We start from the raw sequence: 55417 nt of genomic DNA, 5'->3' as shown, positions 1-55417 counted from the left end.
AGCGCAGGCAGGCGGAGCGGGATGAAACTGGCGCTGATCGTGCTGCTTCTGTTGGTCGCTGCCCCCGGCTCCGCGGCACCCCAGACGATAGTGATCGGCTATATCGGCCAGACGCGTACGCCACCCTTGCCTTTGGGACCGCTCGATCAGCCCGTCAGCGATGACGGACTGCAGGGCGCGCGGCTGGGCATCGCCGACGACGGCGGGACGGGGCGCTTCCTAGGCCAGCATTTCGAGCTCGATCAACGCGTGCTGAAGTCAGGCGAAGCGCCCACGGACGCTATCGCCAGCCTTGCTGCAAGGGGAGTCGCTTTCGTCGTGGCTGATCTCGATGCGGCCACGCTGAGCCAGGCGGTTGCAGCGCCCGCAGCGGACAAGATGCTGTTCTTCAACAGCCGCGCGCCCGACGATGCGCTCCGCCAGCAGGACTGTCGCAAGAACCTCCTGCATACCGTTCCAAGCCGTTCCATGCTTGCGGACGGCCTTGCGCAATATCTCGTCTGGAAGCGCTGGCAGCGCTGGTTCCTGCTCGCCGGCCCGCATCCTGCGGACCAGGCGATGGCGGCAGCCTTACGCCGTGCGGCGACACGCTTTGGCGCCGAGATCATCGTCGACAAACCGTGGACGTTCCGCCCGGCCAATGGCCGTGCCGACACCGGACATGTCACGCTGCAGACCGAGATACCGGCCGCTACGCAGGTCGGTGATTACGACGTGCTGGTCGTCGCCGACGAGGCGGACGAGTTTGGCGCCTATCTCGAAGGACGAACCGCATTGCCGCGGCCGGTCGCCGGGACGCAGGGGCTCGTTGCAGACGGCTGGAGCGCGGTCAACGAGGAATGGGGCGCAACCCAACTTCAAGACCGGTTTCGCAAGCAAGCCGGGCGCTGGATGACAGCTTACGACTACGCGGCCTGGCTTGCCGTGCGCAGCGTCGGTGAAGCGGCAACACGCCTGCGCAGCCTCGATCCTGCTGCGATCACGGCCTATTTGCGCAGCGGCGACTTCCTTCTCGCCGGCTTCAAGGGACAGGGGCTGAGCTTCCGGCCGTGGGACGGCCAGATGCGGCAGCCGATCCTCATAACGGGAGCGCGACTGCTCGTCTCCAGTTCGCCGCAGCCGGGTTTCCTGCACCAGCGCACGCCCCTCGACACGCTGGGCATCGACTTGGAGGAAAGCGCATGCAGGTTCTGATCGCGTTCCTGCTGTCTCTGCCCATCCTGGCTGGACCAGCCGCAGCGGAGACGATCTACGTATCGAACGAGCAGGACAATACGGTAGCGGTGGTGGATGGCGCCAGCATGAGCCTGTCCATGACCATCAATGTCGGAAGGCGCCCGCGCGGAATGGCGCTTTCGGTGGACAAAAAACTGCTCTTCGTAGCAGTGGGCGACGACAACCGGATCGACGTTGTCGATCTCGCCAAACGGCAGGTGACCGGCCAGCTCCCCTCGGGAGCCGATCCGGAGTTTTTTGTCGTGCACCCCGACGGCAAACGGTTGTTCGTCGCCAATGAGAACGACAATCTGGTCTCGGTGATCGATATCGCGTCCGCCGAGGTTGTCGGTACGGTCGAGGTCGGCGTCGAACCGGAGGGCATGGCAGTCAGCGCCGACGGCCGCTACGTTGCCTGCACCTCGGAGACCACCAGCATGGTGCATCTCATAGATGCCGGTACGCTTGAACTTGTGGATAACCTCCTGATAGACACCCGCCCCCGCGCGGCGGCGTTCTCGCCGGATGGGAAGCAGCTGTGGGTATCTTCCGAAATACGCGGAACGGTGACCGTCTTCGACACTATGTCTCGTGCCGAGACCGGCAAGGTCCAGTTCGAGGTTCCCGGTATCCGCCGCGAGGGCGTCCAGGCGGTCGGCATGGAAATTGCACGCGACGGCGCCACCGTATATGTGGCGCTGGGTCCGGCCAACCGGGTGGCCGAAGTCGATACCAGGACGCTGGCGGTGCGTCGCCTCTATCTCGTCGGCCAGCGGCCGTGGCACGTGGTGCTGTCCGATGACCAGAAGCGCCTGGTCAGCGCCAATGGCAATTCCGGCGACATCTCGTTCATCGATCTGGAAAATGAGGAGGTGATGAAGTCGGTGCCGGTGGGACGCGGCCCCTGGGGAGTGGTGATCGGTCCATGAAGGCGCTGTCACTCGAGGGTCTTGGACACAGCTTCGGAGAGCGGCGGGTCCTCGATGCCGTCTCGTTCTCGGTCGCGGAAGGCGGGATGTGCATCCTGCTCGGACGCAACGGCGCCGGCAAGACGACGTTGTTCTCGCTGGTCACCGGCCTGTATCATGCCCGATCCGGCCAGATTGATGTGTTCGGCCACTCCATGCGGACCAATCCGGCCGCCGCACTTGCCCAGATGGGTGTTGTCTTCCAGCAGCAGACGCTCGATCTCGATCTCACCGCCACCGAAAATCTGCGCTATCACGCCTCGCTGCATGGGCTGGAAACCGGCATCAGCGAAACGAGATTGCGCGAGGAACTCGACCGCCTGGGGGTCCTCGACCGGTGCGACGAGCCGGTCCGTTCGCTGTCGGGCGGTCAGCGGCGACGTGTCGAGATCGCTCGAGCCCTGATGCACCGGCCGCGCATCCTGTTGCTCGACGAGCCGACGACCGGGCTCGACGTGCCTGGGCGCAGGGCGATCGAGCAGCACATACGTGCGCTGTGCCGGGAACGAGGTATTGCTGTTGTCTGGGCGACGCATTTCCTGGAAGAGGTGTCGGCCGACGACGACCTTGTGGTGCTGCACAAGGGCAAGCTGCGCTGGGCCGGCGTCGCCCGCCGTGTTGCCGTGGATCTTGCGGTCGGCAGCTTGGCCGATGCGTTCGATGTGCTGACGGATGCGGTATGAGAAAACGTCACGCGGTGCGGGCACTTACAGGCATCCTGCGCCGGGAGATGTTGCGAACGCTTCGGCAGCGCGGCCGGCTCCTCTCGGCGATCGTACGGCCTTTGGTCTGGCTCGCCATCTTCGCCGCCGGCTTCCGCTCGGTGCTTGGCCTGTCGATCACGCCGCCCTATCAGACCTACGTGCTCTATGAAGTCTATGTCGTCCCGGGGTTGGCGGCCATGATGCTGTTATTTCATGCCATGGCGAGCTCGCTGGCGATGGTCCACGACCGTGAGATGGGCAGCATGCGGCTGTTGCTCACGGCACCACTACCACGCTGGTACCTGCTCGCCGCGCGGCTGCTGGCGAGCGTCATCGTCGGTCTGCCGCTGGTCTATCTGTTTCTGCTGATCGCACGTCATTGGGACGTGCGGCCGCCGGTTCTAGGTTATCTCGCGGTGTTTCCGGCGCTTGTCTTGTCAGGCCTGATGCTCGGCGCGTTCGGGTTGCTGGTATCGTCCATTTCGACGCAGATGGAGAACTTCGCCGGCGTGATGAACTTTGTCATCTTCCCCACCTTCTTCGCCTCGACGGCGCTTTATCCGATATGGCGGCTCGCCGAGGCGGGGCCGGTGCTGGCGATGATTGCCGCATGGAACCCGTTCAGTTCGGCGGTCGAACTGATACGCTTCACGCTCTACCTGCGCTTCGATCCCGTTTCCGCTCTTGTCGTTCTCGCCTGTTTCGTCGTGTTTTTCCTCGCCGCGGTGGTCGGCTACGACCCCGGGCGTGGCCTGTGGTCCCGGCGCGGCGGCGACGGCTAAATCATCTCAGAGCATAAAGGTAAGCGGCAATGTCGCGCGCCTGCTGCTCTGTGATCCTCGTCGACGGCATGGCCGTGTGCGGATTGATCTCCCTGGCCTCCCGTATCCAGCGGATCAGGTTCTCCGGATTGTTCGCCAGCACGCCGCCGATAAAGACCCGGTCGGCAAGGCTGGCGTCGAGGCGCGGACCAACCTGGCCTTGTGCCCCCGGCACGCCTGGGATTGTATGGCACCCGGAGCAACCATTCGCCGTCATGATCGGAATGGCGCGCGCGCCCACGCCGCCGGTCGCCATGTCGGACTCGTGGAGAACACGACCGCGTCGGTCGGACCACAAGGCCGCCGCGGCGACTGCCGCGGTCAGCAGCAGGACCGCGGCGAGCGCGCCGCCGATCTTCCTGATCAGGCCGGAGCGCGCGGATTGCCCCCCTGAGTGGCGCGCGTCCACGCCGGTTGCCATGTCCGAGTCGTGGCGAGCACGATCGCGCCGGTCGGACCACAAGGTTGCTGCGGCGACTGCCGCGGTCAGCAGCAGGATCGCGGCGAGCGCGCCGCCCACCATCCTAGCCAGGCCGGAGCGCATGGTTTGCCTCCCTGATTCCGCTCTTGCTTATCCAAAGGCCGGCAAGCAGCAAGGCGGCTCCGCCATAGATCAGGCCGGCGGGAATCCACATCACCAGGCCGGCGAGCTGCTGGTCCTCGATCGGAGTCAGACCCCAGAGTGCCGCGCCAGCGGCATTCTGCGGGTACCAGAGTTTGGGCGAGAACAGCAACAGCACACCAAGGAGACCGGTGTGCAGCGACGTTAAGAAGAGATGCATGACCGCGCTGCCATAAGCCCGCTGGCGGCCGGCACGCGGCAGAATCACCCACCAGAACAGCAAGGCCGTGCCGAGGAAGCTCGCATGCTGGGCATAGTGCAGCACGCCCTGCTGAAGTGCTGCCTCGAAGAGGACGGGGACGTGCCAAATCCAGATCGCGATACCGTGGATGACGGTTGCGTAGAGGGGGCGACTGGCAACGGTCCAGACCATCCGGAAAATGTTGCCGTGCGTGAGCCTTCCCGTCCCTTGGCGGAGCGAGGCCGGCAATGCCCATATCAAGGCTGCGCCGGGGCAGGCGGCGACAAGGAGCGGCGCAGCGACCGCCATCAGCAGTTCATGCTCGATCATGTGAGCGGCAAACACCCGTTCGCCAAGCGCATGGACTGGGCTGACCAGCGCTCCGGTCAGCACGCCCCAGCCGGCGGCGAACAACAGCGCCTGTCGCGTCCGCTCGGGGCGGCCCCTCCTGCTGCGGCGCCACAGCCGGCGTGCTCCGAGCGCATAGGTGAGCGCGATTGCCGCCAAAGGGACCGTGATGGGAAACGCAAGCGTCCATCCCGCTTCGGGCGCGCCGGCGCCATAGCAGACCGAAGTCGAGAAGAAGGCCTCGAAGCTCATCGCAGGCACTCGTCGAGAATGAGCGCGGCGCTGCCTTGCATGACGATGACGAGGGCAAAAAGCAAAGCCGCAAGAATGCCGAGATCGGCGACGAATTGCTCAGTGGTGCGCGCGCGCTCCGCCTCGAAAGCCGCGCCCCCCTGCCGCCTTGCCCGCCAAGAAAGCATGCCGCCGAGAAGCGAAAGCAAGGCCAGCAGCAATGCGATCGGAAGCACGACCGGAACCTGGCGATTGCACTGCCAAGGAACAAGCGCGTAATTCAGCTGCGTGGAGATCGCCCAAGCCAAAGGCCCCGATAGAAGGCCACCCCAGGACGTTCCCAACCGGAGCGCGCGCATCAGCCCAGCCTCGGTACCCAGTAGATGAGCAGGTAGATCGGGATCCAGATGAGCACCACGAAATCCCAGTAGAAGACGTTGTCGCCCACGTCGCCGAAACGCCGGCCGCTATATCCATGGCGTGTGAACATCAGCACAGTCAGCACGATCGTGTCGCCCACATCGGTGATCAGATGGGTGGTGTGCAGCCCAAGCAGCACCCAAAGCATCGAGCCGTATGCGTTTGTGTCCCAATAGATATTCAACGCCGGGAACTCGAACCAGCGCACCACGAGCGGAGCGAGACCGAACAACGACATCACAATCATGCCGATCCGCACCGGTACGATAGCGCAATGCTCGGCGTAGCGATTGAGGATGTGGTTTGGCACAAGGCTGGCGACCAGCAACAAGGTGACGACCGTTCCCGGCCAATGGTTTGGTTCCGGGGCGCTCAGATGCCAGTTGGGCCATGACATCGCAAGGTAGAGATAGGCGCCGGCGGCCAGCGCAAAGCCCGTCCCTTCCAACGCCATGAAGCCGAGCGTGCCCCACCAGGTCGGACTGCGAGGACCATGGCCAAACGTAGGGAGGGCGGAAAGGTCGGTGACGGGCCGCTGGTTCATTCCTCGTCCTCCGGATCGCCCTTGGGCCAGAACCAGCCGACTAGCGTGAGCGCGATCGGCATGGCGCCCCACACGATCGCCCACGGCGTGAAGATCGAGTAGAGGAAAGTGGCGCCCACGGCGATCGCCGCCAACAGCGGCCAGATCGATGGCGTCGCCGATTTCTCGCGGATGTCGGGATGGGCCTCCGCCACCGTCGAGATGAGCAACTCGCGGACATCGACGCGTAGGCCGGTAGCGACCGGAAGCGTCTCTCGTTCGGCCCACAGCGGCTCGACGTTCGTCACGATCGGAATGCGCGTGAAATTATAGCTGGGAGGCGGCGAGGACGTGGCCCATTCCAGGGTGCCCGCGTCCCAGGGATTGTCCCCGGCCGGTGCCCCTTTCAATGCGCCATGTATAAGGTTGAAGGTGAACAGCACGAAGCTCAGGAAGAACAGCATCGCGCCAGCGCTGATGAACAGGTTGATGTTGCCCCAGCCAAGCTCCGCCGGATAGGTGTAGACCCTGCGCGGCATGCCCCACAAACCGACAAGATGCATCGGGAAGAAGGCCGCGTTGAAGCCAATGAAGGCCAGCCCGAAATGCCAGCGTCCTAGACGTTCGCTCATCATGCGTCCGGTTATCTTGGGGAACCAGAAATAGGCCGCGCCCAGCAGCGGGAATACCGATCCGCCGATCAGCACGTAGTGGAAGTGGGCGACGACGAAATAGGTGTCGTGCACCTGGAGGTCGAGCGGCACAGAGGCGAGCATGACGCCGGTGAGCCCGCCGATGACGAAGATGAAGAAGAAGCCGAAGACGAACAGCAGCGGCGTGCGGATCACCGGTCTACTATCCCACAAGGTCGCCAGCCAGCAGAAGATCTGCACGCCATTGGGGATGGCGATCAGCATGCTGGACGCCGTGAAGAAGCTCGCCCCGAGCTTCGGCAATCCCGTCGCAAACATATGGTGCACCCAGAGGCCGAACGACAGGAAACCCACCGAGATCAGCGACAGGACCAGCCCGAGGTGGCCAAACGTTGGTCGCCGGGCAAAAGCAGGAATGATCGAGGAGACCATGCCTGTCGCCGGCAGGAAGATGATGTAGACCTCGGGATGGCCAAAGAACCAGAACAGATGCTGGAACAGCAGGGCGTCGCCGCCCTCGGCTGGATTGAAAATGTGGGTTCCGACAAGCCGGTCGAGAATGAGGAAGGTCGAGGTGATCATGACTGCCGGCATGGCGAAGACGACGACGAAGGAAGTGACCAGCAGTGCCCATACATAAAGCGGTATCTTGTCCAGCGACATGCCGGGCGCACGTTGCTTGAACACGGTGACGATGGTGGCGACGGCCACCGCAAGCGACGATACTTCAGTATAGGTGATCATTTGCGCCCAGACATCGGCGCGCTTGCCGGGGGAAAATTCCGGTCCGGATAGGGGCACATAGGCGAACCAGCCGACATCCGGCGCCATGTTGAGGAGGAATGAGATCCAGGCAAAGGCCCCGCCCGAGACGTAGATCCAGTAGCCGAATGCATTGAGTCGCGGGAATGCGATGTTGCGGGTGCCGACCATCAGCGGCACCAAATAGATTCCCGTTGCCTGCACGATGGGCACAGCGAACAGGAACATCATGGTGACGCCATGCATCGTGAACAGCTGGTTGTAGAGGTCCGGCCCGATCAGCCCGCGCTGCGGCCCCGAGAGTTGGACACGCATGGCGACAGCGTTCAGCCCGCCAAGGCACAGAAAGATGAAGGCCGTGATCAGATAGCGCCTTGCGATGACCTTGTGGTCGACGCTCGACAGGGCGCCGATGATGCCGGGCGGCGTGCGCCATGTCCGGGTGAGCCAGCGGTGGAGGCTGGCATCGTCCATGCCGGTATCCCGCGGTCCGTCAGGCTCGAGAGCCAGGTCGCCTTTGCTGGCGGTCTGGCGTTTCGGCGGCAGGTCGCGTTCGCTGGTCAGATCCGCGCTGCTCATTTCAGACCCTCGAGATAGGCGACGATGGCGTTGAGTTCGTCGCCGTTGAGCTCCACCACAGGCATGTGGGAACCGGGCTTCACGCCTTGCGGGTCCGCTATCCAGGCGGCGAGATTTCCTCGGCTCATCGTCAAGGTGCCGGCGGCGAGCGTTCGCCGGCTGGCAATATGCGTCAGATCCGGCGCGACGGTTCCTCCCGCTGGAGTGCCCCCGATCCTGTGGCACATCACGCAGGGACGCCGGAGGAACAGGTCCTCGCCAGCCTTGGCCTCGTCGCTCGCTGGAGGGCCAGACGGCTGCAACTGGTCGTTCCACCAGGCGTCGAACTTTGCCCTCGGCTCGGCGATGATGAAGGTGCCCATATTCGCATGCTGCGCACCGCAGAACTCGGCGCACTGGCCCCGATATACGCCGGCCTTGTCGGCCCTGATGTCGAGCACATTGACATGGCCGGGGATGAGGTCGAGCTTGCCAGAAAGGCTCGGGACCCAGAAGGAATGGATCACGTCCGTCGATGTCAGCAGAAGCCGCACGGGCTCCCCGACGGGGACGTGGATCTCGTTCGCCGTGGTCAGGATGCGGCTTGGCGTGGCGTCTTCGTAGCGCACCTCCCACCACCATTGGTGACCGGTGATCCGAATGGTGAGTGCGGCGTCGGAACCGATCGCCGCAAGCGTCCTGTTGGCGAAGAAGCTCAGCAAGGTTAGCCCGACCACGATCGCTGCGGTCAGCCCGACGGCGATCACGACAACGCGCAACTTTCGACGGTCGGCGCCGGCGTCGAGCACGAGCGGCTCGGAACGTGCGCGAGCCCGCGTCAACAGTGGCGCGGCAAGGGCGATCATAACCAGGACCCAGATCACCGCGCAAAGCGCGGTGAAAAACCAAATGAGCCACGCCAGCTCACTGGCAGCGGGACCTTTCGGGTCGAGCGCCGATTGCCATCCTGAGCATCCCTGCAAAAATACGCAGGCCGTGCCGAACCCGGTCGACGCAAGGCGCTTCACGGTGACTTCCCCAGCGTGGCTGCATCCGGCATGCGGTTTTCCGAGGGATGCGGCATCATGTCGTCATTGCGTTGCGGCGCGGCGGATGAGGGTGCTTTGCCACTCAGCGTGCGGACGAAGGCGGCAAGCTCCCAAACCTGGTCGTCGGGGATTTTGTCACGGAAGCTCGGCATCCCTTTTGGCCGTCCGTCCCGGATGGTAGCGTGGATGCTCTCAATCGAACTGCCGTAAAGCCATTTCTGGTCCATCAAGGCCGGCCCCATGCCGCCGCCGCCATTGGCATGACAGCCCGAACAGTTGAACCAGCTGAAGAGGCGCTTGCCCTCGCTGAGGTGGAAGGCATTGGCCTCGAAGCTGGCTGCCTTGTTGTCGCTGGCGGAAGGCCGCTGTCCACCGGGTTCCAATGTCGTCACAGGCATCGGCTGCTCGCCCGATCCGAGCGAGGACTGCGGGCGTGTGTCCCGCTCCTCGCGCTGGCATGCCGCAAGCGTCAGCAGCGTAAACAGGAACATAGCGGCGCCGTGCCTCATCGCACTGGGCTCCCGGGGCCATCGAGGCGCGGCACGCCATATTGTGACAGCAATGCGTCGATGTCTGCCTTGTGCCTGGCCAGCGCGCCGTTCACTTCGCCGCGCAGCGCATCGTCCTCGCGCCGAACGCCCATCGAGATGTCGTAGATCATGGGCAACTGTGGTCCGTCGATGCGAGGCGTGACCGGCGTGATGCGGAGCGGCACTCTCTGCTTCTGGGCGAAATAGCCGGCGAGCGGACCCCAGACAACGGCAAGATCGATGTCGCCGGCGGCCACCGCTTCAACGATGCGCGCCGGAGGGTTGGGTGCGGAGTAGTCGCCATAGACGGGATAGCCGACGAGATGCCCGACGATGCCGCGGCGGCCGAGCGCCTGGACGGGAGGCGAATTGACACCGTCGTCGCCGATGAGTTGCACGCCGATCCGCATATCGCGCAGCCGCGGATCGTTGAAGGACGCCACATCCGGGCCGTCCTGGCGGGTGACGAAAACATAGGAGGACCGATAATAGGGTGTGGTGGTGCGCAGCATTTCGAGATTGGCCGGCGTGCCGGGCACGAGATCGCAAAGGCCGGCCTTCAGCGTGTTGCGCACGAAGCCGCGGCGCTGTGCCCACCAGGTGTAGGTCAGCTTGGCGCCGAGATCGGCGGCAACGATCTCAGCGATCTTGTTCTCGAAGCCTTGGCCAGCGGCGTTGGAAAATGGCATGTTGTTCGGGTCGGCGCAGACCCTCAGTTCACGGGCATCGGCTCGCGCCGGCAAGAGCAGCAAGGCGAGCGCGGCCATGCCGAGCGCCAGGCGCGCGGCCCAGTGTTCAGGGCAGCCGGAACACATAAAGCGTGCCTCCCGCCGTTGTGGCGTCCTTTAAATCCTTCATCGCGTTGACGAAACCTAGCGCGGCGGTGGCGTCGCGCGGATCGAGATCGCCGGATACGATGGCGCCGGCCCAGCCGCCGACACCCGACAGGATCGCCACATATTGATGTCCGTCGGGACCTCGATATGTGATGGGCTGGCCGATGATGCCGGACCCCGTCTTGAACTGCCAAAGCAGATCCCCAGTCTTCGCGCTGACCGCCTTGAACCAACCTTCCATAGTCCCGTAGAAGACGACGTTCCCGGCGGTCACGACCGTGCCGCTCCACACCGGGAAGTTCTCCTTGAGACTCCAGGCGGGTTTCTCCGCCGCGATGTCCCAGGCGGTGAAGGCGCCCCGGTTCCCCCCGGGCCCGGGGATCATGCGCACGTTCATGCCGACATAAGGCGTGCCGGCGATGTAGTTCACCTCGACGCCTTCTTCGTCCATGCACAAATTATTATGCGGGATGTAGAGCAGCCTGGTTTTCGGCGAGAACGCAGAAGGCTGCCAATCCTTGAGTCCCGACGCGGTCGGGCAGATGTCGCGGACGACCTTGCCTGTCCCGGTCTTCTTGTCCGGGTTTTCGATCAGGCGACCGCTCTTGAGATCGACACCCTTGCTGGAATTGACGGGCCCGAAAGGCTTCGCCGACAAAACTTCGCCGGTGGTCCGGTCGAGGATGTAGAGATAGCCGTTGCGCTCGGGCCGGACCAGCACCTTGCGCGGCTTGCCCTGCCAGTTCATGTCGAGCAGGATCTGCTCGTTTATCCCGTCATAGTCGTGGACGTCGTGCGGGCTCCATTGGTAGAACCATTTCGCCGCTCCGGTATCGGGATCGCGCGCGAAGATGCCTGACGTCCATTTGTTGTCGCCCGGCCGCAGATCGGGGTTCCACGGTCCAGGATTGCCGGTGCCGTGGAAGATCAGGTTGAGATCCGGATCGTAGGAAATCCAGCCCCACATATTGCCGCCACCGATCTTCCAGGCCTCCGGAGGCCATGTCGTGACGCCAAGATCCTTGCCCTTGTCCATGTCGTAATGCGGCTTGAAGTCCGGGCCGATAAGCACGTCCTTGTCAGGCCCGGTGCCGTAGGCCGTCCAGACGACGTGACCGTCGCCGGCGTCGAGCGCCTTGACCCAGCCACGAACACCCATCTCGCCGCCTGAATTGCCGACCAGCACTTTGCCTTTCACCACCAAGGGCGCCATGGTGATGGTCTCGCCGATGTTGATGTTGCCGATATGGGCGTTCCAGATCGGCTGACCGGTGTTCGCGTCGAGCGCGATGGTGTGCCCGTCCAGTGTGTTGAAGAAGATGCGTCCGCCTGCGAATGCCGCGCCGCGATTGACGACATCGCAACAGGCAACGCCTTGCGCCGCGGGCTCGGGATTGGGTTCGAACTTCCATTTCATCGGCGCACCCGGCTTGGTGAGATCGAGCGCGTAGACGACGTTGGGGAAGGGGCTCACGATGTACATCGTGCCGCCGACGACCAGCGGTGCCGCTTCCTGGCCCTTATTTATGCCGGTAGAGAAGGTGAAGGCTACCTGCAGGTTCTTGACGTTGCCGTCGTTGATTTCCGTGAGCTCGCTGTAGCGGGTCGATGCGTAGTTCTTGGCCGGCATCGTCCATTGCCCGTCGTCAGGCGGAGCGGCGGAAGCAGGCGGCGAGATCGCCGACGCTGGCGGAGCTTCCGAAGCAGCCGTCAGCAAGGGAGTGCAAACCAGCAGCAACGCCGCTAAGAAGCTCTCAAGACGTTTTCGCGAGGCCGCTGATCGGTTGGTGCGTACCGCGTCGACGCAAGGTACTACGGACTGCGCTGTTTGCTTCATTTTGGCGTCGAACCTCCGACGCCGGAACCCAGTTCGGCCGCGACATCGGCCTCGGTGCCCGCGCATAGTGGATGCCCCCAGCCGGAGGCGCTTTTCCCGCCGGGATCGAGATCATAGATGATGGCATCCTTGCGGTTGGGATTGACGCCCGCCGGGACCTTGTCGAAGCCGAGGGCCGCGCGAACGCGCCAGGCGACATTGTGGTCGGCGCAGGAGGAATCGCCACTGACGCCAAGCGCGCCGACGATCGTCTTGCCATCGTAAAGAGCCAGGCCCCCGCCAAACACAACGACGCCGCCGATCGGCTTTCCGATCAGCGGATCGTCGGCGCTGCCGAAAGTCTTGACATCCCCGGCATAGGCTGCCGCCTGATTGACGGGGTTGGTGGCCTGCAGCCCGAACAGCGGCCCACCGGGTTGCGCGCCGGCGTAAAGGTTCGCCGTTGAGAGAGCCATGCTCGCCAGGCTGAGCCCATTGGCCGTATTCGCCTTCTCGGCCGCGATGAGCCGGCTGCCGGGCCATTGTGCATCGACGGTGGGCCCACTGAAGGCAACGGCGCAGACCGTCCCGTCGCGGGTGACGACGGCCGCCCATTCATTGGTCTCGAGGCCACCATTGGCCGGGCCACCGCTCGCCTTGACATTGGCCTTCAAGGCAGCGAGCAGCTTGTCGTGATCGGCAGGGCACGGTGCCTGGGCTTGCGCAGGATTTTGTGCCAGCCCGACAATGGTAAAGAGGCACAGCGCTGGCAACGTAAACTGGCGACGGTCCATGGCTCCTCGAAACACCCTATCCACGCGAGCTGATCCGCTCTGTCGCACCGAACAAACAAAGCGCTGCTTTGTTCCTGAAGCAAGAACGAGGGAAGAATTGCAGGGCGGCAGGTGCACGAGGCCGAAGGCGCACAAGGCGTTGCACGTGCGAGCGACCTGCGAATTCAAAATCACACCTCGTGAGCCCAATTCCCGGGGCTGCCGCTCCACCTCGGGGCGTAAGACCTGGATGCCGCCAGACGCTCCGAGATCGCAACCTGGGAACAAGCTGAACTGCCCTGCGTTGGACAGCCAAATGGAACAGCTTCGATCAGATTTGGCGGCGATGGCGCAACCTGGCTACTGGTTGGCTATGGTGCTTTTGCTTATTCCTTACGGAGTGGGCGTGTTCTTGCTGGTCAGGACGTGCCACTGCCTTTGACTTGATCCACGGGCCTTGAGGTGCCGAGCGCCGCGGCAAGGGCCGAATTCGGCTTTCACCTTTCGCCGTTACGCCCGGGTGAACTCGGTCGATAAAAACAGGACGGCGATGAAGGAGAGGAACCGACCTTGAGGTAGACAGTTATGTTTTGTTCGCTATTTTTTGGTCGTTTCAGAAGCCAGCGTTTCATTTGTCCATTTTTCACGTGATGGACGAGCCATTGCATACGCACTGGCGCTGATAACCGGCCCCTTTTCGGGCTGGCAAAACAGGAGGCTGCGATGAAGAAGAGCTGGAAGAAACCAACTATGTACCAGATTGCTGCGGGGTTCGAAATCTCGCGGTATCTGCCTGCCGAAACTGCTCCCAGGAAGTAGGCCGCAAACGGGCATGTCGTCGGCAACCGGAGCATGCGCCTTGCCGCGTGGGGTCTTCGCAATGGGCATTGCCGCGGGGAGTGCGGGCGCCAAGCCGTCTAGCGCCGAGAATTTCGTGCCGGTCAAATGGGCCGCCGAGCAGGCACTGCCATGCGCGTGAAGATCATTGGATCCGCGGCGGGAGGCGGCCTTCCGCAGTGGAACTGCAACTATCGCCTGAGCCGTGCGGCTCGCAGCGGGATGTTAGGCGTGCATTCACGAACACAATCATGCGTTACCGCCTCGGCGGACGGGACAGGCTGGGTTCTCTTCAATGCATCGCCCGACATTCGCCAGCAGATTGCGCAAACGCCTGAACTGCAGCCCGCGCTCGATGGGCCGTTGCGCTCGACGCCAATCCGCGCGGTGGTGCTGACCAATGCCGACATAGATCACGTCGCCGGCCTGCTCAGCCTGCGTGAACGGCAGCCTTTCGCGATCTACGGCACGGCGCAGGTACTGGCGACGCTTGAGGCCAATGCGATCTTCAATGTTCTCGATCCGGCGATCGTGCCGCGACGCCTCCTAGCGCCAACCGAGGAGCTGCCGATCCGCGATGCGGAGGACGGCGAGACGGGCATCGTCGTTGACAGCTTTCCGGTGCCCGGGAAGGTTGCGCTTTATCTTGAGCAGGGACGCGACCCCGGCGCCGACTTCAGCTCCGACACCGGCCACACGATCGGAGTGCGTATCACCGAGGCCGGCAGTCGCGGCGGCGTTTTCTACATCCCGGGCTGTGCGCGCATCGATGTCGCCCTGCGCGCTCGCCTGACCCACGCCGCCTGCCTTCTGTTCGACGGCACCGTCTACACAGACGACGAGATGATCGCTGCCCGGGTCGGCCAGAAGACCGGTGCGCGCATGGGGCACATCGCAATGTCTGGAGAAGCAGGTTCGATTGCTGGCTTGGCCGATGTGAAGATCGGCCGCCGTATCTTCGTCCATATCAACAACACCAACCCTGTTCTCGACGAGAATTCCACCGAACGCGCGGCGGTCAAAGCGGCGGGCTGGGAAGTCGCCAGCGACGGCATGGAGATCCAATTTTGAGCGATTTCCACGACGCGGCCAGAGGCGGCCTGTCCAAGAACGAGCTCGAGGCCGTGGTGCGGCAGGTCGGTGACGAGCGCTATCACAACCATCATCCTTTCCATCACAGAATGACCAGTGGCGCCCTGTCGAGGGCCGAAATGCAGGCCTGGGCGCTGAACCGCTATTGCTACCAGGCCGTCATTCCGCGCAAGGACGCCATGATCCTGGCACACGCCGAGGACCCGGCGTTTCGCGCCGCCTGGCGCAAACGCATCGAGGACCACGACGGCGAGGGCGGCTGGAGCGGCGGCATCGCGCGCTGGCTGCATCTGGCCACCTCGCTCGGCCTCGATGCCGAAGCCGTCAAGAGCGAAAGGCTGGCGCTGCCGGCGACACGCTTTGCGGTCGGCGCCTATCTCTCTTTCTGCACGAACCGGACCTTGCTCGAGGCGGTCGCATCGTCGCTAACCGAGATGTTCTCGCCACTCATCATCAACGAGCGGGTGCCGGCGATGCTGGCCAAGTACGAATATATCACAGAGGATACGCTGGCCTATTTCAGCTGGCGGCCCGAACAGGCATCGCGCGACGCTGAGTTCGCCCTCGCCTACGTGCTCGGCCATGCCGACACGGCGGAACGCCAGCAGCAGACGATCGATGCGCTGGTGTTCAAATGCGATATACTCTGGGCCATGCTCGACGCGCTTCAACATGCCTATGGCGCGCCAGGAAACATACCGCCCGGCGCCTTCCGCCCAGAGGCAGTCTGATGATGGCGCTGCGCGAAAGAGCCCTGTTGTCGTTGCAATCGGTGCCATCGCTGCCGAAGCATGTGCGCATACAGTACGACGTCGTGCGCCAAGCCTTCGCCGTGCTTTCGCCGGAGAAGATATTCTGGCCGAACGAGATCAGCCTCGACATATTGCGCCGCTGCGATGGGCGGTCCACGGTCGATCACATCATCGCCGGTCTTGCCTCCGACTATGACGCCGATCGGAAGGAGGTGGCGGCCGACGTCATCGCGTTCCTGCAGGAATGGTCGGACAAGCTGCTGGTGAGGCTGTGAGCGAGCCCATTCTCCCCCCGATTGGCATGCTGGCGGAACTGACACATCGCTGCCCGCTTCAGTGCCCTTATTGCTCCAATCCGCTCGAATTGCTGAAGGCCAATCGAGAGCTCGACACGCAGACTTGGCTCGATCTCTTCTCGCAGGCTGCCGATCTCGGCGTTCTCCAGGTGCATCTATCCGGCGGCGAGCCGACGCTGCGTCGCGACCTCGAGCTACTGATCGCCGGACTCTCGGCGCGCGGCGTCTACACCAACCTCATCACCGCCGGTATCAACATTGCCGAACGCCGCATCGAAGCCTTTGTCCAAGCCGGCCTCGACCATCTGCAACTGAGCTTTCAGGGTGCCCGTCAGGCGACCACCGACCGTATCGGCAACCACAGCGGCAGCCATGAAAAGAAGCTGGAGACGGCACGCCGCGCCCGCGCCGCCGGCCTGCCGCTCACCATCAATGCACCGATTCATCGCCACAACATCGAGGAAGTGCCGGAATTCATCGATCTGGCCCTTTCGTTGGGTGCGGAGCGGCTAGAGATCGCCAACGTGCAGTATGCCGGCTGGGCTTTGGCTAATCGCAATGCGCTGATGCCCGAACGTGCCGCGGTCGACCGGCAGATGGAGATCGTCGCGGCGGCGCAGGAACGGCTTGCCGGCATCATCAACATCGATTTTGTCCCGCCGGATTATTTCGCTGTTTATCCCAAGCCGTGCATGGGCGGCTGGGCGCGCGACGCCTTCATGGTGACGCCCGACGGCACCGTGCTGCCGTGCCACGCCGCGCAGACCATCCCTTCGCTCCGCTTCGAACGTTTCGGGCCGAACTCGCTCGCCGAGATCTGGACCGATTCAGCTGCACTCAATGCCTTCCGCAGTACCAAATGGATGCAGGAGCCTTGCCGAAGCTGTGAGCGGCGCGAGCTCGATTGGGGTGGCTGCAGATGTCAGGCAATGACAATTGCAGGCGATGCGGCTGCAACGGATCCAGTCTGCATTAAGTCGCCGATTCACGCCCGCATGGCCATGCTCAGCGGCGAGACTGGGCGCACAGCGAAACCTGCCTCGGCGGACGAAGCCTTCATCCATCGTCAGATAGGAATTGTGACTGAACGCGCTTAGAGGGCGTTTGGAAATCGGAACCTTGTGATTTCGGCCGCCGCTGGCGTCCACTCCCACTTGTAGTGCCATCTCAAGCTGATCGAGCGTGTCAACCTCGACCTCGATCTTCACCACGTGACCAACTGCGCCGCGCGCCCGCCCGATTGCGGTGCGGATGTCGCCGGCAAGGGCGATGTGGTCGTCCTTGATGAGCACCCGCCATCAATCGCCGCGCCTGCATGGTTGGCGATTTGGCAGCGTTATAAGACCTCTGCAATTGTCTTATAACGTCACTTGGGTGGCATGAGCTCATGCCGCTATAAGAGAAATGCATTTTCTTATAACGGAGCCGAACGCATGAAGACGGTCGATCTCGTTTATCGCACGATGTATGCGGAACTCGTTCAGCGCTGTCTTGATGCATCGTTCGTAACCGACTTCTCCACGGCGGGCAATTTCGTCCGGGTTCCGGTGAAGGGGCGAGCTATTGGTATTTTGAGGAAACCCAACCCAAGAAAACGCGGAAGTATGTCGGCCCGTCCGACGATCCCGAGATCGCGAAACGCGTTGAAGCCTTCCAAGAGATCAAGGAAGACCTCCGTAGCCGACGGAAACTCGTCTCCACGCTGACTCGCGAAGCAGGGCTGACTGCACCGGACCGGTTCACTGGCGATGTCGTTGAAGCCATCGGAGCAGCAGGAATCTTCCGCCTATGAGCCGTGCTCGTCGGTACGGTTGCTTTTCAGACGTATGCGGGACACCTCGGCGTAAGATTGCCTGGTGCTTCATTGCAAACCGGCGATGCCGATTTCGCGCAGCATTACTCGATTTCGTCGTCAGTCGAAGACACCCTGCCGCCGATCCTGGAAATCTTGAGAGAGATTGATCCAACCTTCAGGGAGATCCCCCACAGATCGGATCCCGGACACAGGACCCAATTCGAGAATGCAACGAGATACAAGGTCGAGTTCCTTACGCCGAACCGTGGATCCGATGACTACACCGACCACGCCAGTCCGATGCCAGCACTGGGCGGAGCTTTGGCGCAGCCCTTGCGCTTCCTCGATTTCCTGATCCACGAGCCCATCCGGACCGTGATGCTGCATCGGTCAGGGGTGCCTGTAATCGTGCCGTCCCCGGAACGCTATGCAGTTCACAAGCTCATCGTCGCCTCTCGCAGGAAATCAGATGCAAACGGCGTCGCCAAGCGCGAAAAAGACGTCCATCAGGCCAGCCTCCTCGTCGAGGCACTGGAGGCGACCCGTCGCAAGGATGACCTTGCAACAGCGTTCTCGGAAGCGTGGGGGAGGGGGCAGCACTGGCGCGAGGCGATGCTGAAGGGGCTGGGCCTGATGCCGCCGAAGAAACGACAGGAAGTTGAGGACACAATCAAAAAGGCCCTTGTCGAGATCGGCGAGCAGCTGGACGGCTTCGACTCTAGGTCGTTAGCCAGACCCGAAAGCCGCCCTTGTCGCTTGGATTGAGGAAGACCAGCTTTGATCAGGATCGCTTACGAGGGAGTACTAGCTGTTGAGGTCTGTCCGCCGTATGTTCGTCCAAAATCGCATAATTGGCAGTGTGGAATTGATTTGTGGTAGCGTTAACCGGCTCGTCGCGCTGCGGTGTTCGCCTGGATTCTCAACTTTTCAAGCCAGGCTCGGCACATCGTTTCAATGTGGTCGATGAGGTCGGAGACGCGCTCTGCGAGCCACTGACGCGCTTCCTGTGTGATCTCGAAATGTTGGGGGTAGCGGGCGATCGGAGCACGCATTTTTTACTCCGTGCGATTGGCCGACGGGACGGACATCCGCTCGACCGCCGAGGCCAATCTTCTCGATGGAGTGCAGCGAGGGAAGGAGCGCGTTTCGTTTCCGGAACTCGGCAATGACTGCTGTCGCGATCGGCAACCCGTGATCGCCATCGGCCGCCGCATCGATTGCAGCCAGGGCGCGTTCAAGGAAGCGGATGGAGTGTCCAGACGAAATCCTCTGACACCGCACCCATGGATGGTTTGATCGTGCGTGCGCCAAATGATGCGGCAATCGCGGTTGCGAAGGCCCTCAAAGACGCTGGCGTCAAATTCGAAGCGTCCAAGCCAACGGGGACGATAAGCGACTTCATTTTGAAGAAGGCTAATTAAGCGAAATTTGTACGCATTCGCACATGCCATTGCGCACAGATCCGCTTAGGAACATGCTCAATCTTCACCGGCTCTTGCCCTCCAAAAGCCGGTGCAGCCCGGCCTGCAGGATCCTGTGTCACACGATGAGCAGGCCGGGCTATTGTCCCTTTGTGCGTGGTGCCGGTCACGCCTTCGAGGTAGCTATGATCCTCGTCATGGCCCTTGCGGCGATTGGGATCGTCCTGGTTGTCATGGAAATCTTCTGAAGGACGCTATCTGAAAAAGCCCCGGTGCTTGGGTTTGCACCGGGGCTTTTGACATGTACGCTTTACATCAGCATGTCCGCTTATCAGCATGTGCTGATATGGTGAAGGAATGGTGAATAGACTCTGGCCGGCTTTTCATGCGCAACGTGCTAGACAGGATGATGAGCAAAAAGCGCGCCTTCGTCGTCTACTCGCCGCCTATGAAGGGATTCCCGTTCTTGGCCGTGACCCTTGATCCAAACGGAACCGCTATCGCCAGCCCATTCGGCACCGAGTATGAGGCAGTGGCGCACATTCGAGAACTCGCCGCCGCGCATGGACATGGGACCAAGCACTAGGGGCTAACCCTTAGTCTCTTCGCGCTTCCGGCGCACACGCGCACGGCACCTGCCTGATCACCAAATGCATGCTCGGCGTTTTTGACACGGACATTGATCTCAGGCGCGAATTCCTGTCGTCGATTCCAGTGTGACGAATTTTCGGGAACCCTTGTTGTCGAGACCCATCTATTGAAGGGCAAGGAGACTGCTCATGTTGTACGTTCGACGAGACGCGACCGAAATCATCGCTGCGTCTGATGACCTGGAATTGGCACAGCGCGCCATGGCGCGCGACGGCGCTGCCTTCCGCACCATCATCAAGACGCATAACCAGCGGCTTTATCGCATCGCGCGCGGCGTAGTGCGCAATGACAGCGAGGCGGAGGACATCGTCCAGGAGGCCTATGTCAGGGCCTTTGCCCACCTCGAGAGTTTTCGCGGCGACGCCTCGCTCGGCACGTGGCTATCGCGCATCGTCATCAACGAAGCGCTTGGCCGGTTGCGTAAAAGACGGCGAACGGTGACGATGCCCGACAACCCCCAAGCCGAAATCATCCGGTTCCCCCTCAACCCAACCGATGATCCGGAGCGGACGATGGCGCAACGGCAGATTCTGGCCCTTGTCGAACGGGCGACCGACACCCTTCCAGATCTTTACCGGATGGTGTTCGTGGCACGGGTGATCGAGGGCCTGAGCATTGAAGAGACGTCAGAACTACTCGGCGTGCGCCCCGAAACTATCAAGACCCGCCTGCATCGCGCCCGCGTCCTGCTGCGCAAGGCGCTGGACGACCAAATCGGGCCAGTGCTCCTCGATGCCTTCCCCTTCGCCGGCCGGCGCTGCGAACGGCTGACCGTTGCCGTGATGGTGCGGCTCGGCTTGTGAGACTGATCCTCGTCGAATTCAGCTGATTTTGTCGGGAACATTTGCTGTTACCCAGCATCCAATGATCGTCAACTGAAAACGATGCCCGATGCGATTTGCGCGTGCGGGCGAAGGAGATGTCATGCTTACTCGTCACACTGCCGTCCTGGCCGCCTTGCTGCTGCTCGGCACAGCCCCGCTCGCGCAAGCCGCCGACAAACCAACCGACCCGCAGATCGCGCACATCGCCTATACTGCCGGCGTGATCGATGTCGAGGCGGCCAAGCAAGCGCTCAAGAAATCAAAGAACAAGGAGGTGCTCGCCTTCGCCAAGGACATGGTGCGCGACCACGAAGCGGTGAACAAGCAGGCGCTCGATCTCGTCAAGAAGCTCAAGGTGACGCCGGAAGACAACGCCACCAGCAAGGCGCTCACCAAAGCCGCCACGGAGGAGCGGGCCAAGCTCGCCGACCTAAAGGGCGCCGCCTTCGACAAAGCCTATGTCGCCAATGAAGTGGCCTACCACAAGCAGGTCGACGGCGCTCTCCAAACGCTGCTCATTCCTTCAGCCAGCAATGCCGAACTGAAGAGCCTGCTGGAGACCGGCCTGAAGATATTCCAGGGCCATGAGCAGCATGCCGAACATGTCGCCAGTATGCTGAAATGAGACCGGCGTTGATGGTGCCGAAACGGCATCTTTGGTTTCCACTGGCGCTGACGTTCATTGCAGCGCCGGTGAAGGCCGAAACCATTCAGGTCACCATCGACAAGCTGGTGTTCTCGCCAGCGACGATCGAGGCGAAGGTAGGCGACACGATCGAATGGGTGAACAAGGACATGTTCGCCCACACGGCCACCGTCAAGGGCGGTTGGGACGTGATGATCCCGCCGAAGAAGTCCGCAAGCTTGACGTTGAAGGCCGCGGGAGCGGTCGACTATTTCTGCCGCTTCCACCCGAACATGAAGGGTCACATCGCGGTGGCGCCGTAGCTGGAGCGTGGGATCGCGTCAGGCGCCGCGATCCCACAATTGGGGAGGTGCGCCGTAACCAAGCCAGTTGCACAACCCAAGACCGCTTGAAGGTCGCGCCGGAACCTAACGACGAAGGGTTGTCAGGATGCCGGCAATCTTCGGCGTCTGCAAATGAGTGGCGATCAGCGAACGTCGCTCCAGATTCGGCTGGTGCTGCCGCATTTGCCGCAGCGCCGCCGCAATTCCGGTCGCCGGATTGCCATAAGGACCGGAGCCGCTTCGATACCCGCTACTTCATCGCCTCCGCCGACCTCACCGCCGAACGGGCCGCCCACGCCGTGCGCGGCCACTGGCTGATCGAGAATGCCCTGCACTGGACCCTTGATGTCGTCTTCAAGGACGACCAGTCGCGGCCCGCTCGCGAGGAACGATCGCCGCCTTCCGAACATTCGAGGTGGTCCGCGAACGTTCCGCAAAAAGACGGTACCAATTCAGACCAACTTCGCCCGCTTTATCATTTCTTAATGACTCCAGATGCGGGCAGAGTCATGGTCCAGCATCCAAGGCACATTTGAGGGAGAAAAGGGAGCCATGTTGTTTCCTGGCCAAGTCGTCATGCCCGACGAAGTGGAGATGCTTGCCCGCGTCTGCCGAACCTCCTGCGAAGAGCGGGGAATCCCGCTCAGCAGCCCGCAGGCACGGACACTCGCATCCCACGTCCTAAAGCTTTTCATGAACGGCCTTACCTGTGAGGAAGAGCTTCTAAGCGTCGAGCGAAACCGCATGAACCGTCAGGTTCACATTGACGCTTTGAAGCAGGCGTCTGCGCACCAGTACGTCGGTGCCGATCGCTAGACGCACGTCGTCTTTGTCCAAAGTCACTGCTGGTCCCTGTGGTAGGAAATTTCTTTGTAACCCGTTTACAAGTGGGTATCGAGGAAGTTTTCGCGCAGATTGCACGCAATGACAGCCAGGTCTCAAAGTTGGGAGCGCAGCCTGCTGGCCAGCCAGTCCGAAATTTTTTCCCGCAGGGGACGCGCTTCCCATTCGGCCAGGGTGATCTGCCGGGACCGCCCAAGATCCTGGTCGAACAAATCGATCTGCGTTCTTGCAAAATCCCTGCCGTAGACGTTCAGACTGGCTTCGTCGTTCAGCCGCAAGGAGCGTTCGTCCAGATTGGTGGAACCAAAGCTCGCCCAGACGTCGTCAACAATCAGCAGCTTCGGATGATACATGGTGGGCTGAAACTCGTAGATCCGCACACCCGCCCTAAGCAAGTCGCCCCAGAAATAGCGCGAGCCTTTTCGAACCAAAGGCACGTCGGTCAGCGCATTGGGAACAATCACATCGACCGACACGCCTCGCGTCCTCGCGTCCAGGATCTGCTGGAGGGCGATATCGTCGGGCACGAAATACGCCATTCCGATTCGCAGGTGATCCTTGGCGGCGGCTATCGCCGCCAGCATCATCAGTTCCATGTTCTCCGAGCCATTTGGCTGCGAAGAGATTATCAGCTGGGCGCCAAGCGACCCGGCAGGCTCGGGCGGAGGGTAGAACTTCTCACCTTGCAATGTCTCACCGGTCGTTTCCAACCAATTTTCGGCAAACGCTGCCTGGAAAGCAGGTACGGCAGTCCCTTCGACCCGATAGTGCGTGTCGCGCCATTCATCCGGGTTGCGGGCGTTTCCGCGCCAATTATCCGCGATGCCGACACCACCCGTAAAGGCCACTTGTCCGTCGACAATGAGCAGTTTGCGATGGGTGCGGTTATTCAGACGGTCCAATGTGTACCAATGGATCGGCCGGTAGCGCTGGAACGTCACGCCGGCTCTTGTCATGATGTGGATCAGGTCTTCATCGAAAGGCAGGCTGCCGACCCAGTCGACGAGCACCCGGACCTCGACACCTTCCTGCGCCTTGGCCGCCAATGCCAATGCGAACTCATAGCCAACGGCCCCAGACCAATAGATATAAGTCTCAAAATTGATGGTGGACCGAGCCGCGCCGATCGCTTGGAGCATCGAAGGAAAAATCTCGTCACCGTTCACAAGGGTTTGCACCGCGTTCGCGTCGGACATCTGTCCCAGCGAGTAACTGCTCATCGACTTGGCGAACTGAGGATCCGATGCATCGAAACGATGCGGGACGATCGTCCGCAAAACGCGTCGCTCAGGGGTCAGGTTTATGGCCGCCAATGTGACCAAGCCGGCGAGGGCCGCAACGGCCACATAGCTCAGTCCCCTGAGCAGCGGGCTGAATTTCCGATCCAGCCAGATCTGCTTCGCACCTGTCAGCAACGCCACGAAACCGGCAGCGCGCATGTCAGTCGCCCTGCTGCTTGCGACTGCGATGTTTCTCGATTTCCTCCGGCTCTTCATCATCAATGCGGGTGATGGTCGAAGCCGAACTGTTTGATCTCAACATTTCGTCCAGCTTGGCATGAATGGCCTGGGTGTCGCGATGCTCCGCCCGCTGAATGAACAGCGTCATGGCCCAGGTGAGGAGCGTGGCCGCTCCATGCCAGTTCAAGCTTTGCCGATCGAAAACTATCCAGACGATCGCATATGCCAGCAACACCAGGAATGCTGCTGGCCGAGAGGTCCACGTGCCGATCGAGGTGAGTACGCCGGTAATCGGGTGATTTGCCATGAGCAGGAACTTTCGATGGTAACGCAGGTTCCCGCGCGGCTTGTCGCCGAGGCTTCCGTGCAGCACAGGTATCGGCAGGGAGACCCGTTAGGCGCGGTTGTCCGTCTCGGTTGGCTGTCGCGCGTTAAGCGCCCTGACGTCCACGCCCATCCGGCCCTCATTCCCAAATGGCGGCAACGGTCGAGGAGCCCATCAACGGTGTCGGTTCGCTCAAGCAGGGTGGAAGGAAGAAAGAGGGCGGACGCCTCTTTCTCCATGGGGTTACACGCGCGACCGCTTTGGCTGCGAACTCAGCCGGGGGATCGCCGTTGCCGGCCTAGGTGTCCCAATCGCCGGGCTTGGGGTTGGAAACCCCAATGTACTTTTTTGGATCGTCGTTCCCGATTTGTCACGGGGCCGCGGGGGGGCGCCGCCTTGCCGCGGAGCTTGCGCCGGCTGACGACTTCGTCGTCCACTTCTCTCACCTGTCCTTCGACCGCATTCCCGGGCTACGCTGACGGACCGTGCCGAGGCGACAGCCCGAGGCGCGATCCAGCCGGAGCATAGGCACCCGAATTTCCCCGTTCAATTCCAGGGCACATTAAATTCTCGTAATAAATTGAAACACTTAGGCGCTGAAAGCTGCTTCATATCGCGAGATAGGCCGGTCGCGGTGCGCCCCCAATCCGAGCGGGCAAACGAGAGTGGATGAGTGGCTTTATGCAAGCGACGACAAGGCCTTACGGGACACGTGACCTGCGCGAAACGGGCCGCGAACACAGTGGTGCGGCGCTCATGGCCTCGACGCCTCCACCTTCACGACTGGGGTTGCGAGAAATCTAGCTCCCAAAGATGTGAACGCGCCACCGGCTGGTTCCGCCAAGCCTGCATTAGGTCGGGAAGCTCTGGGTAGGAGGCGATCACGGGTACTCAGACATCCCGTCGCCGGCGACATCATTTCTGTAGTGTTGAAGGACGTCGCCGTGGCAGTGTGGTCTCCGTTTAGGAAACCCTCGAAGCTGTTCGTCGTAGGGTCGGTCCTCAGCTAACCCAGAAGGACTGTGATCTGGTTGAGTTGATTGTCAGTATCGCAGCATGGATCAGGTGTTCTTGGTCTTCGACCTTCACGAGCGAGGGCACCCCCATGTCGTTCCAAACGTGACCCTAAGTGGCAGAATCGGCGGACCTCTGCCTCGACGCGCTTGATAACAAAGTCAGACCAGAGGTTGTCCGAGACGCCTTCCGTGAGGCTTCCGTGGAAGAGGGCAAGCTGCTTACCAACCTGTAGGTGGTCCTGGACACTATTCAAAATTGGTCGGACCACGTTCGAGGTCCGCCAGGAGTAACCCGCTCCATTCAATACAACCCGACGCCAATGACTACGGTGATGCCGACCAGTACAAACACCGCGATCAGGGCGAGCTCAAATGGGCTCCCACCATTCCCAGTATTGTCCGGCATTTTGCTTGCTCCCAACCCCAGGAAACATGGCGCGAGGTTAGCATAGGAAAAACGTCGTTTAAAGATTTCCTTGGTGAATGGACACTCTTGACTATGTGCACTGCAGCTAATGTATTAACTGCATGTCGCTCCATTGGTTCTCCCCAGCGGTTCCCGTAAGGACCACCGAGCCCGGCGTCCGGTTCAATGTCAACAACGTTGAGGCTGCAGCCGCAGAACTTCTGAAGTGGTCCAAGCGTGGCCCACAGTGGGACCGTGCGATGAGAGTTTGCATGGCCGCTCTGGCTGACTTGGCGACACCTCAGGAGGCCAGAAGATGCTTCAGGCTGGCTGCCAAGGCGGAGGGGGTGATGCTCTCCGAATAACAAAGTTATTGACCCATGACGGCTGTCTCGACGGTGGGTCGCCGCACGTCGGTCCGCCATGGGCTTGCTCGACGCTCAGGTCAGCAGGACAGACGAGCGATGATCTGCGAGCGCGATCACGCTCGTAATGAAGAGACCTGCAAATCGCCGAGACAAGCGGATCAGATCGTTGAATGTGTGCTGCACCGTTCCACCTCGGTTGCACGATCGCGCTGACGACCAGATTGAGGCCGGATGCGCGGAAGGCCTGGTTTTCGAACGATCGGTCACGGATTTCGCCTCGCTCATGGAAGAACACGGCGCGCTTGAGTTTGTGCGCAGCCTCGCCCTTGTTGAGGCCAGCCTGACAGCGCCGTCGCAGTGCCGGGCTCGAGTACCATTCGATCATGAACAACGATCGCTCGATGCGGCCCAGTTCGCGCAGAGCCCTCGCGAGTTGGCTTTCCTTCGGAGACGCTGAGAGCTTCTTCAGAATTGTCGAGGGCACAACGGCGCGGGTGGTGATCGACGCCGCAAGGTGAAGCAGATCATCCCAGTGATCGAGGATCAATGCAGTGTTGATCGGCGCACCGATATGATTGGTTATCCCTACGAGCTGGCCCAGCGGCGCAACGCGCTGGTCGGTAAACTGCGGGGCAAGTCTCGCATGCCTGCATAGACGCGCTGAAGCCCGACCTGATCATCATGGACGAGTTTCAGCGCTTCCGGGATTTGCTGCAAGGCGACACCCCGGCCGCCGAGCTTGCGCGCGAGTTGTTCGATTACTCGGACGGCAATGGCCATGCGGCGCGCACGTTTGCTGCTGTCGGCGACGCTCTATCGGATGTTGACGCTGTCGGGCGATGAGCCCGATGACGGCGAACATTATCGCGATTTCCTTGAGACGTTGTCGTTCCTCTACGGTCGCACCAACGGTCCGCAGATCGCCGCCACGCTCGAAGGCGAGATGCGACAATTCCGAGGTTTCCTACATGCGCTTCCCGAAGCCCGGCCTGCCGCTATAGCGGCTCGGCGCGGCGCGGCGTCGAACGACGTCTGCGCAAGGTCATGGCGCGCACAGAGCGGGTGGCCAGTACCGTTAATCGCGATTCGATGGTTGGCGAACCGCCGACCTGCGCAAGGAGGCGGTCTCGCGGTCGAGCTGTTCAGCCGCGACCGCGAGACCGTCTGGCCGGGCAGCGACAAGGTGTTCCTCGTCGATCCGGGCTCACAGAAATCGGTGCCGATCTCCTGCAATCAGGGCGAACGCATCTGCTATGGCGCCTGGGTCGACGGCAATGACAAGATTTCCGCTGGCGTCGGGCCCGATAACGACCAGCCTTGCGATACCTGCTGCTTCATCTGCGTGGAGCACTTGACCGAAACGATCGACCTGGTGCCGTGATCGGGGACCCCGTGCAGGTCTTCCGGCGCGTCAGTCTGGAAGGCCGGCCTTGTGGAAGCCCTCGATGAAATGCTCGCGCGTCGCGTCGTCGCGGAACGGCTCCGTCCAAACCCAGTGCCGGGTCGTGAAATGTGGGTTGCCGACCAGGAACAGGTCGACCTCCGCGCGCGCCTCGTCGAGCCGGCCAAGTTGCGCAAGGCTTGCCGCGAGGAAGCGGCGTGAGCTGGTGCGGTAGGTCTCGTCCCGGCGCAGCGTCTCGATGGCGGCTGCATAGTCGCGCGCCGCATATTGCGCCTGGCCGAGCGTCAGATAATACCAGTTTGCCGGAAACGGGTTCAGCCGGAACGCCTTGCGAATATACTCAAGCCCTTCCTCGACCCGCCCGGCGAGCGTCGTTATGTCGGACAATGTCGCCCACGCATCGGCTTCGTTGGGGTCGAGTTCGAACGCCCTGGCGAATTCGGCATCCGCCTCGGCGAAATCACGCTCATAGGCAAGCAGATTGCCGAGCACCCAGTGGCAGCCGGCATCGTTGGGATCGATCGCGACCGCCTTGCGCGCCAGGTCCAAGGCAATACGGCGGTTGGGGTCGATCGGCTCACCCCAATGCACCCATCCCATCCAGTGGTTCATGGCGAGCCAGCGATAGGCCTCGGCGTAGTCGGGATCGAGTGCAACCGCGCGCGTCAGCATCAGATGCGCTTCGCGTGCCGTTTGCGGCGAATCATCGATCAGCTTGCGCGCCCGCACGCACAGATCGTAGGCTTCGAGATTGGTGGGCCGGTTGCGTGGCGGCAGCGCGCGCAACCGGCCGAGCAGCGCCTCCACGATCTTGGCGGTCACCTCGTCCTGGACGGCGAAGATATCGTCCAGTCCGCGGTCGAAGCGTTCCGCCCAGAGATGGTCGCCGCTCGCTGCGTCGACCAGCTGCGCGTTGATGCGCACGCGCCCCCCGTCACGCCGCGCGCTGCCCTCCAGCAGATAGCGGACGCCAAGCTCCCCGGCGATCGCGCGCACGTCCATCGCCTTTCCCTTGTAGGCAAAGGTCGAATTGCGCGCGATGACGAACAGGCCGGAGATCCTCGACAGGTCGGTGATCAGGTCTTCGGTCAAGCCGTCGCAGAAAGAGTCCTGCCCGGCATCGTTGCTGAAATTGACGAAGGGCAGCACCGCAATCGACGGTTTGTCAGGCAGCGGCAGCGGTTTTCGCTTGGCCCCGGCGAGCTTTTCGACGACCGCCGTGAAGCGGTAGCCGACGCGCGGAACGGTGGCGATCCATTCGCCGCCTCCTTCACCCGCTATGCCGGGCGGACCGAGCAGCTTGCGCAGTTGCGCGATCTGCACGGTGAGGTTGCCTTCCTCGACCGCCGTGCCGGGCCAAGCCGCGTCCATGAGTTCGGTCTTGCCCAGGATTTCGCCGGGCCTTGCGACCAGTGCCGCGAGCAGCTTCAGCCCGCGATAGCCGATGGCCACGGGGACGTCGTTCCGGAGCAGCGTTCCCGCACCGGAATCGAGCACGAACCGACCAAAGGCAAAGCGCTCTCCCTGCATTGGCGTATCTATAGAGCAATTCAACGAAAAGTGCGAAGCGGTTTGTCCGGGAATAGCGTGGCGCTTTCCCTGGAGGAATTGCGAGAAAACAAAGAGTTAGACGCCGGTTTGGAACTTTTGAGAACTATTTGGCGGCCCTTAATTACGGCGGCGTTCGTATCCCGCAGAATTCAACCTCTTTCAGCTCGAGAGCTCCTAAGTCCGCCCCATGGAGGTTGCCATGAACGATACTCTTGCTTCGGTCCCACCAGGAATGCCCGCAAGTTCCATGCAAGCGCCGCGTCGGCGCTTGGCGGCCTTGCGAAAAACCATCGCGGCCTGGCGCGAGCGAGCCCGCTTTCGCTGGGACCTCAAGCGAATGTCGGAGATCAGTCCGCATCTGATCGACGACATCGGCTTGACGACACGGCAGGTCGAGGAAGAAATCGCCCAGCTGCCCTTCTGGCAGCGATAAGGCGAAATGCCGCGATGATTTGGAGGGATTGCCGGCATCATCCCTTTAGCGCCCGCCCGCGTCGCGCCATGCTCCCCTATCGGCCTTGGGCTGAAGCCCTGGCGCCAAGCAAGCCGGTTGTGCGGAAGTTCGAGACAAAGTTGGAGCGAGGACGATGCCGTCACATGAGCCCGGACCGAAACATCGCCCGAGGGAAACACAGTCAGACCATCGACGGATCCTTGTCGGACGCTTCTTTCATGAGTCGCACAGTTTCAGCCCGGAAATCACTTCGAGCGATCGGTTCGAAATCAAGCATGGCGAAGACCTGATTGCGCACGCTAGGCTATGCGAGCACCGCCTCCGGTCCCGCGCACGGTGCCTTGGCATAGACCACCCTTGCGACAGGCTAAGCCCTGGAAAGGAGAATGGAATGTAGATCCTGAAACTTTTCGAAGCGATCCAGAGGGTTCGACCCCCTCCCGGCAAAGGCGCAGCCCGCCAGCCGGAAGCGAGTCTTGCATGGGCGACGGCAACGTTGCTCGTGAAGCGTAGACAGCGGATGCTGAAGCCATGTGTCAGCCTCGAGATTATGTGCATGCGGAGGCCTTCGGCGTGGGTAGCCCGGGGGCAGCATCGTCGGAACCGCCAGGGCGAGGTTCCGGCGGCTCGGCCGGGGTCTTGGAGCAGGGCAAAGGCATGGGATGGATCGCCAGGGAACCTGTGAGATCCCGCTTACGTCCACAAGCGAAGTACGCCGGAACAGGGACCGCCGGTTGACCATGGGTCCAGGCTCGATGAGCGTCCTCCACGCTCATCGGGAGCGCCTCGGCGAGCACGAACATGGGAGGCGCATGTGGGGCCTGTGACCGAAACTATAAGGGAGCAGGTATGCGTGAGCGGGAAGTCGTAGCGCCTTCATAGTAGCGGTGAAGACGGGGAACTGGGCTCACCGGGACCCGACGGAGCGAAGGGAGGCGTCATGTGTAGAGAACCGTTGACCTGAAACATGGGAGGGGGCTCTGAACCCCACAAACCTGTCTACGAACCGACAACGGATAGCCGAACTGGCGAGGACGAAACGGGGTGTGGCGCTGTGCTCGCTCCACCATGTCATCGATCTGGACTGGATGAAGGAGGCCTACCGGCTAACCCGCAAGGATGGGGCCCCTGGCATCGACGGCGTCACGGCGGCGGACTATGAGGTGAACCTGGAGACCAGACTTCTGGACCTCCTGGAGCGCATCAAGTCCGGCCGATATCATGCGCCGCCGGTCCGGCGGGCCTATATACCCAAGGCGGATGGGTCGCAAAGGATGCTCGGCATTCCGACCTTCGAGGACAAGGTGGCGCAACGCGCCATTACGATGGTGCTGGAGACCGTCTATGAGGAGGATTTCTACCCCTGCTCATATGGGTTCCGACCGGGCCGCTCGGCCCATCAGGCGCTCCGCAATATGCAGAACGTGCTGTGGGCAAAGCGGCTCTATTGGGTGATCGATCTCGACATACAGAAGTACTTCGACTCGATTCCGCACTCTCACCTCCGGGCGTTCCTCGACCAGCGAGTCACGGACGGCGTCATCCGACGGATGATCGATAAATGGCTGAACGCAGGAGCCGTCGAAGACGGTCTTCTGCGCCGAACGGCCGAAGGATCCCCGCAAGGAGGCGTGGTCTCGCCCTGCCTCTCGAACATCTTCCTGCACCACGTGCTGGACGAATGGTTCGAGACCGAGGTGCGGCCGCGGCTCCGTGGGGGCTGTACCATTGCCCGCTACGCTGACGATGCGCTCATGGCGTTCGACAACATCGTCGACGCCCAGCGTGTCCTGGCAGTGCTGGACAAACGTCTTGGACGGTTCGGGCTTACGCTCCACTCCGACAAGACGCGTCTCGTCGACTTTCGCCCGCGAAGGACGGAGAGCACACGGCATCCGGAGACGGATGGCACCAAGCTCGACTTTCTCGGCCTGACCCATGTGTGGGGACGGTCGCGCAGAGGCAAGGACATGGTGATGCAAGTCACGGCCAAGGGCCGTTTTGCTCGTGCGCTGGCTGCGGTAAGTGACTGGTGCCGGAAACACCGGAACTGGTCGATCCGCGATCAGCATCGCCATCTCTCGTCCATGATGCGGGGCCACTTCGCCTATTATGGCGTCGGGGGAAATGCTCGGCGATTGCGATGGTTTGCCCACCAGGTCGTGAGGATATGGCAGAAATGGCTATCTAGGCGAGATCGTCAAAGGGTGTTCCGATGGACCCGCCTTAACGAAATCCTGAAACGCCATCCGCTGCCGCCAGCCAGGATTCTTCATTCGTTTGCCACCGTGAGCGAAACTCTACCATGAGGAACCGGATGCGGGAAAACTGCACGTCCGGGTCTGTGAGGGGTGGGGGCAGTAACGCCCCCAACCTACTCGGCAGCGCTTCTTCCGGACTGGCGACAGGTGACGCAGGAAGGCTCGCCGCCCGGTGGACATCACCTTGAGCTGCTGAAGGCCCAAGTGCCCCGCATCGGCGACCCGGTATCCGGGGCCGGCAGCACGGAAGATATCGGCGACCTCCAGGTGCGCACGCAACCTGTGCTTGGTTCAAGATGTGGGAGCCGAGTGGCAGTCGTCCTAAATCAACGAAAGAGATCGAAGCTGCTGCTGGCCGTCGGGGACTCCCCAACCCGATACGGCGTCGAATCCCGCGGAGGCGGCATAGCCCTTGCCAGGCAGGGGATGAGAAGCGTTTTGTCCGACAGTGATGTCACGACAGCCACCCTGACCGAGGGCTTTCCTATCCGCTCCCGAGCCGTACAATAGTGGGGTAAGGAACCTTTGGCGCTTCGAAGTGCGAAGTGCGCCGGCCATACGTGCGATTAGCACCGCCCACTGTGGTGCTGATGCACTTGTCCCCCCGTTCCAACGCATGCCTCCCGGAAGATTTAGCGAGTAGAATGGAGGTCCCGCTAAGGCTAAAACGTCGGGTATCACACGCCCGTCAATGCTCCCGGCGTTCAAAGAACCGACTTTGACATTTTGCCAAGAAGGCCGCGGGAATCTGGTGCTCACGCCGCCGCCTCACCAGGATCGTCAACGCAAGCTCAACGGCGTCGAGCCACTCGGCTATCTCACCGCCTGTTTTTCCATCCGCGGTGCCACGGCGTCTCGTTCTCCCACCAAGGATCGCAGTTCCTGCGGCCAAAATGCGCCCAGTGATGCATGATACGCGGACCGCACTTTGACACCATTGTCATTCCACACGTCGGACAGACTCCTCGGCCGCCCGGAAAGGACTGGCGTCGCTCCCCATCGACCAGGGCGTACTGCATGGCGCTACTTTCCGAGGCCTTCCAGCGTGTCGGCGACGAAGCGCCAGCCGTCCTGCGTGACCACGAATTCCTGAGCGCTCTCGCCTACGGTCAGATAGCCCTTCTTGACGAGCGCGCCCGCGACCCAGACGTCCGGCCGGAAATAGGTCCCGTGCATCTCGATACCGCGCAGCGGGATGCGGCCGCCGGAGAAGACGAGATAGGCCATGAACAGCGCCCGCGTGCGCGGCGTGTCCCTCTTCGAGTCATTGTTGTCCTGACCCCAGTTGCCGTAATCGGCGAGGTCCTCGTAGGGGAATTGGTTGAAACTCTTCGCCGAAGAGGGCTTGCCGTCGATGGCAATCGCCAGCGCATCGATGATCCGCTTCGCAGTGTCCTTCTCGATGTCCAGCATACCTTGCCCCGTTGTCGCTGTCGCCGCCGCTGGCTAGTTTCGATGTAGCACAACATGGAGGCAGCCCGAATGCCGACCTTCTCCGCAAGGTTTGGCTGATTGATGAGCGTCCGCTTACTGTCGCCCCCATTCAGCAGCTGTCGGTCAGCAAGCGGCCCCGCAACCGTCTACTGGCGTTTCTCCGGTGGCCAATCATGGCCGAAGGAGAAACGAAATGGGACATTCGTGCCACGACCTCACCGCCTCCGATCGCCAGGCATGGAATGCTGGCAAGAAGGTCGGAACGAAACGCCCGCTGATCACCTGGCGCGTGTCGGCCGGCTTCATCGCCCCCGTCTTGATCGCGATGCTGAGGCTTTCCTGCAAGAGCGCGACGATCCGCTCCTCGCCCATGCGGTCCCGCCAGCGCGTCATCGATGAGCGCTCGAAGGAGAGCTCGTGGCGGAAGAACTCTTCACCGCACAGATACTGGAAGTAGGGGTTCTCCACCCAGCGGGCGCACAGCTCCTCGTCCGACAAGTCGAAAGTGTGCTTCAGGATCGCAAGGCCCGCCATCAGTCGCGTCGGCAAGGGCGGCATGCCAGGACCGTCCGAATAGACCGCGCCGAAACGCTCCTCCAGCACCGGCCAGTCGATCGCCTGCGCCAGCCGCACCAACTCGTGCTTCATGTTGATGATCTGATCGAGCCTGGAGCGGAACAGGTCCTGCTCTCCCGTCTCGCGCTTCTCGCGTGGCCTGGACATTCGCCGTCCCCTCGATTCGCCGCCGCCGAACCGAGTGAATCACGCTCTGCCGAACAAGGGAATCGCAAAAACCAAATCGCAAGAAAACAGCGCCCAAATACCGCTAACCCTGCAATTCCAAACCTGCCGTTCGCCTTAATCAACATGCCAGATCAACGGCTTGCGGATAGTTCACGGCCGACGAGAGTATGTCGAAGGGCAAACCCCGCGCGATATCGCTCACGATCTAAACAGAGACCGCATACCGCCGCCCCGCGGTCGTGCCTGGAATGCCTCTACCAGCAATGGAAATGTGCAGAGGGGGACGGGGCTGCTTCACAATGAGCTTTATGCTGGCCGCCTGATCTGGAACAGAGTCAGGATGATCAAGGATCCTGATACGGGGAAACGTGTCTCGCGTCCAAATCCCAAGGGTGACTGGCGAGTAGTAGCAGTACCGGACCTAGCTATCGTTTCGTCCGACCTGTTCGACGCAGCACAAGCACGCAAGAAGGCGCGTGCAACCACTCATCCAAGCCATCAACGCCGACCACGGCATATGCTGACCGGGCTGCTGAGGTGCGCTGCCTGTGGTGCGGGAATGTCGTCAAAGGGCATGGACAAATCCAAGCGCGTTCGCATCCGCTTTTCGGCCGCGACAGAAAGCGGAACATGCGCTGATCCGAAGACCTTCTATTTGGATACGGTCGAAACTGCAGTTCTGAACGGGCTTACCGCCGAGTTGCGCCATCCCGAAGTGATTGCCCAGTACGTCCAGACCTACCACGAAGAACGGAAGCGCTTGGCCGCCGATACCGATGCCAGCGCACCCGTTTGGAGCGACGGCTTGAAGAGCTAACTCGGGAGATCGAGCGGTTGGTCAACGCCATTGCCAAAGGCCACGGCGACCCAGCTATATTGGGGCCGCAATCAACAACACTGAATGAAGAGCGCAAGAGCATTTTGGCAGAGTTGGATCGGGCGCCCGCTGCGACCGGAGTGATCGCGCTGCACCCTGCGGTGCTCGCCCGCTACGAGGAACAACTGAACCAACTTCAGACCGGGCTTGCCAAGGGCATTGCTTCTGGCGATTCCGAATGTGCAGAGGCGATGCGTGACTTGGTCGAAACCGTCACGGTGTTTCGAGATCCGTCGAGAACCGGCGGGGTCGAAGTCGAAATCGCTGGGCGGCTGACGGCACTCTTAGGCGAACGCGCCTTCCCCCACGGCGTCAAAGGAGTGGGGGGAATGGTGGTAGCGGGAGAGCGCTAACGCCTTTCCTCCCACGTATCCAGCTGCCAGTTCCGGCTTCGCTGGGTTAGTGGGACAGCCGATTTGGCTTGTCGATGCCTCCATCAGCATTCAGAAGTGGCTTCGCGACACACAACTCCGCGGCATTTCTCACCGAGCAGCAGACTTCATTCGGCATCGGTCACATCGAAATCAGTATTGCTTGAACCGGACTGGTCGCCATCATATGGCGCCCTTCGCCGGGGGCTGTCGGTCCCGCATCCCGCCTTACGGCGGCGCTAGGCTGATGCTCCTTCGGCCGCCCTGTTGAACCGGTCTCAGGGCCACGAACCTGCTCCAGCACCGAACTGACTTGTTTCCGCTTACGGACATTTCGGTGCTTCCGCCTTGTACGCCCTTTTTACATTTGTCAGGAGAGCAGTGTGCTCTCCCGACGGAGAGTCAGAGAAGGGCCGGGTTTTCAGCGACGGGTTTCAAGCGGGAGGAGAGGCCTCCGGTGCCCGTCGCGGAGAATCGCGATGTCCACTCAGAGCAAACGGGTCCGCGCCGGCGCGGATCGGACGAACCTCTATGACGATATCACTGATAAGATCATCGCCCAGTTGGAGGCAGGTCATTTCCCTTGGGTTCAGCCGTGGGGGACCGCGGCCGCCAAGGCGCCATTGTCCCTGCCGACGAATGCCAGCACCGGCAGGGCGTACGGCGGGATCAATGTGCTTATCCTTTGGGGCGCCGTCATCGAGCACGGCTACCCGACCCAATCCTGGCTCACCTTTCGGCAGGCCGTCTCGCTCGGCGGGAACGTGAGGAAAGGTGAGCGCGGCATTACTGTTGTTTACGCTGATCGATTTGTCCCTGGCGAGGAGAGAAATCGCGCTGAAGAGACTGGTGACGATGCCAGGGCGGTGCCCTTCCTCAAGCGCTTCACTGTCTTCAACGTCGAGCAATGTGAAGGGCTGCCCGATGCAATCGCGGCTGCACCTCTTCCGCCGGATGTGGGATCGATCGAGCCGCGGGTCAAAGCATTGATCGAGGCCACCGGCATTGAATTCCACATCGGTGGCAACAGAGCCTGGTACATGCCGTCGCACGACCGGATTCAGGTACCGCCGCCTCAGGCCTTCTTCGAGCCCATCAACTGGCATCGCACGGCGTTGCATGAGCTAGGCCATGCCACCGGTCATCGATCGCGCCTTGCTCGCGATCTTTCCGGGATTTTTGGCAGCAAGAAATATGCCTTCGAGGAACTGGTAGCCGAAATATGCGCCGCCTTCTCCTGCGCCTCGTTCGGCATTGTTCCGATAGTTCGGCACGCCGACTACATCGGATCCTGGCTGAAGGTGCTGCGTGAGGATAATCGCGCGATCGTGCGCGCCGCCAGCCGGGCCAGCAAGGCGGCTGACTGGCTTCTCGGCCATCTGCCTGATGAAACCGCGCTGTCGATTGCCAAGGATCTGGGTAACGACAGGAGGGCGGCATGATCCTCCTCCCTCCGGAGCTGCGCGAGCGCCTTCTCGCCAACGGCCGCGATCAGGATGCTGACCATGTGCCAGTTGTCCGTTTCTTCAATCCAGTCGCCGCCGGCACTTGGCTTGCCACCGAACTCGACGAGGATCGCGATACACTCTTTGGTTTAGCCGATCTCGGTTTCGGCTGTCCCGAGCTCGGCAGCTTCAGTCTATCGGAGCTGCAGTCGGCTCGCCTGGCATTCGGCTTGGGGATTGAACGCGATGTGCTGTTCATGGGCGAATTCCCGATCTCAGCTTACGCCGAAGCTGCTCGCGCGGCGGGAAGTATCATAGGGGGCGAGCGCGTGCTGCACGCCGGTGCCTGTCGGCAGCCGCGCACCGCATTGCGCCAGAAGACGGGAGAGGAAGAGGGTTGAAGGGATTTTCGCGACGGGTTCAGGACCGAGAGAGAGGCTCTCGGCGCCCGTCGCGGAGAACTCCGATGGCCAACGCCGTTCAGAAGATCATCCTGTCGCCCTCACGCGACATTCCTTTCAACAAGCTGGTGCTTGCCCAGACCAATGTCCGGCGCATCAAGGCTGGTGTCTCGATCGAGGACCTGGCCGCATCGATCGCCAGACGCGGTCTGATCCAGAGCATCCACGTCCGTCCCGTGCTTGACGGGAAGGGTCAGGAGACCGGCATGTTTGATGTGCCGGCCGGGGGCCGCCGCTATCGGGCCCTCGAGATGCTGGTCAACCAGAAGCGGCTTGCGAAGACCGCCTCCATTCCGTGTGTCGTCGGTGGTTCTTCGGGCTCGATCCTCGCGGAAGAAATCTCCCTTGCCGAGAACATCGAGCGAGCCCCGCTCCATCCCCTGGATGCATATCGCGCCTTCAAGGAAATGCTCGACAAGGGCATGTCGGAGGAGGAGATCGCCGCCGCCTTCTTCATTTCGGTCAGGATAGTCAAGCAGCGCCTCAAGCTCACGGCCGTGTCGCCGGCGCTTCTCGACGTCTATGCCGACGATGGCATGACAATCGGCCAACTGGAGGCCTTCTCGGTGAACAATGACCATGCACGGCAAGAGCAGGTCTGGGAGGCAGTCAAGAACAGCTGGTCGAAGGAGCCATACCAGATCCGCCGCATGTTAACCGAAAACACCGTCCGTGCCTCCGACAAGCGAGCGGTCTTCGTGGGTCTCGCCGCCTATGAGGCAGCAGGCGGCGAAATGCTGCGCGACCTGTTCCAGTCGGATGATGGCGGGTGGTTGCAAGATGTGCCGCTGCTCGATCGTCTTGTCACCGAGAAGCTGCAAGTGATGGCCGACGAAATCGCCAACGAAGGCTGGAAGTGGATCGAAGTCGCGGTGAGCTTTCCCTATAGCACGGCGCACGGCATGCGCGAACTCGATGGTACGCCGGTCGACCTCTCCGGCGAGGAGCAGGCAACGCTCGGCGCATTGCGTGACGAGTTCGGCACGCTGCAGTCGGAATATGAGGAGGCCGACGAGTTGCCCGATGAAGTCGACCAGCGGTTCGGTGAACTTGAAGCCGCGATCAAAACGCTGGAATCGCGCCCCGTTCGCTTCGATCCGGCCGATATCGCGCGCGCCGGTGTCTTCATCAGCGTGGATGCGGACGGATCGCTCCTCGTCGAGCGCGGCTTTGTGAAGCCTGAAGATGAAGCCTCCGCTTCTCCCGGCAGTGACTCTGACCCGAGTGTAGAGGAGACTGACGATCCAGCGACCGCGGGTTCGGTTCAGCGAGCCGTCATCACCATCGGCGTCCAGCCGACCGAGCCGGAGGAGGATGCCGAGGACGGCATCAAGCCCTTGCCGGATCGCTTGATCATGGAATTGACTGCCGAGCGTACGCTGGCGCTGCGCGACAAACTCGCAAACGATCCGGCGGCCGCTTTTCTGGCTGTGCTGCACAAGTTCGTCCGTGACGTCTTCTCTCGCTACAAGTCGCAAGGCGTGGCGATGGAAGTCTCTGTCCGTGGCACGGTCTTCTCGGCCCAGCCTCCCGAGCTTCGCGATACACCTTACGCACGCGCGATCGATGGTCGCCACAAGGCCTGGGAGACCCGTCTCCCAGGCAACGTCGCCGATCTTTGGGATGCGCTTGCGGCGCTCTCGACCCACGAGCAGGCCGAGTTGTTCGCCCACTGCGCGTCCTTCGGCGTGAACGCCCTTTATGAACGGGCCGATCGCTATGGCAACGGCGCGATCTCGGCACATGGCGTGCAGCAGCGTCTTAGTGAAGCCGATCACCTGGCTCGCGCGGTCGGCCTCCACATGGTTGACGCCGGCTGGCGGCCGACGGTCGGCAACTATCTAGGCCGCGTCACCAAGGCGCGTATCCTCCAGGCCGTGCGCGAGGCTGAAGGCGAGGGCGCCGCCCAGCTGATCGACCACCTCAAGAAGGGCGACATGGCCAAGGAGGCGGAGCGGCTCCTGGCTGACAGTGGCTGGCTGCCTGAACCGCTGCGGCTTGCCGAGCCCGATGTCGAGGCGGCCAATTCTAACTCGGGTAGCGAAGACGAAGCCCTGCTCGAATTCCTCGCGGGTGACGGCGAGGACGGAGTGATTGACGACGAGGAGGAACCGCAGCTGAACGCCGCTGAGTAGGCACAGCCTCCTTTCAGATCGACTTGCCCGACACTCGCAAGAGCGCCGGGCATTTTTTGTGCGCGGACGATCAGAGTGAGAGTCAGGCCGTAACGGGTTTGAGCCCGTCCGGTCAGAGAGAGCGCCGGCGGGCTTTCCGTTATCGCTCTCCCGAGGGCCTTCCCAATGAACGTTTTGTTTCCGACGGCGACTGTCAATCCAGTTGCACCTGCTTCCCTGGCTTCCGATCCAGCCGCTGCCATATACGCGGCGGCGCTGCTTCTCCTTCCCCATCTCGAACGCGGTCAGCGTATCGACACAGCCGATTTGCGCGCCGCAATGGAAGCCTCATTCGGCCGGTCCGACGCCAGCGGCGCCTGGGATTGGAAGACCGCCTATGATGCCGGCGAGGCGGCGACCGTCCTTTTTCTTCGCAAATATGGAAAATCGCTGCTACGCAAAGCCGGATCTCCGGCTTGCGCCTTGCCGCTCTTCGAACGGATTGCCGGCCTCTTGCCCACCCAGACGCGTCGCTCGGAGGAGAGCCAGGCGTTCCAGCAGTTTTCGACTCCGATCCCGTTGGGCTTCGCTGCTGTCACCGCGGCGGCCATTACCCCCACAGACCGGGTACTTGAACCTTCCGCCGGCACCGGTCTGCTCGCCATTCTCGCCGAGATCGCCGGCGGCTCGCTCGTTTTAAATGAACTCGCCGAGGTCAGAGCCGGCCTCTTGTCCACCCTCTTTCCGGCCCTCGCGATCACCCGGTTCGATGCCGCTCAGATCGACGATCATCTCGATCCGTCGATCATGCCGACCGTGGTGTTGATGAACCCGCCATTTTCCGTGCTCGCCCATGTCCAGGGTCGTGTCGCCGATGCAGCCTATCGCCATGTCGCTTCGGCACTTGCCCGGCTTGCCGATGGCGGTCGTCTGGTAACGATCACCGGCGCGAACTTCGGGCCGGAGACACCTGCCTGGCGCGACGCCTTCGTCCGCCTGCAGGAGCGCAGCCGCGTCGTTTTCACCGCTACGATCGGCGGCTCGGTATATGCCAAGCATGGCACGACGATCGAGACGCGGCTGACGGTCATCGACAAGGTAGCTGCTGGCGATTCCTCTCTCTTTCCGGCATCTCCCGGTCTTGCACCGGACGTCGCGACGCTGCTCGGCTGGATAGAAGAGCATGTAGGTGCGCGGCTGCCGGTCGCCGATACGGTTAAGGTCGTGCCCACCATCGCGACATCCCGCACCGTGCGCGGCTATCTCGCGCGCCCTGCCGCTATGCCGGCTCGTTCCAAACGCCCCGAACTCGCCGGCGTCGAACTCGCCTACGAGACCGTGGATTGGACGCCTGACGAAGGAGCCCGCCTGACCGATGCGATCTATGAGGAATACGGATTGCAGACGATCCGCATTCCAGGCTCCCAGGGGCACCCAACCAAGCTGGTGCAATCCGCCGCCATGGCCTCCGTCGCGCCGCCCAAGCCCCGCTATCGACCGATGCTTCCCAGCGACATTCTGACGTCACTTTCAGATGCCCAGCTCGAAACGCTGATCCTCGCCGGCGAGGCCCATGCGGGCTTCCTCGCCGGTTCGTGGTCGGTCGACGATACATTCGACATCGTCAAAGCCGCGCCGGACGATGCGCAGGAGGCTGTGCGCTTCCGGCGTGGTTTCTTTGTCGGGGATGGCACCGGCGTCGGCAAGGGTCGGCAAGCGGCGAGTATCGTTCTCGACAACTGGTTGCAGGGCCGCCGCAAAGCGGTGTGGATCTCCAAGTCGGACAAGCTGCTTGAGGATGCCCAGCGCGACTGGTCGGCACTCGGCATGGAGCGTCTGCTCGTCACCCCGCTGTCGCGCTTCCCTCAAGGCCGTCCAATCACGCTGTCGGAAGGCATCCTGTTTACAACCTATGCCACGCTGCGCTCCGATGACCGCGGCGGGAAGGTTTCGCGCGTCAAGCAGATCGTCGAATGGTTGGGTCCCGATTTTGAAGGAGTTATCATTTTCGACGAAGCGCATGCTATGCAAAACGCCGGTGGCGGCAAGGGAGAGCGCGGCGATGTCGCCGCGTCGCATCAGGGCCGCGCCGGCCTGCGTCTGCAGCACGCTCTACCACGCGCACGTGTGGTGTATGTGTCCGCGACCGGCGCCACGACGGTCGACAATCTCGCCTATGCCCAGCGGCTCGGCCTGTGGGGCGGCGAGGACCTGCCATTCTCCACCCGTGCGGAATTCGTCGAAGCCATAGACGCGGGCGGCGTGGCAGCGATGGAGGTGCTCGCGCGAGACCTGCGCGCCCTTGGCCTCTATACGGCACGCTCGCTGTCCTTCGACGGCGTCGAATATGAGCTGGTCGAGCACGAGCTGACGCCCGAGCAGCGACGCATCTACGATGCTTATGCCGGTGCCTTTGCCGTCATTCACAACCATCTCGATGCAGCCATGCAGGCCGCCAACATCACTGGCGACGGCGGCACCTTGAACCGCCAGGCCAAGTCAGCCGCACGCTCGGCCTTCGAAAGCGCCAAGCAGCGCTTCTTCGCTCATCTGTTGACATCGATGAAGACGCCGACGCTGATCAGCTCGATTGATCAGGACCTCGACGCAGGGCATTCGGCGGTCATCCAGATCGTCTCCACCGGCGAGGCGCTGATGGAGCGCAGGCTGGCCGAGGTCCCGACACAGGAATGGAACGACGTCCGCGTCGACATCACACCACGAGAATATGTCCTCGACTACCTCGCGCATTCCTTCCCGGTCCAGCTCTACGAGCCCTTCACCGATTCCGAGGGCAATCTGTCGTCCAGGCCGGTCTTCCGCGACGGCCAACCGGTGGAAAGCCGCGAGGCGGTCGCGCGCCGCACGGCGCTGATCGAGAAGCTCGCCAGCCTGCCAGCGGTCCCCGGCGCGCTCGACCAGATCGTCCAGCGCTTCGGCACGGATATGGTGGCGGAAGTGACGGGCAGGTCACGGCGCATCGTCCGGAAGAAGGAACGGCTCATGGTTGAGAGCCGCGCTGCCTCGGCCAATCTCGCCGAGACGCAGGCCTTCATGGATGACATGAAACGCGTTCTGGTCTTCAGCGATGCTGGGGGGACAGGACGCAGCTACCACGCCGACGTGTCGTCACGCAACATGCGGCTTCGCGTCCACTACCTGCTCGAGCCGGGCTGGAAAGCCGACACGGCCATCCAGGGCCTTGGTCGCACGCACCGGACCAATCAGGCGCAACCTCCGCTTTTCCGGCCAATCGCGACCAATGTGAAAGCGGAGAAGCGTTTCCTCTCCACCATCGCTCGCCGCCTCGATACGCTTGGCGCCATCACGCGCGGCCAACGCCAGACCGGCGGACAGGGCCTGTTCCGGCCAGAGGACAATCTGGAATCGCACTATGCGCGCGATGCGCTGCGCCAGCTCTATCTGCTGATCGTACGCGGCAAAGTGAGGGGCTGTTCGCTGCAGCGGTTCGAGGAGACGACCGGCCTAAAGCTGATGGACGATAGCGGCATCAAGGATGACCTGCCGCCAATCACCACCTTCCTCAATCGGCTGCTGGCGCTCACTATCGATCTGCAAGATGTCCTGTTCGCGGCCTTCGAGCAACTGCTCACCGCCAAGGTAGAAGGCGCCATCGCCGCCGGCATCTATGACGTTGGGCTGGAGACGCTGCAGGCGGAGAGTTTCGTCGTCACCGACCGGCGCACGATCTACTCCCATCCGGGCACAGGCGCCGAAACGCAACTCCTCACCATTGCCCAGCGCCAACGCAATCGACCGACGTCGTGTGAGGAGGCTGTCGCCTATTGCGACGATCCGCGTTCCATTCTGCTCGTCAACGAACGCTCAGGACGCGCCGCTGTGCAGATTCCAGCGCCATCGCTCATGCTCGACGATGGCGAGGTCGAACGGCGCGTTCGTCTGATCCGACCGATGGAACAGCACCATGCTTCCCTCCGCATGATAGAGGAAAGTCATTGGACCAAGGCGGATCCCAAAACCTTTGCGACGGCCTGGAATGCAGAGGTCGCCAACGTTCCGGCGTTCTCCGATTCGACTATCCACGTCGTCGCCGGATTGTTGCTGCCAATCTGGAAGCGGCTCCCGAACGAGTCCAGCCGTGTCTATCGGCTCCAGACCGACGAGGGCGAGCGCATTATCGGCCGCATGGTCTCTGCGGCTTGGGCCGCTGGCGCTCTCGCACTTGGTGTGAGCACACTGACGGCTGACGACGCCTTCGACGCACTGGTCGATGGCCGCACGACGCTCGACCTCGCCGAAGGACTTCATCTGCGGCGTGTCCGCGTCATGGGCGCCAACCGCATTGAGCTTTCGGGCTTCACCGATGCGATGCGCGAGCGGCTCTCGGCTTATGGGCTTTTTCACGAGATTATATCCTGGAAGCTACGCATGTTCGTTCCCACCGATGCCGCGGGACCGGCCATCCTTGCCAAAGTCCTCGAGCGCTATCCGATGCAGCGCGTCAATGAGAGGGAGGCGAGCTGATGCCCCGTCTCGACGCTTCCGAACTGGCATCTCGTCTCAGCCAACAGGCCGAGGCTGTGTGCAGCCGCTATCTCTCCAACGGTCATCGAGAGGGCCGCTACTGGTTGGTCGGCGATGTGCGCAATACGCCGGGGCGGTCCATGTTTGTCCGCCTGAAAGGGCCGGAATCCGGCAAGGGCGCGGCTGGGAAATGGACCGACGCTGCCACCGGCGAGCACGGTGATCTGCTCGACGTCATTCGGGAGTCACGTGGCTTGGTCGACTTCAAGGACGTCGCCGACGAGGCGCGCAGTTTTTTGTCGATGCCCCAACCGACGCTCAATCCAACTGAACGCACGATGCCACCAGTTCCTGCTCCTTCCGGCTCTGTCGAAGCCGCGAGGCGGCTGGTTTCCATGTCGCAGCCGATCTCGCGAACGCTTGTGGAGACCTACCTGCGTGGACGCGGAATAACGGCCTTGCACGAAACCGGAAGTCTTCGATTCCATCCGCGTTGCTACTACCGGCCCGACGTGGAGGCGCCGACCGAAATCTGGCCCGCGATGATTGCGGCCGTCACTGACTTGACAGGCAGGCTTACAGGCGCACACCGCACCTGGCTCGATCCGGCCGGTTTCAGCGAGGCCCATCTCGGCCGGGCGCCGATCAATACTCCGAGGCGGGCGATGGGGGAACTGCTCGGGCACGCGGTCCGTTTCGGCATCGGCTGCGATGTCATGGCAGCCGGTGAAGGCATCGAGACGATGCTGTCACAGCGTTCGGCGCTGCCTTCCATGCCGGTGATCGCGGCCCTGTCGGCAGCACATCTGTCCGCCATCCTGTTTCCCGATACGCTGCGTCGTCTCTACATTGCTCGCGACAATGATCCGGCGGGGGACGGAGCAGTGGCGACCCTTATCGAGCGCGCCAACGCGGCGGGGATCGAGGCGATCGTGCTGCAGCCACAGCTCGGCGACTTCAACGAGGATCTGCGTCTGCTCGGTCTCAATGCCCTCAGGGCAATCCTGCGGGTCCAGATCGCACCGCAGGACGCTGAACGCTTCGTGGCACGAACAGCGGCCTGACCGGGAGGGGGGCGAGCGCTGGCCCCGTCCCTGTCGATGGTCGCCACAATGGCCAGCTCCTTTGCCGGAAGACGACATCCCACGGCCTTCCAGAGGGCGATCGGCGCGCCGGTCGGTCCGGATTGGCAATGGCTGCGCCCGGTTATTTTCCGGCGCGCCGCAGAGCGCGCGTTCCATCGCGAACAAAATAGCCGGGCTTCGCCATCCTCCACTTCCGTTCCGGCCCTGCGCTGGCGCTGCGGGTGCAGATCCGGACCGTCCGTCGCCGTCGTCGCCATGAAGGCCGCGATGGACGCGACCGATCCCGGAAAGGAAGGCACATGAACGACCACCATGATACGGACTTCGAACCGCCGCACGCGTCATCGCCGACCGACCACGTCCTTCACGAACTACAACTTTACGGCTACCGTCCCTTCGAAGACGAACCCGATCCGCGCCCGCTCCCCGAGGGCCACGTCATCGCAGCCAGCATCGCCGACATCTTCGACGCCCTCGTGGTGGCGATGGCCGACACACGCCTCGAACCCGACCTCGAGGAACTGCTCTGGGGCACCGTCAACCTATTCCATCGCGCAACCAACCGGATCGAACGCGAACTCGACGACAACGAACTCTCACAGCGGCGCCTGCAGCGCGAACAGGACGGCTCCGAGGTCAAGTCCGTCGAACTTGAACGGCTCACCGCCCAAGGCCAGACGCTGCTCGAAAGCCGCAGTGCCTTCGAACTGATGCGCGATCAGGCCGCTGAGCACTTCGAGCGACACACCCTTTCGATCTGGCGGCCGCGTTCGGGCTCCAAGGTCAGCCACCGCAATCTCACCGCGTCAATGATCGACAGTCGCGATTTCCTGGCCGCCAAGAAACTTGCCGATAACCAGGCGCTCTTGCCCACTGGGCCGAAGGTCGCCATCACCGGCGGGCTCGACTTCAATGACCATCGCCTCGTCTGGGCCAAGCTCGACCAGATACACGCCAAGCACCCGGACATGGTTCTGGTCCATGGAGGGTCGCCCAGGGGAGCCGAATTGATCGCCGCCAAATGGGCGCACAATCGCAAGGTGCCACAGATCGCCTTCAAGCCTGACTGGACCAGGCATGCCAAGGCCGCTCCCTTCAGACGCAACGACGCGATGCTCGAGACAATGCCAATCGGCGTCGTTCATTTTCCAGGCACGGGCATTCAGGACAACCTCGCTGACAAAGCCCGCGGGCTCGGCATCCCGGTCATGAAATTCGGCGCCACATGACGGGCGTCCGTGGCAGCGCGACACAACGCCATGCTCGCCTGCTTACATGCTGGTCGGAGACGAAGTGCGGCCATGACAGTTTCCGGTTGGCTGTGAAGGCGGTAGCTTCGAGCGCCATGCCTAACCGGCTCCGGTTTGGAAGCGGGGATCCACCCCCACGTCCATTAGCGCAATTCCTTGGTCCGGTCCGAGGGCCTGACGCCATCAACCCATAAAGGGTCGGACTACGCAAAGCGTGCCGCCGTTTCGGCTACGCCTGCACGGTGATCGCGGCCCTCGGCCGGACACATCGGGCGCCTGTCACGCGGGGAATGGATCCCCGCTTCCAAACAGGAGCCTGAAAAATGTCGCTCGCAGAAGCCAACGCCTTCGCTTTCAGCCTCGCCACCACCCTGATGGTCAGCATCGTGATCTTCCGCGCCGGCGACGGCACGCTCGCCGTCATGCCGGTTGCCGAATATGACGGAGACGACTCGGAGATCGTCCGCGAAATCGATCCATACGCGCAATGACCCAGAGAGCCTGCGGCTGGATTTTTTTCCTACAGTTCGAACCGAAGCTGCCGCTGATCGGGCGGCAGCACATCGCCTAATGACGAAGCCGGATCGATGGTCACCAGGGGGATCAAGAGTCAGTTTGTCACTTCGCGCGATTGCTTGCGCCGAACACAGGGAAGTGCGTCGCCTCGCCATAGTGCTCGATGGGCTTTGCGCCCTTCAATGTCGTCATATCCTCCGCCGAGATATCGAAGTCGACGGCAGCATTGCTCTGCATGTGCTCCCGCTTCGAGGTCTTGGGCATCGGCAGGAGACCGAGCTCAAGGCAATATCGGATGCATAGCTGCGGAACGGAGACATTGTACTTCTGGGCAAGGGCGGCAAGATCGGCGTTGTTGAGCACCGCGCCGTGGGCAACCGGAGAATACGCCTCGACCAGCAGGCCCTTGCCGAGTGAGTAATCGATCAGGTCGAACGGGGTGTTGCCGACGTGCGCGAGTATCTGGTTGACCATCGGCTTGATCGAGGCGTTGTCCAGAAGGTTGTCCAGGTCGACCTCTTCGAAGTTCGAGACGCCGATCGCTCGCAGTTTGCCGGCGTTGTAGGCCTCCTCCAACGCGCGCCATGCCTGGAGGTTGCCCTCGAAGAAATGCTCCCCCTTTCGGAAGTCGCTCCATGGCTGCGGGCTGTGGATTAGCATAAGGTCGATGTGGTCGACACCAAGGGTCTTCAGGGAGCTATCGATTCGGCGGACCGCGTCGGCATAGTCTTTGCTCTCGGCCACCAGCTTGGTGGTCACGAAAAGCTGGTCACGGGCGATGCCGGTTGCGCGCAGGCCTTCGCCAACGCCGTTCTCGTTCGCATAGGCCTGCGCCGTGTCGAAGTGGCGGTAACCGACCTCAGCAGCGTTGCGCACAACCTGAGCGACTTCGCCGCCCGGGATCATCCAGGTGCCAAGGCCGAGCTTCGGAATGGCCACCCCGTTGGCGAGGGTGAATGTTTCATTGAGGATCATGTTCGTAGCTTTCTATGCGGTTGGTACGATGCGGACGGTGGCGCTCTGTGCACGGCTTCCGATCATGTGGGTGAGGTAAGGACTGCCGGCGTATTTCCGCCGGTAGGCCTCGTTGATACGAGGGGTGATCCCCTGGTCGTCGACCAACTCCAGCGCCACCTCATGGGTGCTGCCACCCGCCGTAATCCGTCCGGCCTCCTGGGCCTTCGCAGCCTGATACCAGCGGGAGGACTGGCCGTTGTAGGCGCGGACGTAAAGTTCACCGTCAACGACCACCGACCATATCCAGGTCAGCGTCCCGTAGGTCTTGCCGTCGCTGCGGAACGGCGCGATGCGCAGATCGTCAGTCGCAGCGATCCTGGAGAGTTCTTCAGCATGCCAGCCCATCAGCGCCTCACATGCTATAGCCGGGCTTTTTGTAGAGGGTTCCCGGCTTGTCGAGGATGTCCGGCTTGTAGACTTCCGCCCGCCAGTCGCTTGCGCTGACCTCTTCAAAGCCGACGGAGACGGATTCCTCGCCGTAGTTGAGGGCTTCCATCACGTCGCGGGTGATGGCATCGGCAAGCCGCTGCTTCTGCTGTTCCGACTTGCCCGGCCAGAGTTTAACGATCACATGGGGCATCAGACGGCACGCTCCTTCGCGTACTGCTCGTCGGTGACCTTCTCCATCCAGTCAACCACCTTGCCGTCCTGCACTTCCTGCAGGGCCAGGTGCGTCATGGCATTTTCAGGTGCCGCTCCATGCCAGTGCTTTTCGCCGGGCGCGAACCAGACGACGTCTCCAGGATGGATTTCCTCGATAGGGCCGCCCCACCGCTGCACCCGGCCGATGCCGGAAATGACAACAAGGGTCTGCCCGAGCGGATGGGTGTGCCACGCGGTGCGGGCGCCTGGTTCAAAGGTGACGTTGGCGCCTTGCACCCGATCGGGGGCGAACGGGTTGAACAGGGCGTCGATCCGGGCCGTCCCGCTGAACCAGTCGGTTGGACCTTTGGCGGAGGGCTTGGAGCCGGCTCTCAGGATTTCCATTTGCGCTTCTTTCATTGGGCCTACCGGCCTGGGTGGTTGTCTGAAACTAAAGGTAGCGCGTGTTGATCCCTTCGATTAGACGGGGTAAACTTCATGCTCTGATGAAAGACGCTCACAAATGCCTCGCGACCAGATCAACGAGATAACGGCCTTTCTGGCCGTCGCGCGGGAGCGAAGTTTCACCAAGGCGGCCGCCCAATTGGGCGTCACCCCGTCAGCGCTGAGTCACACCATCAAGGGCTTCGAGGATCGGCTCGGCATGCGGTTGCTGGCGCGCACCACCCGCAATGTCGCCACCACGGATGTCGGCGCTCGGCTGGCGAGATCGCTTGGGCCACACTTCGAGCAGATCCAGGCCGAAATCGACGCCGTGAGTGCCATGCGCGACAAACCGGCGGGCACGATCCGCATCACCTGCATCGACTATGTCATCGACACCATCTTTCGGCCGAGACTGCTGCCGTTTCTGGCGCAATACCCAGATATCAAGGTGGAGTTGGACGTAGACTACGGCTTCACCAATATCGTCGAGCAACGGTTCGATGCGGGCGTGCGCTTGGGAGAGTCTGTCAGCAAGGACATGATCGCCGTGCGGATCGGACCAGACTGGCGCTTTGCCGTGGTGGGGTCGCCAGCATATTTTGAGCGTCGATCAGCGCCCGAAACACCGCAGGAACTGACCAACCACGCCTGCGTGAATATACGCCTCAGTACGGCGGGCACCCTCTATGCATGGGAGTTCAAGAAAGACGGCCGCGAATTCAGCGTGCGCGTCGACGGCCAGATTGCGTTCAACAGCATCGTTCCGGTGCTGCACGCTGCCGTCGACGGGCATGGCTTGGCCTATGTGCCGCAGGAGCTTGCCCGTCCTTACCTCGAGCGGGGCGAGTTGAAGGAAGTTCTGGCCGACTGGTGCCCCTACTTCCAAGGCTATCACCTCTACTATCCCAACCGTCGGCAGGCATCTCCAGCTTTCGCTCTTCTCGCCGAAGCGCTCCGTTACCGGACGTAGATTTCTTACTTGGCTCTACGTCCGTCCTGGGTCAGCCACGGCTATTGCGATAGCAAATCCTCTTTGTCTCTCAGCCTCAAATGCCGCCATTGCCTCCGTCTCTCATTTCGTAGAGTGGACCAACGACCTCTCGAACGGGCTGATCTGGCCGGAGGAAGGCTGAAGCCTCGACCGCCTATGCCGCAACGGCGCGTCGCGCGTTTCTTCCCCTGGGCAAAGCCCATTCCTCGCGAAACAAGAAACGCGCGCCTGCGCCATCCTCCGCTTTGCTGCGGTCGCAAGCGATGCGGCGGCAGTCGCCTTCGGCCTCACGATCGCCATCGAGGTCGCATGGTGCGGGCTCGGAAACGAAGAAGACGGAGACTGAAAATGGCTACCATCGGCACTTTCAAGAAGACCAATGCGAACGAGTTCACCGGCGAGATCGTCACCCTCAGCGTCCAGGCCAAAGGCGTGCGCATCATTCCCGACACCCGGGCCAGCGGCGAGAACGCTCCAAGCCACCGCATCGTGGTCGGCAAGGCCGAAATCGGCGCCGCCTGGTCCAAGCGCTCCAACGAGGGCCGCGACTATCTCGGGCTCAAGCTGGACGATCCGAGCTTCACCGCTCCGATCTACGCCAACCTCTTCGCCGACGAGGAAGGCGAGGCTCATAGCCTCATCTGGTCCCGCCCCAGCCGCCGCAACGGTGAGTGAACCAGGATCCTCTCGCCCGGCAATCGCGCCGGGCGAAAGGTTCCTAGGTCCGATCCGACCTTCGTACAAATCGCAGGCCAGCACCGCCGCCATTCTCCGCCAGGAATTCTATACCCGCTGCCTCAAACGCACGGCGGATCGCAGCAAGATTGTTTCTGTGCGGAATACGAATACTCCTCTCGAAATCTACTATCGTAGTCCTCGAAACAGCAGCTGCCTCGGCCAGGTCGCCCTGACTCCATTCGAGCATTGCTCTTGCAGCACGACACTGCTGAACAGAAATTGCTTCGATCTCAAAATCGTTCTTTTTGGTTGACATAGGTCAAAAAAGCCGCTTTTAGTATTCAACCCTACGGAAGTCATTGATGAGGTCTGGCGAAATAGCTTCGCTCGGCCCCACCTGCACGACGTCGTTGATAGCTCAGAATCTTCGCTGATTCTGACAATAGCCACGACTTGTCCTTTCGTCACGAGTGAGAAATGGCGCAACGAGTGAGTGGAAATCGGCCAGCTTCACAAATCTCATCGATCGTCGACGATCAGCCGGCAGTGGACCCGGTCGTGGCTCTATCTGTTGCCTGGATTCATGCGCACGTTGCGATGCTGGCCTCGTGTGTGCGGCAGCAGCAGGCGGAGGAAGATCTTTTTGAGAGCGGCGCGCTCTTGTCTACCGGTGATGTCATCGGGCGCGGGGAGGGGGATATCGCCGACCGCAGCTATCTCGATGCGCGGTCCACGGAGGAGGGTGACGCTGAGAAGGCCGAAGCCTTGTTGACTGAGGTTGCTGCGACGCCTGCTGAATCCTTGGCTGGTGTAATCGCCAAGCTTGCGGTTGTCGTTCGGGAGGCGAGTGACAACACCGACATCTTCGAATTTCCGCTGCCGCACATCCGCTCTGCATTGGCCGACCTGCGGCGTCTCACGCAGGACGCGATATGCCATCAGCCAGCCGGCTGGCCCGCCGGTGACCAGTCGGTCGGCTCGCTGTTCGAGCAGCCCGCATCGTCTGTCGCGGCCTGGCGCGCCTTCGGTGCGTGGAGCCAAGGCGATGACGACGCCTATCGCATCTGGACGGACACATTCAAGATACTGCAGGGCGCAAGCCAGTAGGCATCGCAAAAGCCCTGGCCTGATCTCGACGCCGGGATATCTCCTCGTCCATTCGTCAATGACGGAATCCAAGGATTTCGCTCAACGCCGCGTCCCCCTATCAAATCCTTGAGAAGGGAAGGATGCGGATGAAGCCGGATACATCGCAGTGGCGTGACCCACAGGCATATGCGTTCATCAAAGGCGCCGACGCCGATGCGATTGCCTGGGAGTTCCTACGACGCAATCCGCAGTATCAGCAAGACTTTGCCGCCTCCCGCTCAGCCAAGGCGATGCGCGCGCTGCGCAAGCGCTGGGGTCTGCAGTTTCGCCGCTCGGCCTGACCAGACCGCGATCGAGCAGCCCGTCTATTGGGCGCCTCAGATTAACCCTGGGGTCGTCAACCTTGTCGAGGTTCCGCCGGGCCTGCGCGCGGGGCAGGGCAGGGCCTCCGGCGTCCCCCTGGCCGCGGGCCAGCACGACGGGACCGGCCTTCACATGCGATCTCCGCCCGGCGGCACGCAACTGGCAATTCTCGGCGAGACACTGCCGGGCGAGCCGCTTGCCGCTATTATCCCGCTCGATGAAATGGCGCACGATCGGCTCCAGGCGATCGAGCGGTTCCTCCGCTCGATCCATAGGCAACACCTTCCCGACCCCCGCTTGACCGCAGCCCAGCGCCGCCGCCTAGGCCATATGCTGAGATGCCTGGATGGCCGCGACCAACAGGCATCCCACTTTGACGTCGCGACTGCCTTGTTCGGCCGACGGTTGGTCAGCGCGGCGGACTGGCATGACTCGGCTTTCCGCTACCAGACGCATCGCCTCGTGCGCGACGGCCTGAAGATGGTCGAGCGCGGCTATCGGCAATTGCTGCGCGCGCGACGGCGTCATTCCTGAAAGGTCTGCCCGCCGCCTGTCCACTTTCTTGCGCTGTCTGCAAGCAGCGTGCTTTTCATCCTCAAGAGAACGGCGGCTTTGCGCCTCATTGCACGAACCCGCTGCGCGGGAGGGCCGCCTCCTTCTGAGATGGCGTGCATGTCATAGGCCTTGAGCGGGTAGAGGCGTCGGTCTGACCATGGAGTTCCCTTCAACGAGAGGAACTCGCCATGGCTACCCCATCGACCGATGCACCTATTAGCCCGCTTCGCCAGCGCATGCAGCACGACATGCTGATGCGGGGCCTGGGCTCGCATACCCAGCAGGATTGCGTTCGTCACGTCCGGCGCTTCGCCGCGTTCCTCCAGTGTTTTCAGTACCCACGGGCATGCGCCGTAGACTCGGCCACCGAAGGACGGCAAACTTCGGCTGTTCACATCGGGCAGGGGTCATTGCAATGTCGGCCACACGCCGCAAACTGACGACCATCTTCTCGGCGGATGTTCAGGGGTATACGCGCCTCATGGAAGCCGACGAAGAAGGAACGTTGGCAACTCTGAAACAGTACAGGGGCGCCATAGCGCGACTGATCGATTCCCATGGCGGGCGTGTCGTCAACACCTGGGGCGACGGGTTGATTGCCGAATTCCCGAGCGTCGTCGAGTCCGTGCGCACGGCAATCGACGCTCAGAACGAGTTGGCCGGGCACAATGCCGTCCGTCCGGCCGCAACGCAGATGCGCTTTCGGATCGGCATCAACCTTGGCGACGTCATGGTCGAGGGCAGTGACATTTATGGAGACGGCGTCAACATTGCCGCCCGGCTTCAGACTTCTGCCCCGGCGGGCGGGATTGTGATCTCGAATACAGTGTACGATCAGGTCCGAAACAAGATGGCGGTTGGGTTTGAGTTCCTGGGCGACCTCGTGGTCAAGAACCTCGAAGAAGGTGTGCCGAGCTATGCTGTCCGGATTGGCGGACAGGAGAGCAAGGCAGCGCCGGCACCGCCGCGCGCCGAACCCGCCGCAACGCCTCTTGCCAGTGACGCGCCGACGCGCGACGCGGCCGGGGCTGGCGCATCCCTCGAGCGCAGGATCAGCCGGAAATTCCTTCTGCTTGGTTTCATCGCGCTGGGGTTGGCGGCCATTAATCTGCTTTCCTGGAATGGGATTTTCTGGGCACAGTGGCCGATATTAGCCGTCTCCTTGCTGGCGGGGCTGCGCTTGGCAAGCACGACGAGCCACATCAATCGGGGCATCGCGATCTTGGGTGCCGTAGCGTTGGGGGTCGTCGCAGTAAACCTGCTGTCCTGGCAGGGAGAGTTCTGGGCGAAATGGCCGCTGCTTGGCATCGTGCTTGCGGGAGGCATCGGCTGGGCCATCAGGAAAAGAGGTTAGACCGAGAGAATACTGGCGACGCACAGGGGAGGGAAAGTTACGGCTAAGGACACGTCAATAGAATTCGCGGTGCGGATGACCGCTTCGCGCCTCATGCACGAACCCGCTGCGCGGGAGGGCCGCCTCCTTCTGAGATGGCGTGCATGTCATAGGCCTTGAGCGGGTAGAGGCGTCGATCTGACGATGGAGTTCCCTTCAACGAGAGGAACTCGCCATGGCTACCCCATCGACCGATGCACCTATTAGCCCGCTTCGCCAGCGCATGCAGCACGACATGCTGATGCGGGGCCTGGGCTCGCATACCCAGCAGGATTACGTTCGTCACGTCCGGCGCTTCGCCGCGTTCCTCGGCCGCTCGCCCGATGCGGCGTCGTCTGAGGACATCCGCCGCTTCCAGCTTCATCAGCATGAGAGTGGCGCCGGACCTGCGACGATCAACGGCGCGGTCTCGGCGTTGCGGTTCCTGTTCCTGGTGACGCTGAAGCGGCGGGATCTGGCGCGTGCGCTGGTGGTCATGCGGTATCAGCGCAAGCTTCCCGACGTGCTGAGCGTGGAGGAAGCGGCGCGGCTGCTCGAAGCCGCACCTGGCATCAAGTACAAGGCCGCGCTCGGCGTCGCCTATGGCGCGGGCCTGCGCGTGTCCGAGGTCGCGCATCTCAAGGTCGACGATGTCGATAGCACGCGCATGCTGCTCCGCGTCGAGCAGGGCAAGGGCCGCAGGGACCGCAACGCGATGCTCTCGCCGCAGCTTCTGGAACTCCTGCGGCTGTGGTGGCGCGAAGGCAGGCGGCGCGGGGTGATGCTTCCGCATGGCTGGCTGTTCCCGGGCCGCAGTTGCACGGCGCCGATCTCGTCGCGGCAACTGCACCGCGCCGTCCAGGAGGCGGCCGAAGTCGCCGGCATCCGCAAGCGCGTCAGTCCGCACACGCTGCGTCACAGCTTCGCCACCCACTTACTCGAACAGGATGTCGACATCCGCGTCATCCAGGTGCTGCTCGGGCACAGCAAGCTCGATACGATCGCGCTCTACACCAAGGTCTCGACCCATGCGGTCGCCGGGCCGCTCGATCGGTTGATGGCGCTTATGGAAGGCAAGACGCCGCCCGGTTGAGCCGTGCGCACCTCGATCGAGGTCGCCGACATCTTCCGTGCTGCTGGGCCACCCTAGAGCGGGATGAGATTTATAAGAGTCGTGGGATTCCCAAATCATCGCAGTTCTGATTCAACATGCATGCTGGGAGGAGGCCAGCATGGATGGCAGCCTATTCGATGGACCTTCGCGAGCGGGTTGTAGCCGCGGTCAAGACGGAAGGGCTCTCGCGACGCGCGGCGGCGGCTCGATTTGGCGTCAGCTACAGCGCGGCCATCGCGTGGCTTAAGCGCGTCGAAGAGACTGGCAGTGCTGCGCCTCGCCAGGTCGGCGGCTACAAACCGAAGAAGCTCTCGGGAGCGTGGCGCGACTGGCTGATCGAACGCTGTCACGACAGGGACTTCACCTTGCGCGGCCTTGTGGCCGAACTTGGCGAGCGTGGCCTGAGGGTCGACTACCGTTCGGTGTGGGAGTTCGTGCATGCCGAGAAGCTCAGTCACAAAAAAAGACGCTGATCGCCGTCGAGCAGGATCGTCCCGATGTCGCGCGACGGCGCATGCAGTGGACGAAGTATCGGGACCGGATCGATCCGACGCGACTGGTCTTTATTGACGAGACCTGGACCAAGACCAACATGTCGCCGCTCAGGGGCTGGGCGCCGGTTGGACAGCGCATCAAGGCCAAAGTGCCGCATGGCCACTGGAAGACCATGACC

The 55417-nt window shown here is 62.1% G+C and carries 55 protein-coding genes and 6 pseudogenes (1 of these 61 cut by a window edge); 36 read left to right on the top strand and 25 right to left on the bottom strand.

All coding sequences use genetic code 11. The features are described 5' to 3' along the window. The 5 genes in view from FJW08_RS27300 to FJW08_RS27280 are tightly spaced (each overlapping or abutting the next) and all read left to right on the top strand, a layout consistent with a single transcriptional unit that may run on beyond the window. Positions 1–25: the end of a hypothetical protein gene (locus tag FJW08_RS27300; RefSeq protein WP_140813028.1), read on the top strand. It extends 383 nt beyond the left edge of the window; only the last 25 of its 408 coding nucleotides appear in the window; its start codon lies beyond the left edge, outside the window; its stop codon occupies positions 23–25. Then, positions 22–1194, top strand: a complete 1173-nt coding sequence (locus tag FJW08_RS27295; RefSeq protein ID WP_140813027.1) for an ABC transporter substrate-binding protein — start codon at positions 22–24, stop codon at positions 1192–1194. Before FJW08_RS27300 ends, FJW08_RS27295 begins: the two co-directional genes overlap by 4 nt. Continuing rightward, entirely contained in the window at positions 1182–2144 is a 963-nt protein-coding gene (locus FJW08_RS27290) for a PQQ-dependent catabolism-associated beta-propeller protein (protein ID WP_140813026.1), read from the top strand. The genes FJW08_RS27295 and FJW08_RS27290 overlap by 13 nt, the downstream gene beginning before the upstream one ends. Then, entirely contained in the window at positions 2141–2866 is a 726-nt protein-coding gene (locus tag FJW08_RS27285) for an ABC transporter ATP-binding protein (RefSeq protein ID WP_140813025.1), read from the top strand. The genes FJW08_RS27290 and FJW08_RS27285 overlap by 4 nt, the downstream gene beginning before the upstream one ends. After that, a complete protein-coding gene (locus FJW08_RS27280; protein ID WP_140813024.1) occupies positions 2863–3669 on the top strand; it encodes an ABC transporter permease in 807 nt (268 codons plus the stop codon). Before FJW08_RS27285 ends, FJW08_RS27280 begins: the two co-directional genes overlap by 4 nt. Before the next feature lies 1 nt (position 3670). Here FJW08_RS27280 and FJW08_RS27275 read toward each other — a convergent pair whose 3' ends face one another. The 11 genes from FJW08_RS27275 to FJW08_RS32550 all read right to left on the bottom strand — a co-directional run bounded on the left by FJW08_RS27275 (position 3671) and on the right by FJW08_RS32550 (position 13955). Next, positions 3671–4252: a c-type cytochrome gene (locus FJW08_RS27275; protein WP_246682610.1), complete on the bottom strand. Its 582-nt coding sequence runs from the start codon at positions 4250–4252 to the stop codon at positions 3671–3673. Beyond that, positions 4233–5111: a cytochrome c oxidase assembly protein gene (locus FJW08_RS27270; protein WP_140813023.1), complete on the bottom strand. Its 879-nt coding sequence runs from the start codon at positions 5109–5111 to the stop codon at positions 4233–4235. Before FJW08_RS27270 ends, FJW08_RS27275 begins: the two co-directional genes overlap by 20 nt. Then, positions 5108–5326 carry a hypothetical protein gene (locus FJW08_RS33105; RefSeq protein WP_246682608.1) on the bottom strand — a complete coding sequence of 73 codons (219 nt, stop codon included), beginning with the start codon at positions 5324–5326 and terminating at the stop codon, positions 5108–5110. Before FJW08_RS33105 ends, FJW08_RS27270 begins: the two co-directional genes overlap by 4 nt. A gap of 122 nt (positions 5327–5448) precedes the next feature. Beyond that, positions 5449–6054 (bottom strand): cytochrome c oxidase subunit 3, encoded by a 606-nt coding sequence (locus FJW08_RS27260; RefSeq protein WP_140813021.1) that lies wholly within the window; start codon positions 6052–6054, stop codon positions 5449–5451. Continuing rightward, complete coding sequence (gene ctaD / locus FJW08_RS27255; RefSeq protein WP_140813020.1) at positions 6051–8027, bottom strand: cytochrome c oxidase subunit I; 1977 nt, start codon at positions 8025–8027, stop codon at positions 6051–6053. Before ctaD ends, FJW08_RS27260 begins: the two co-directional genes overlap by 4 nt. Then, positions 8024–9034, bottom strand: a complete 1011-nt coding sequence (gene coxB / locus FJW08_RS27250) for a cytochrome c oxidase subunit II (RefSeq protein WP_140813019.1) — start codon at positions 9032–9034, stop codon at positions 8024–8026. Before coxB ends, ctaD begins: the two co-directional genes overlap by 4 nt. Further along, the gene (locus tag FJW08_RS27245) at positions 9031–9564 is read right to left on the bottom strand and encodes a c-type cytochrome (protein WP_140813018.1); all 534 of its coding nucleotides are present in this window, start codon (positions 9562–9564) and stop codon (positions 9031–9033) included. Before FJW08_RS27245 ends, coxB begins: the two co-directional genes overlap by 4 nt. Beyond that, positions 9561–10400 carry a substrate-binding domain-containing protein gene (locus FJW08_RS27240; protein ID WP_140813017.1) on the bottom strand — a complete coding sequence of 280 codons (840 nt, stop codon included), beginning with the start codon at positions 10398–10400 and terminating at the stop codon, positions 9561–9563. Before FJW08_RS27240 ends, FJW08_RS27245 begins: the two co-directional genes overlap by 4 nt. Continuing rightward, a complete protein-coding gene (locus FJW08_RS27235) occupies positions 10381–12258 on the bottom strand; it encodes a methanol/ethanol family PQQ-dependent dehydrogenase (protein ID WP_140813016.1) in 1878 nt (625 codons plus the stop codon). Before FJW08_RS27235 ends, FJW08_RS27240 begins: the two co-directional genes overlap by 20 nt. Then, complete coding sequence (locus FJW08_RS27230; RefSeq protein ID WP_246682604.1) at positions 12255–13031, bottom strand: heme-binding protein; 777 nt, start codon at positions 13029–13031, stop codon at positions 12255–12257. Before FJW08_RS27230 ends, FJW08_RS27235 begins: the two co-directional genes overlap by 4 nt. Positions 13032–13607: 576 nt before the next feature. Further along, a complete protein-coding gene (locus FJW08_RS32550) occupies positions 13608–13955 on the bottom strand; it encodes a hypothetical protein (RefSeq protein WP_181183065.1) in 348 nt (115 codons plus the stop codon). Between the two features lie 24 nt (positions 13956–13979). Between FJW08_RS32550 and pqqB the strand changes: the two genes are divergently transcribed. The 4 genes from pqqB to pqqE are packed head-to-tail and all read left to right on the top strand — an operon-like array spanning position 13980 to position 17084. Beyond that, positions 13980–14918 (top strand): pyrroloquinoline quinone biosynthesis protein PqqB, encoded by a 939-nt coding sequence (gene pqqB, locus FJW08_RS27220; protein ID WP_140813014.1) that lies wholly within the window; start codon positions 13980–13982, stop codon positions 14916–14918. Continuing rightward, positions 14915–15670 carry a pyrroloquinoline-quinone synthase PqqC gene (gene pqqC / locus FJW08_RS27215; protein ID WP_140813013.1) on the top strand — a complete coding sequence of 252 codons (756 nt, stop codon included), beginning with the start codon at positions 14915–14917 and terminating at the stop codon, positions 15668–15670. Before pqqB ends, pqqC begins: the two co-directional genes overlap by 4 nt. Then, on the top strand, positions 15670–15966 hold the full coding sequence (gene pqqD, locus FJW08_RS27210) for a pyrroloquinoline quinone biosynthesis peptide chaperone PqqD (RefSeq protein ID WP_140813012.1): 297 nt from the start codon (positions 15670–15672) through the stop codon (positions 15964–15966). Before pqqC ends, pqqD begins: the two co-directional genes overlap by 1 nt. After that, on the top strand, positions 15963–17084 hold the full coding sequence (gene pqqE / locus FJW08_RS27205; protein WP_140813047.1) for a pyrroloquinoline quinone biosynthesis protein PqqE: 1122 nt from the start codon (positions 15963–15965) through the stop codon (positions 17082–17084). Before pqqD ends, pqqE begins: the two co-directional genes overlap by 4 nt. Positions 17085–17126: 42 nt before the next feature. Here pqqE and FJW08_RS27200 read toward each other — a convergent pair. Next, positions 17127–17279: pseudogene (locus FJW08_RS27200) on the bottom strand (nicotinate-nucleotide diphosphorylase (carboxylating)); the annotation flags it as partial. Positions 17280–17420: 141 nt separating this feature from the next. Between FJW08_RS27200 and FJW08_RS27195 the strand changes: the two are divergent. Then, positions 17421–18547, top strand: a pseudogene (locus tag FJW08_RS27195) (GSU2403 family nucleotidyltransferase fold protein). Between the two features lie 116 nt (positions 18548–18663). On the opposite strand, the gene FJW08_RS32545 reads toward FJW08_RS27195, so the two are convergent. Then, on the bottom strand, positions 18664–18834 hold the full coding sequence (locus FJW08_RS32545; RefSeq protein ID WP_181183064.1) for a hypothetical protein: 171 nt from the start codon (positions 18832–18834) through the stop codon (positions 18664–18666). Positions 18835–19982: 1148 nt separating this feature from the next. Here FJW08_RS32545 and FJW08_RS27190 point away from each other — a divergent pair. From FJW08_RS27190 to FJW08_RS27175, 4 genes and pseudogenes are all read left to right on the top strand, one after another. Next, positions 19983–20657: an RNA polymerase sigma factor gene (locus FJW08_RS27190; protein WP_140813011.1), complete on the top strand. Its 675-nt coding sequence runs from the start codon at positions 19983–19985 to the stop codon at positions 20655–20657. A gap of 121 nt (positions 20658–20778) precedes the next feature. Then, positions 20779–21303, top strand: a complete 525-nt coding sequence (locus FJW08_RS27185) for a DUF4142 domain-containing protein (RefSeq protein WP_140813010.1) — start codon at positions 20779–20781, stop codon at positions 21301–21303. A gap of 11 nt (positions 21304–21314) precedes the next feature. Continuing rightward, entirely contained in the window at positions 21315–21626 is a 312-nt protein-coding gene (locus FJW08_RS27180; RefSeq protein ID WP_140813009.1) for a cupredoxin family copper-binding protein, read from the top strand. 254 nt (positions 21627–21880) lie between these two features. Next, positions 21881–22021 (top strand): annotated as a pseudogene (locus FJW08_RS27175) (ISAs1 family transposase); the annotation flags it as partial. Positions 22022–22585: 564 nt separating this feature from the next. Here the strand turns inward: FJW08_RS27175 and FJW08_RS27170 are convergent. Next, entirely contained in the window at positions 22586–23929 is a 1344-nt protein-coding gene (locus FJW08_RS27170) for a phospholipase D-like domain-containing protein (protein ID WP_210241221.1), read from the bottom strand. Between the two features lies 1 nt (position 23930). Next, a complete protein-coding gene (locus tag FJW08_RS27165) occupies positions 23931–24257 on the bottom strand; it encodes a low affinity iron permease family protein (RefSeq protein ID WP_140758171.1) in 327 nt (108 codons plus the stop codon). A gap of 1562 nt (positions 24258–25819) precedes the next feature. Here FJW08_RS27165 and FJW08_RS27155 point away from each other — a divergent pair. Next, entirely contained in the window at positions 25820–26062 is a 243-nt protein-coding gene (locus tag FJW08_RS27155; RefSeq protein WP_140813007.1) for a DUF982 domain-containing protein, read from the top strand. A 202-nt stretch (positions 26063–26264) separates the two neighbouring features. On the opposite strand, the pseudogene FJW08_RS27150 reads toward FJW08_RS27155, so the two are convergent. Both FJW08_RS27150 and FJW08_RS32740 read right to left on the bottom strand, forming a co-directional pair. Next, positions 26265–26600, bottom strand: a pseudogene (locus FJW08_RS27150) (Tn3 family transposase); the annotation flags it as partial. Positions 26601–26650: 50 nt separating this feature from the next. Next, complete coding sequence (locus FJW08_RS32740; protein WP_210241220.1) at positions 26651–26845, bottom strand: hypothetical protein; 195 nt, start codon at positions 26843–26845, stop codon at positions 26651–26653. Here FJW08_RS32740 and FJW08_RS33100 point away from each other — a divergent pair. Further along, positions 26838–27446 (top strand): hypothetical protein, encoded by a 609-nt coding sequence (locus FJW08_RS33100; protein WP_246682602.1) that lies wholly within the window; start codon positions 26838–26840, stop codon positions 27444–27446. The genes FJW08_RS32740 and FJW08_RS33100 overlap by 8 nt on opposite strands. Before the next feature lie 30 nt (positions 27447–27476). On the opposite strand, the gene FJW08_RS27135 is transcribed toward FJW08_RS33100, so the two are convergent. Next, positions 27477–28997 carry a winged helix-turn-helix domain-containing tetratricopeptide repeat protein gene (locus FJW08_RS27135; protein ID WP_140813006.1) on the bottom strand — a complete coding sequence of 507 codons (1521 nt, stop codon included), beginning with the start codon at positions 28995–28997 and terminating at the stop codon, positions 27477–27479. A 220-nt stretch (positions 28998–29217) separates the two neighbouring features. On the opposite strand from FJW08_RS27135, the gene FJW08_RS27130 reads away from it, so the two are divergent. Next, on the top strand, positions 29218–29451 hold the full coding sequence (locus tag FJW08_RS27130; protein ID WP_140813005.1) for a DUF1127 domain-containing protein: 234 nt from the start codon (positions 29218–29220) through the stop codon (positions 29449–29451). A gap of 1067 nt (positions 29452–30518) precedes the next feature. Continuing rightward, positions 30519–31781: a group II intron reverse transcriptase/maturase gene (gene ltrA / locus FJW08_RS27120; RefSeq protein ID WP_140813003.1), complete on the top strand. Its 1263-nt coding sequence runs from the start codon at positions 30519–30521 to the stop codon at positions 31779–31781. A 975-nt stretch (positions 31782–32756) separates the two neighbouring features. On the opposite strand, the gene FJW08_RS27105 is transcribed toward ltrA, so the two are convergent. Both FJW08_RS27105 and FJW08_RS27100 read right to left on the bottom strand, forming a co-directional pair. Further along, the gene (locus FJW08_RS27105) at positions 32757–33146 is read right to left on the bottom strand and encodes a hypothetical protein (RefSeq protein ID WP_140813001.1); all 390 of its coding nucleotides are present in this window, start codon (positions 33144–33146) and stop codon (positions 32757–32759) included. A gap of 297 nt (positions 33147–33443) precedes the next feature. Further along, a pseudogene (locus FJW08_RS27100) lies at positions 33444–33890 on the bottom strand (transposase); the annotation flags it as partial. A 160-nt stretch (positions 33891–34050) separates the two neighbouring features. Here FJW08_RS27100 and FJW08_RS33095 point away from each other — a divergent pair. From FJW08_RS33095 to FJW08_RS32540, 10 genes are all read left to right on the top strand, one after another. Beyond that, on the top strand, positions 34051–34728 hold the full coding sequence (locus FJW08_RS33095) for a recombinase family protein (RefSeq protein WP_246682600.1): 678 nt from the start codon (positions 34051–34053) through the stop codon (positions 34726–34728). Positions 34729–34745: 17 nt separating this feature from the next. Continuing rightward, a complete protein-coding gene (locus FJW08_RS33090) occupies positions 34746–35141 on the top strand; it encodes a hypothetical protein (protein ID WP_246682598.1) in 396 nt (131 codons plus the stop codon). Positions 35142–35638: 497 nt separating this feature from the next. Next, positions 35639–36601 (top strand): zincin-like metallopeptidase domain-containing protein, encoded by a 963-nt coding sequence (locus FJW08_RS27090; protein ID WP_140813000.1) that lies wholly within the window; start codon positions 35639–35641, stop codon positions 36599–36601. Further along, positions 36598–37005, top strand: coding sequence for a DUF2958 domain-containing protein (locus FJW08_RS27085; protein ID WP_140758000.1), 408 nt, complete (start codon positions 36598–36600; stop codon positions 37003–37005). The genes FJW08_RS27090 and FJW08_RS27085 overlap by 4 nt, the downstream gene beginning before the upstream one ends. Positions 37006–37070: 65 nt before the next feature. Then, on the top strand, positions 37071–39200 hold the full coding sequence (locus FJW08_RS27080) for a ParB/RepB/Spo0J family partition protein (protein WP_140812999.1): 2130 nt from the start codon (positions 37071–37073) through the stop codon (positions 39198–39200). 165 nt (positions 39201–39365) lie between these two features. Next, on the top strand, positions 39366–43685 hold the full coding sequence (locus FJW08_RS27075; RefSeq protein ID WP_140812998.1) for a bifunctional class I SAM-dependent methyltransferase/DEAD/DEAH box helicase: 4320 nt from the start codon (positions 39366–39368) through the stop codon (positions 43683–43685). Next, on the top strand, positions 43685–44749 hold the full coding sequence (locus FJW08_RS27070) for a toprim domain-containing protein (RefSeq protein WP_140812997.1): 1065 nt from the start codon (positions 43685–43687) through the stop codon (positions 44747–44749). The genes FJW08_RS27075 and FJW08_RS27070 overlap by 1 nt, the downstream gene beginning before the upstream one ends. A gap of 48 nt (positions 44750–44797) precedes the next feature. Next, a complete protein-coding gene (locus FJW08_RS27065; protein WP_140765844.1) occupies positions 44798–45073 on the top strand; it encodes a hypothetical protein in 276 nt (91 codons plus the stop codon). Next, a complete protein-coding gene (locus FJW08_RS27060; protein ID WP_140812996.1) occupies positions 45070–45999 on the top strand; it encodes a DUF2493 domain-containing protein in 930 nt (309 codons plus the stop codon). The genes FJW08_RS27065 and FJW08_RS27060 overlap by 4 nt, the downstream gene beginning before the upstream one ends. A gap of 344 nt (positions 46000–46343) precedes the next feature. Next, positions 46344–46511 (top strand): hypothetical protein, encoded by a 168-nt coding sequence (locus FJW08_RS32540; RefSeq protein ID WP_181183063.1) that lies wholly within the window; start codon positions 46344–46346, stop codon positions 46509–46511. Positions 46512–46638: 127 nt separating this feature from the next. Here FJW08_RS32540 and FJW08_RS27055 read toward each other — a convergent pair whose 3' ends face one another. Genes FJW08_RS27055 through FJW08_RS27040 form a run of 4 tightly spaced genes read right to left on the bottom strand, consistent with a single transcriptional unit; the run spans position 46639 to position 48540 of the window. Then, on the bottom strand, positions 46639–47511 hold the full coding sequence (locus FJW08_RS27055; protein ID WP_140812995.1) for an aldo/keto reductase: 873 nt from the start codon (positions 47509–47511) through the stop codon (positions 46639–46641). Between the two features lie 12 nt (positions 47512–47523). Continuing rightward, on the bottom strand, positions 47524–47898 hold the full coding sequence (locus FJW08_RS27050) for a DUF2255 family protein (RefSeq protein WP_140812994.1): 375 nt from the start codon (positions 47896–47898) through the stop codon (positions 47524–47526). A gap of 7 nt (positions 47899–47905) precedes the next feature. After that, entirely contained in the window at positions 47906–48133 is a 228-nt protein-coding gene (locus tag FJW08_RS27045) for a tautomerase family protein (protein WP_140812993.1), read from the bottom strand. Beyond that, positions 48133–48540 carry a cupin domain-containing protein gene (locus FJW08_RS27040; RefSeq protein WP_140813044.1) on the bottom strand — a complete coding sequence of 136 codons (408 nt, stop codon included), beginning with the start codon at positions 48538–48540 and terminating at the stop codon, positions 48133–48135. The genes FJW08_RS27045 and FJW08_RS27040 overlap by 1 nt, the downstream gene beginning before the upstream one ends. Before the next feature lie 118 nt (positions 48541–48658). Here FJW08_RS27040 and FJW08_RS27035 point away from each other — a divergent pair, with 118 nt between their 5' ends. Both FJW08_RS27035 and FJW08_RS27030 read left to right on the top strand, forming a co-directional pair. After that, the gene (locus FJW08_RS27035; protein ID WP_140812992.1) at positions 48659–49552 is read left to right on the top strand and encodes a LysR family transcriptional regulator; all 894 of its coding nucleotides are present in this window, start codon (positions 48659–48661) and stop codon (positions 49550–49552) included. Positions 49553–49921: 369 nt separating this feature from the next. Beyond that, positions 49922–50248: a DUF736 domain-containing protein gene (locus tag FJW08_RS27030; RefSeq protein ID WP_140812991.1), complete on the top strand. Its 327-nt coding sequence runs from the start codon at positions 49922–49924 to the stop codon at positions 50246–50248. 43 nt (positions 50249–50291) lie between these two features. Here the strand turns inward: FJW08_RS27030 and FJW08_RS27025 are convergent, their stop codons facing one another. Further along, positions 50292–50567 (bottom strand): helix-turn-helix domain-containing protein, encoded by a 276-nt coding sequence (locus FJW08_RS27025; RefSeq protein ID WP_281408462.1) that lies wholly within the window; start codon positions 50565–50567, stop codon positions 50292–50294. Between the two features lie 161 nt (positions 50568–50728). Between FJW08_RS27025 and FJW08_RS27020 the strand changes: the two genes are divergently transcribed. The 6 genes and pseudogenes from FJW08_RS27020 to FJW08_RS33085 all read left to right on the top strand — a co-directional run. Then, positions 50729–51358: a hypothetical protein gene (locus FJW08_RS27020; protein WP_246682596.1), complete on the top strand. Its 630-nt coding sequence runs from the start codon at positions 50729–50731 to the stop codon at positions 51356–51358. 122 nt (positions 51359–51480) lie between these two features. Then, positions 51481–51681, top strand: a complete 201-nt coding sequence (locus tag FJW08_RS27015) for a DUF6499 domain-containing protein (RefSeq protein ID WP_246682595.1) — start codon at positions 51481–51483, stop codon at positions 51679–51681. Positions 51682–51835: 154 nt separating this feature from the next. Continuing rightward, positions 51836–52237 (top strand): DUF2285 domain-containing protein, encoded by a 402-nt coding sequence (locus tag FJW08_RS27010; RefSeq protein ID WP_246682593.1) that lies wholly within the window; start codon positions 51836–51838, stop codon positions 52235–52237. Positions 52238–52673: 436 nt separating this feature from the next. Next, positions 52674–53612 carry an adenylate/guanylate cyclase domain-containing protein gene (locus FJW08_RS27000; protein ID WP_140812990.1) on the top strand — a complete coding sequence of 313 codons (939 nt, stop codon included), beginning with the start codon at positions 52674–52676 and terminating at the stop codon, positions 53610–53612. A 214-nt stretch (positions 53613–53826) separates the two neighbouring features. After that, positions 53827–54723, top strand: a complete 897-nt coding sequence (locus FJW08_RS26995; RefSeq protein ID WP_140812989.1) for a site-specific integrase — start codon at positions 53827–53829, stop codon at positions 54721–54723. Between the two features lie 143 nt (positions 54724–54866). Beyond that, positions 54867–55417: pseudogene (locus FJW08_RS33085) on the top strand (helix-turn-helix domain-containing protein); the annotation flags it as partial.

The sequence above is a fragment of the Mesorhizobium sp. B3-2-1 genome (assembly GCF_006439515.1).
Lineage (GTDB): Bacteria > Pseudomonadota > Alphaproteobacteria > Rhizobiales > Rhizobiaceae > Mesorhizobium.
Note: the sequence above shows the minus strand (reverse complement) of the source record. Positions and strands in the feature narration are given on the sequence as shown.

What these genes read in the sequence shown, in the direction of transcription:
- FJW08_RS27295 (WP_140813027.1), top strand. Translation starts at nt 22, where the DNA reads ATGAAACTGGCGCTGATCGTGCTGCTTCTGTTGGTCGCTGCCCCCGGC.
- FJW08_RS27290 (WP_140813026.1), top strand. Translation starts at nt 1,182, where the DNA reads ATGCAGGTTCTGATCGCGTTCCTGCTGTCTCTGCCCATCCTGGCTGGA.
- FJW08_RS27285 (WP_140813025.1), top strand. Translation starts at nt 2,141, where the DNA reads ATGAAGGCGCTGTCACTCGAGGGTCTTGGACACAGCTTCGGAGAGCGG.
- FJW08_RS27280 (WP_140813024.1), top strand. Translation starts at nt 2,863, where the DNA reads ATGAGAAAACGTCACGCGGTGCGGGCACTTACAGGCATCCTGCGCCGG.
- FJW08_RS27275 (WP_246682610.1), bottom strand. Translation starts at nt 4,252, where the DNA reads ATGCGCTCCGGCCTGGCTAGGATGGTGGGCGGCGCGCTCGCCGCGATC.
- FJW08_RS27270 (WP_140813023.1), bottom strand. Translation starts at nt 5,111, where the DNA reads ATGAGCTTCGAGGCCTTCTTCTCGACTTCGGTCTGCTATGGCGCCGGC.
- FJW08_RS27260 (WP_140813021.1), bottom strand. Translation starts at nt 6,054, where the DNA reads ATGAACCAGCGGCCCGTCACCGACCTTTCCGCCCTCCCTACGTTTGGC.
- ctaD (WP_140813020.1), bottom strand. Translation starts at nt 8,027, where the DNA reads ATGAGCAGCGCGGATCTGACCAGCGAACGCGACCTGCCGCCGAAACGC.
- FJW08_RS27245 (WP_140813018.1), bottom strand. Translation starts at nt 9,564, where the DNA reads ATGAGGCACGGCGCCGCTATGTTCCTGTTTACGCTGCTGACGCTTGCG.
- FJW08_RS27240 (WP_140813017.1), bottom strand. Translation starts at nt 10,400, where the DNA reads ATGTGTTCCGGCTGCCCTGAACACTGGGCCGCGCGCCTGGCGCTCGGC.
- FJW08_RS27235 (WP_140813016.1), bottom strand. Translation starts at nt 12,258, where the DNA reads ATGAAGCAAACAGCGCAGTCCGTAGTACCTTGCGTCGACGCGGTACGC.
- FJW08_RS27230 (WP_246682604.1), bottom strand. Translation starts at nt 13,031, where the DNA reads ATGGACCGTCGCCAGTTTACGTTGCCAGCGCTGTGCCTCTTTACCATT.
- pqqB (WP_140813014.1), top strand. Translation starts at nt 13,980, where the DNA reads ATGCGCGTGAAGATCATTGGATCCGCGGCGGGAGGCGGCCTTCCGCAG.
- pqqD (WP_140813012.1), top strand. Translation starts at nt 15,670, where the DNA reads ATGATGGCGCTGCGCGAAAGAGCCCTGTTGTCGTTGCAATCGGTGCCA.
- FJW08_RS32545 (WP_181183064.1), bottom strand. Translation starts at nt 18,834, where the DNA reads ATGCGTGCTCCGATCGCCCGCTACCCCCAACATTTCGAGATCACACAG.
- FJW08_RS27190 (WP_140813011.1), top strand. Translation starts at nt 19,983, where the DNA reads ATGTTGTACGTTCGACGAGACGCGACCGAAATCATCGCTGCGTCTGAT.
- FJW08_RS27185 (WP_140813010.1), top strand. Translation starts at nt 20,779, where the DNA reads ATGCTTACTCGTCACACTGCCGTCCTGGCCGCCTTGCTGCTGCTCGGC.
- FJW08_RS27180 (WP_140813009.1), top strand. Translation starts at nt 21,315, where the DNA reads ATGGTGCCGAAACGGCATCTTTGGTTTCCACTGGCGCTGACGTTCATT.
- FJW08_RS27170 (WP_210241221.1), bottom strand. Translation starts at nt 23,929, where the DNA reads ATGCGCGCTGCCGGTTTCGTGGCGTTGCTGACAGGTGCGAAGCAGATC.
- FJW08_RS27165 (WP_140758171.1), bottom strand. Translation starts at nt 24,257, where the DNA reads ATGGCAAATCACCCGATTACCGGCGTACTCACCTCGATCGGCACGTGG.
- FJW08_RS27155 (WP_140813007.1), top strand. Translation starts at nt 25,820, where the DNA reads ATGTCGCTCCATTGGTTCTCCCCAGCGGTTCCCGTAAGGACCACCGAG.
- FJW08_RS33100 (WP_246682602.1), top strand. Translation starts at nt 26,838, where the DNA reads ATGGCCATGCGGCGCGCACGTTTGCTGCTGTCGGCGACGCTCTATCGG.
- FJW08_RS32740 (WP_210241220.1), bottom strand. Translation starts at nt 26,845, where the DNA reads ATGGCCATTGCCGTCCGAGTAATCGAACAACTCGCGCGCAAGCTCGGC.
- FJW08_RS27135 (WP_140813006.1), bottom strand. Translation starts at nt 28,997, where the DNA reads ATGCAGGGAGAGCGCTTTGCCTTTGGTCGGTTCGTGCTCGATTCCGGT.
- FJW08_RS27130 (WP_140813005.1), top strand. Translation starts at nt 29,218, where the DNA reads ATGAACGATACTCTTGCTTCGGTCCCACCAGGAATGCCCGCAAGTTCC.
- FJW08_RS27105 (WP_140813001.1), bottom strand. Translation starts at nt 33,146, where the DNA reads ATGCTGGACATCGAGAAGGACACTGCGAAGCGGATCATCGATGCGCTG.
- FJW08_RS27090 (WP_140813000.1), top strand. Translation starts at nt 35,639, where the DNA reads ATGTCCACTCAGAGCAAACGGGTCCGCGCCGGCGCGGATCGGACGAAC.
- FJW08_RS27085 (WP_140758000.1), top strand. Translation starts at nt 36,598, where the DNA reads ATGATCCTCCTCCCTCCGGAGCTGCGCGAGCGCCTTCTCGCCAACGGC.
- FJW08_RS27080 (WP_140812999.1), top strand. Translation starts at nt 37,071, where the DNA reads ATGGCCAACGCCGTTCAGAAGATCATCCTGTCGCCCTCACGCGACATT.
- FJW08_RS27075 (WP_140812998.1), top strand. Translation starts at nt 39,366, where the DNA reads ATGAACGTTTTGTTTCCGACGGCGACTGTCAATCCAGTTGCACCTGCT.
- FJW08_RS27070 (WP_140812997.1), top strand. Translation starts at nt 43,685, where the DNA reads ATGCCCCGTCTCGACGCTTCCGAACTGGCATCTCGTCTCAGCCAACAG.
- FJW08_RS27065 (WP_140765844.1), top strand. Translation starts at nt 44,798, where the DNA reads ATGGCCAGCTCCTTTGCCGGAAGACGACATCCCACGGCCTTCCAGAGG.
- FJW08_RS27060 (WP_140812996.1), top strand. Translation starts at nt 45,070, where the DNA reads ATGAACGACCACCATGATACGGACTTCGAACCGCCGCACGCGTCATCG.
- FJW08_RS32540 (WP_181183063.1), top strand. Translation starts at nt 46,344, where the DNA reads ATGTCGCTCGCAGAAGCCAACGCCTTCGCTTTCAGCCTCGCCACCACC.
- FJW08_RS27055 (WP_140812995.1), bottom strand. Translation starts at nt 47,511, where the DNA reads ATGATCCTCAATGAAACATTCACCCTCGCCAACGGGGTGGCCATTCCG.
- FJW08_RS27050 (WP_140812994.1), bottom strand. Translation starts at nt 47,898, where the DNA reads ATGGGCTGGCATGCTGAAGAACTCTCCAGGATCGCTGCGACTGACGAT.
- FJW08_RS27045 (WP_140812993.1), bottom strand. Translation starts at nt 48,133, where the DNA reads ATGCCCCATGTGATCGTTAAACTCTGGCCGGGCAAGTCGGAACAGCAG.
- FJW08_RS27040 (WP_140813044.1), bottom strand. Translation starts at nt 48,540, where the DNA reads ATGGAAATCCTGAGAGCCGGCTCCAAGCCCTCCGCCAAAGGTCCAACC.
- FJW08_RS27035 (WP_140812992.1), top strand. Translation starts at nt 48,659, where the DNA reads ATGCCTCGCGACCAGATCAACGAGATAACGGCCTTTCTGGCCGTCGCG.
- FJW08_RS27030 (WP_140812991.1), top strand. Translation starts at nt 49,922, where the DNA reads ATGGCTACCATCGGCACTTTCAAGAAGACCAATGCGAACGAGTTCACC.
- FJW08_RS27025 (WP_281408462.1), bottom strand. Translation starts at nt 50,567, where the DNA reads ATGTCAACCAAAAAGAACGATTTTGAGATCGAAGCAATTTCTGTTCAG.
- FJW08_RS27020 (WP_246682596.1), top strand. Translation starts at nt 50,729, where the DNA reads ATGGCGCAACGAGTGAGTGGAAATCGGCCAGCTTCACAAATCTCATCG.
- FJW08_RS27015 (WP_246682595.1), top strand. Translation starts at nt 51,481, where the DNA reads ATGCGGATGAAGCCGGATACATCGCAGTGGCGTGACCCACAGGCATAT.
- FJW08_RS27010 (WP_246682593.1), top strand. Translation starts at nt 51,836, where the DNA reads ATGCGATCTCCGCCCGGCGGCACGCAACTGGCAATTCTCGGCGAGACA.
- FJW08_RS27000 (WP_140812990.1), top strand. Translation starts at nt 52,674, where the DNA reads ATGTCGGCCACACGCCGCAAACTGACGACCATCTTCTCGGCGGATGTT.
- FJW08_RS26995 (WP_140812989.1), top strand. Translation starts at nt 53,827, where the DNA reads ATGGCTACCCCATCGACCGATGCACCTATTAGCCCGCTTCGCCAGCGC.